Source organism: Arthrobacter sp. E3 (genome assembly GCF_017353415.1).
GTDB lineage: Bacteria > Actinomycetota > Actinomycetes > Actinomycetales > Micrococcaceae > Specibacter.
This window is the reverse complement of the sequence record NZ_JAFMPX010000020.1, coordinates 1-56,299: the sequence shown is the minus strand read 5'-3', so window position 1 is coordinate 56,299 and position 56,299 is coordinate 1. Positions and strand designations below refer to the sequence as shown.

General features: G+C 61.5%; 54 protein-coding genes, 1 tRNA gene and 1 pseudogene (1 of these 56 cut by a window edge). 27 read left to right on the top strand and 29 right to left on the bottom strand.

What is annotated here, in order from left to right; genetic code table 11:
- From JMA46_RS10270 to JMA46_RS10230, 9 genes and pseudogenes are all read right to left on the bottom strand, one after another.
- A protein-coding gene (locus JMA46_RS10270) for a HoxN/HupN/NixA family nickel/cobalt transporter (protein WP_207345239.1) crosses the window boundary here: on the bottom strand, window positions 1-630 show its 5' portion. 447 nt of this gene lie to the left of the window's left edge; only the first 630 of its 1,077 coding nucleotides appear in the window; it begins with the start codon at window positions 628-630; its stop codon lies beyond the left edge, outside the window.
- Between the two features lie 23 nt (window positions 631-653).
- Entirely contained in the window at window positions 654-1,550 is an 897-nt protein-coding gene (locus JMA46_RS10265; protein WP_348770115.1) for an urease accessory protein UreD, read from the bottom strand.
- A 14-nt stretch (window positions 1,551-1,564) separates the two neighbouring features.
- Window positions 1,565-2,179, bottom strand: coding sequence for an urease accessory protein UreG (gene ureG, locus JMA46_RS10260; protein ID WP_207345238.1), 615 nt, complete (start codon window positions 2,177-2,179; stop codon window positions 1,565-1,567).
- Window positions 2,180-2,218: 39 nt separating this feature from the next.
- Complete coding sequence (locus tag JMA46_RS10255) at window positions 2,219-2,947, bottom strand: urease accessory protein UreF (protein WP_207345237.1); 729 nt, start codon at window positions 2,945-2,947, stop codon at window positions 2,219-2,221.
- Window positions 2,947-3,432 carry an urease accessory protein UreE gene (gene ureE / locus JMA46_RS10250; protein ID WP_207345236.1) on the bottom strand — a complete coding sequence of 162 codons (486 nt, stop codon included), beginning with the start codon at window positions 3,430-3,432 and terminating at the stop codon, window positions 2,947-2,949. Before ureE ends, JMA46_RS10255 begins: the two co-directional genes overlap by 1 nt.
- Window positions 3,433-3,457: 25 nt before the next feature.
- The gene (ureC, locus tag JMA46_RS10245; RefSeq protein ID WP_207345235.1) at window positions 3,458-5,170 is read right to left on the bottom strand and encodes an urease subunit alpha; all 1,713 of its coding nucleotides are present in this window, start codon (window positions 5,168-5,170) and stop codon (window positions 3,458-3,460) included.
- Complete coding sequence (locus JMA46_RS10240; protein ID WP_207345234.1) at window positions 5,167-5,490, bottom strand: urease subunit beta; 324 nt, start codon at window positions 5,488-5,490, stop codon at window positions 5,167-5,169. Before JMA46_RS10240 ends, ureC begins: the two co-directional genes overlap by 4 nt.
- Window positions 5,491-5,499: 9 nt before the next feature.
- Entirely contained in the window at window positions 5,500-5,802 is a 303-nt protein-coding gene (locus JMA46_RS10235; protein ID WP_207345233.1) for an urease subunit gamma, read from the bottom strand.
- A 176-nt stretch (window positions 5,803-5,978) separates the two neighbouring features.
- A pseudogene (locus JMA46_RS10230) lies at window positions 5,979-6,493 on the bottom strand (putative immunity protein).
- Between the two features lie 133 nt (window positions 6,494-6,626).
- Between JMA46_RS10230 and eno the strand changes: the two are divergent.
- The 10 genes from eno to JMA46_RS10180 all read left to right on the top strand — a co-directional run bounded on the left by eno (window position 6,627) and on the right by JMA46_RS10180 (window position 16,499).
- Window positions 6,627-7,907, top strand: a complete 1,281-nt coding sequence (gene eno / locus JMA46_RS10225; RefSeq protein WP_207345232.1) for a phosphopyruvate hydratase — start codon at window positions 6,627-6,629, stop codon at window positions 7,905-7,907.
- A gap of 157 nt (window positions 7,908-8,064) precedes the next feature.
- A complete protein-coding gene (locus JMA46_RS10220; protein ID WP_207345231.1) occupies window positions 8,065-8,778 on the top strand; it encodes a septum formation initiator family protein in 714 nt (237 codons plus the stop codon).
- A gap of 109 nt (window positions 8,779-8,887) precedes the next feature.
- Window positions 8,888-9,505 (top strand): DUF501 domain-containing protein, encoded by a 618-nt coding sequence (locus JMA46_RS10215; protein WP_207345230.1) that lies wholly within the window; start codon window positions 8,888-8,890, stop codon window positions 9,503-9,505.
- Between the two features lie 44 nt (window positions 9,506-9,549).
- A complete protein-coding gene (locus JMA46_RS10210; RefSeq protein ID WP_207345229.1) occupies window positions 9,550-10,503 on the top strand; it encodes a Ppx/GppA phosphatase family protein in 954 nt (317 codons plus the stop codon).
- 28 nt (window positions 10,504-10,531) lie between these two features.
- A complete protein-coding gene (locus tag JMA46_RS10205) occupies window positions 10,532-11,908 on the top strand; it encodes a S8 family serine peptidase (RefSeq protein WP_207345228.1) in 1,377 nt (458 codons plus the stop codon).
- Between the two features lie 71 nt (window positions 11,909-11,979).
- Window positions 11,980-13,422, top strand: coding sequence for an NAD(P)/FAD-dependent oxidoreductase (locus tag JMA46_RS10200; RefSeq protein ID WP_207345227.1), 1,443 nt, complete (start codon window positions 11,980-11,982; stop codon window positions 13,420-13,422).
- A gap of 116 nt (window positions 13,423-13,538) precedes the next feature.
- A complete protein-coding gene (locus tag JMA46_RS10195) occupies window positions 13,539-14,039 on the top strand; it encodes an N-acetyltransferase (protein WP_207345226.1) in 501 nt (166 codons plus the stop codon).
- Between the two features lie 65 nt (window positions 14,040-14,104).
- Window positions 14,105-14,180 (top strand) — tRNA-Leu (locus JMA46_RS10190).
- Between the two features lie 170 nt (window positions 14,181-14,350).
- Entirely contained in the window at window positions 14,351-15,196 is an 846-nt protein-coding gene (locus JMA46_RS10185; RefSeq protein ID WP_207345225.1) for a Bax inhibitor-1/YccA family protein, read from the top strand.
- A 115-nt stretch (window positions 15,197-15,311) separates the two neighbouring features.
- Window positions 15,312-16,499, top strand: coding sequence for a TerC family protein (locus tag JMA46_RS10180; protein WP_207345224.1), 1,188 nt, complete (start codon window positions 15,312-15,314; stop codon window positions 16,497-16,499).
- A 118-nt stretch (window positions 16,500-16,617) separates the two neighbouring features.
- Here the strand turns inward: JMA46_RS10180 and galK are convergent, their stop codons facing one another.
- The 3 genes from galK to JMA46_RS10165 are packed head-to-tail and all read right to left on the bottom strand — an operon-like array spanning window position 16,618 to window position 19,732.
- On the bottom strand, window positions 16,618-17,778 hold the full coding sequence (galK, locus tag JMA46_RS10175) for a galactokinase (protein WP_207345223.1): 1,161 nt from the start codon (window positions 17,776-17,778) through the stop codon (window positions 16,618-16,620).
- On the bottom strand, window positions 17,775-18,908 hold the full coding sequence (gene galT / locus JMA46_RS10170; protein WP_207345222.1) for a galactose-1-phosphate uridylyltransferase: 1,134 nt from the start codon (window positions 18,906-18,908) through the stop codon (window positions 17,775-17,777). The genes galK and galT overlap by 4 nt, the downstream gene beginning before the upstream one ends.
- Entirely contained in the window at window positions 18,905-19,732 is an 828-nt protein-coding gene (locus tag JMA46_RS10165; protein WP_207345221.1) for a DeoR/GlpR family DNA-binding transcription regulator, read from the bottom strand. Before JMA46_RS10165 ends, galT begins: the two co-directional genes overlap by 4 nt.
- 131 nt (window positions 19,733-19,863) lie before the next feature.
- Here JMA46_RS10165 and JMA46_RS10160 point away from each other — a divergent pair, with 131 nt between their 5' ends.
- The 3 genes from JMA46_RS10160 (at window position 19,864) to ilvA (ending at window position 23,373) form a co-directional block, all read left to right on the top strand.
- Window positions 19,864-20,793, top strand: a complete 930-nt coding sequence (locus tag JMA46_RS10160) for an aldose 1-epimerase family protein (RefSeq protein ID WP_207345220.1) — start codon at window positions 19,864-19,866, stop codon at window positions 20,791-20,793.
- A 79-nt stretch (window positions 20,794-20,872) separates the two neighbouring features.
- Window positions 20,873-22,078: an AI-2E family transporter gene (locus JMA46_RS10155; RefSeq protein WP_207345219.1), complete on the top strand. Its 1,206-nt coding sequence runs from the start codon at window positions 20,873-20,875 to the stop codon at window positions 22,076-22,078.
- Between the two features lie 56 nt (window positions 22,079-22,134).
- Window positions 22,135-23,373 carry a threonine ammonia-lyase gene (gene ilvA / locus JMA46_RS10150; RefSeq protein WP_207345218.1) on the top strand — a complete coding sequence of 413 codons (1,239 nt, stop codon included), beginning with the start codon at window positions 22,135-22,137 and terminating at the stop codon, window positions 23,371-23,373.
- Window positions 23,374-23,457: 84 nt separating this feature from the next.
- Here ilvA and greA read toward each other — a convergent pair whose 3' ends face one another.
- Together greA and JMA46_RS10140 are read right to left on the bottom strand one after the other, a co-directional pair.
- Complete coding sequence (gene greA, locus JMA46_RS10145) at window positions 23,458-23,949, bottom strand: transcription elongation factor GreA (RefSeq protein ID WP_207345217.1); 492 nt, start codon at window positions 23,947-23,949, stop codon at window positions 23,458-23,460.
- A 190-nt stretch (window positions 23,950-24,139) separates the two neighbouring features.
- The gene (locus JMA46_RS10140) at window positions 24,140-24,511 is read right to left on the bottom strand and encodes a DUF4307 domain-containing protein (protein WP_210768682.1); all 372 of its coding nucleotides are present in this window, start codon (window positions 24,509-24,511) and stop codon (window positions 24,140-24,142) included.
- Window positions 24,512-24,709: 198 nt separating this feature from the next.
- Between JMA46_RS10140 and mca the strand changes: the two genes are divergently transcribed.
- The 3 genes from mca to JMA46_RS10125 are packed head-to-tail and all read left to right on the top strand — an operon-like array spanning window position 24,710 to window position 28,228.
- On the top strand, window positions 24,710-25,627 hold the full coding sequence (gene mca, locus JMA46_RS10135) for a mycothiol conjugate amidase Mca (protein ID WP_207345250.1): 918 nt from the start codon (window positions 24,710-24,712) through the stop codon (window positions 25,625-25,627).
- Between the two features lie 57 nt (window positions 25,628-25,684).
- The gene (locus JMA46_RS10130; RefSeq protein WP_207345215.1) at window positions 25,685-25,999 is read left to right on the top strand and encodes a hypothetical protein; all 315 of its coding nucleotides are present in this window, start codon (window positions 25,685-25,687) and stop codon (window positions 25,997-25,999) included.
- Window positions 26,000-26,008: 9 nt separating this feature from the next.
- Window positions 26,009-28,228: a thioredoxin domain-containing protein gene (locus tag JMA46_RS10125; RefSeq protein ID WP_207345214.1), complete on the top strand. Its 2,220-nt coding sequence runs from the start codon at window positions 26,009-26,011 to the stop codon at window positions 28,226-28,228.
- A 7-nt stretch (window positions 28,229-28,235) separates the two neighbouring features.
- Here JMA46_RS10125 and JMA46_RS10120 read toward each other — a convergent pair whose 3' ends face one another.
- Entirely contained in the window at window positions 28,236-28,883 is a 648-nt protein-coding gene (locus tag JMA46_RS10120; protein WP_207345213.1) for a hemolysin III family protein, read from the bottom strand.
- Window positions 28,884-29,058: 175 nt separating this feature from the next.
- Between JMA46_RS10120 and JMA46_RS10115 the strand changes: the two genes are divergently transcribed.
- From JMA46_RS10115 to JMA46_RS10100, 4 genes are all read left to right on the top strand, one after another.
- A complete protein-coding gene (locus tag JMA46_RS10115) occupies window positions 29,059-29,820 on the top strand; it encodes an isoprenyl transferase (protein ID WP_282099585.1) in 762 nt (253 codons plus the stop codon).
- Window positions 29,821-29,832: 12 nt separating this feature from the next.
- Window positions 29,833-30,522 (top strand): YoaK family protein, encoded by a 690-nt coding sequence (locus tag JMA46_RS10110; protein ID WP_207345211.1) that lies wholly within the window; start codon window positions 29,833-29,835, stop codon window positions 30,520-30,522.
- A gap of 152 nt (window positions 30,523-30,674) precedes the next feature.
- Window positions 30,675-32,018 carry a PhoH family protein gene (locus JMA46_RS10105; RefSeq protein WP_247647220.1) on the top strand — a complete coding sequence of 448 codons (1,344 nt, stop codon included), beginning with the start codon at window positions 30,675-30,677 and terminating at the stop codon, window positions 32,016-32,018.
- Between the two features lie 10 nt (window positions 32,019-32,028).
- Window positions 32,029-32,301 (top strand): hypothetical protein, encoded by a 273-nt coding sequence (locus JMA46_RS10100; RefSeq protein WP_207345210.1) that lies wholly within the window; start codon window positions 32,029-32,031, stop codon window positions 32,299-32,301.
- A gap of 42 nt (window positions 32,302-32,343) precedes the next feature.
- Here the strand turns inward: JMA46_RS10100 and JMA46_RS10095 are convergent, their stop codons facing one another.
- The gene (locus JMA46_RS10095) at window positions 32,344-33,150 is read right to left on the bottom strand and encodes a hypothetical protein (RefSeq protein ID WP_207345209.1); all 807 of its coding nucleotides are present in this window, start codon (window positions 33,148-33,150) and stop codon (window positions 32,344-32,346) included.
- Between the two features lie 68 nt (window positions 33,151-33,218).
- On the opposite strand from JMA46_RS10095, the gene JMA46_RS10090 reads away from it, so the two are divergent.
- Together JMA46_RS10090 and JMA46_RS10085 are read left to right on the top strand one after the other, a co-directional pair.
- A complete protein-coding gene (locus JMA46_RS10090) occupies window positions 33,219-33,728 on the top strand; it encodes an A24 family peptidase (RefSeq protein WP_207345208.1) in 510 nt (169 codons plus the stop codon).
- Between the two features lie 37 nt (window positions 33,729-33,765).
- Entirely contained in the window at window positions 33,766-34,236 is a 471-nt protein-coding gene (locus JMA46_RS10085) for an NUDIX domain-containing protein (RefSeq protein WP_207345207.1), read from the top strand.
- Here JMA46_RS10085 and JMA46_RS10080 read toward each other — a convergent pair.
- From JMA46_RS10080 to JMA46_RS10055, 6 genes are all read right to left on the bottom strand, one after another.
- Complete coding sequence (locus tag JMA46_RS10080) at window positions 34,233-34,673, bottom strand: hypothetical protein (protein WP_207345206.1); 441 nt, start codon at window positions 34,671-34,673, stop codon at window positions 34,233-34,235. The two genes, JMA46_RS10085 and JMA46_RS10080, sit on opposite strands and share 4 nt — an antisense overlap.
- A 28-nt stretch (window positions 34,674-34,701) precedes the next feature.
- Complete coding sequence (locus tag JMA46_RS10075; RefSeq protein ID WP_207345205.1) at window positions 34,702-36,306, bottom strand: MDR family MFS transporter; 1,605 nt, start codon at window positions 36,304-36,306, stop codon at window positions 34,702-34,704.
- Complete coding sequence (locus tag JMA46_RS10070; RefSeq protein ID WP_207345204.1) at window positions 36,303-36,980, bottom strand: TetR family transcriptional regulator; 678 nt, start codon at window positions 36,978-36,980, stop codon at window positions 36,303-36,305. The genes JMA46_RS10075 and JMA46_RS10070 overlap by 4 nt, the downstream gene beginning before the upstream one ends.
- Before the next feature lie 211 nt (window positions 36,981-37,191).
- A complete protein-coding gene (locus JMA46_RS10065; RefSeq protein WP_207345203.1) occupies window positions 37,192-38,622 on the bottom strand; it encodes a class II fumarate hydratase in 1,431 nt (476 codons plus the stop codon).
- 178 nt (window positions 38,623-38,800) lie between these two features.
- On the bottom strand, window positions 38,801-39,460 hold the full coding sequence (locus JMA46_RS10060) for a carbonic anhydrase (RefSeq protein WP_207345202.1): 660 nt from the start codon (window positions 39,458-39,460) through the stop codon (window positions 38,801-38,803).
- The gene (locus JMA46_RS10055) at window positions 39,460-40,107 is read right to left on the bottom strand and encodes a DUF4245 domain-containing protein (RefSeq protein ID WP_348770114.1); all 648 of its coding nucleotides are present in this window, start codon (window positions 40,105-40,107) and stop codon (window positions 39,460-39,462) included. The genes JMA46_RS10060 and JMA46_RS10055 overlap by 1 nt, the downstream gene beginning before the upstream one ends.
- 196 nt (window positions 40,108-40,303) lie before the next feature.
- Between JMA46_RS10055 and glpX the strand changes: the two genes are divergently transcribed.
- Window positions 40,304-41,320: a class II fructose-bisphosphatase gene (gene glpX, locus JMA46_RS10050; RefSeq protein ID WP_207345247.1), complete on the top strand. Its 1,017-nt coding sequence runs from the start codon at window positions 40,304-40,306 to the stop codon at window positions 41,318-41,320.
- 72 nt (window positions 41,321-41,392) lie between these two features.
- On the opposite strand, the gene JMA46_RS10045 is transcribed toward glpX, so the two are convergent.
- From JMA46_RS10045 to JMA46_RS10025, 5 genes are all read right to left on the bottom strand, one after another.
- Window positions 41,393-42,385, bottom strand: a complete 993-nt coding sequence (locus JMA46_RS10045) for a peptidoglycan bridge formation glycyltransferase FemA/FemB family protein (protein WP_207345201.1) — start codon at window positions 42,383-42,385, stop codon at window positions 41,393-41,395.
- Window positions 42,382-43,644 (bottom strand): mannose-6-phosphate isomerase, class I, encoded by a 1,263-nt coding sequence (manA, locus tag JMA46_RS10040; protein WP_207345200.1) that lies wholly within the window; start codon window positions 43,642-43,644, stop codon window positions 42,382-42,384. The genes JMA46_RS10045 and manA overlap by 4 nt, the downstream gene beginning before the upstream one ends.
- Window positions 43,645-43,738: 94 nt before the next feature.
- Window positions 43,739-45,388 carry an LCP family protein gene (locus JMA46_RS10035; RefSeq protein WP_207345199.1) on the bottom strand — a complete coding sequence of 550 codons (1,650 nt, stop codon included), beginning with the start codon at window positions 45,386-45,388 and terminating at the stop codon, window positions 43,739-43,741.
- Window positions 45,385-45,984, bottom strand: a complete 600-nt coding sequence (gene purE / locus JMA46_RS10030; RefSeq protein ID WP_207345198.1) for a 5-(carboxyamino)imidazole ribonucleotide mutase — start codon at window positions 45,982-45,984, stop codon at window positions 45,385-45,387. The genes JMA46_RS10035 and purE overlap by 4 nt, the downstream gene beginning before the upstream one ends.
- The gene (locus JMA46_RS10025; protein ID WP_207345197.1) at window positions 45,981-47,150 is read right to left on the bottom strand and encodes a 5-(carboxyamino)imidazole ribonucleotide synthase; all 1,170 of its coding nucleotides are present in this window, start codon (window positions 47,148-47,150) and stop codon (window positions 45,981-45,983) included. The genes purE and JMA46_RS10025 overlap by 4 nt, the downstream gene beginning before the upstream one ends.
- A 193-nt stretch (window positions 47,151-47,343) precedes the next feature.
- On the opposite strand from JMA46_RS10025, the gene JMA46_RS10020 reads away from it, so the two are divergent.
- Window positions 47,344-47,847, top strand: coding sequence for a GtrA family protein (locus tag JMA46_RS10020; protein WP_207345196.1), 504 nt, complete (start codon window positions 47,344-47,346; stop codon window positions 47,845-47,847).
- 26 nt (window positions 47,848-47,873) lie between these two features.
- On the opposite strand, the gene JMA46_RS10015 is transcribed toward JMA46_RS10020, so the two are convergent.
- The gene (locus JMA46_RS10015) at window positions 47,874-48,626 is read right to left on the bottom strand and encodes a TIGR03089 family protein (RefSeq protein ID WP_207345195.1); all 753 of its coding nucleotides are present in this window, start codon (window positions 48,624-48,626) and stop codon (window positions 47,874-47,876) included.
- A 423-nt stretch (window positions 48,627-49,049) separates the two neighbouring features.
- Here JMA46_RS10015 and JMA46_RS10010 point away from each other — a divergent pair, with 423 nt between their 5' ends.
- Genes JMA46_RS10010 through JMA46_RS10000 form a run of 3 tightly spaced genes read left to right on the top strand, consistent with a single transcriptional unit; the run spans window position 49,050 to window position 54,707 of the window.
- Window positions 49,050-49,589, top strand: a complete 540-nt coding sequence (locus tag JMA46_RS10010; RefSeq protein ID WP_207345194.1) for a WhiB family transcriptional regulator — start codon at window positions 49,050-49,052, stop codon at window positions 49,587-49,589.
- Window positions 49,589-53,005, top strand: coding sequence for a glycosyltransferase family 2 protein (locus JMA46_RS10005; protein ID WP_348770119.1), 3,417 nt, complete (start codon window positions 49,589-49,591; stop codon window positions 53,003-53,005). Before JMA46_RS10010 ends, JMA46_RS10005 begins: the two co-directional genes overlap by 1 nt.
- The gene (locus tag JMA46_RS10000) at window positions 52,998-54,707 is read left to right on the top strand and encodes a DUF5719 family protein (RefSeq protein WP_207345193.1); all 1,710 of its coding nucleotides are present in this window, start codon (window positions 52,998-53,000) and stop codon (window positions 54,705-54,707) included. The genes JMA46_RS10005 and JMA46_RS10000 overlap by 8 nt, the downstream gene beginning before the upstream one ends.
- A gap of 117 nt (window positions 54,708-54,824) precedes the next feature.
- Here JMA46_RS10000 and JMA46_RS09995 read toward each other — a convergent pair.
- On the bottom strand, window positions 54,825-56,299 hold a 1,475-nt coding region (locus JMA46_RS09995; RefSeq protein WP_207345192.1), incomplete at its 5' end, for an HNH endonuclease signature motif containing protein.

The window sequence follows — 56,299 nt, the reverse complement described above, 5'->3', positions numbered from 1 at the left end:
CGTCACCTCGGTGGCCGTGTCAAAACCCAAACCGAACACCACCCCCAGCGGATACATTTTCCATTCCTTGTCGATGGTATTTGTCCAGCGCCGGAAGAAACGATTCATGATCCCGCGGTTTTGCAGCTGCTGCTCCAGTTCCGCCTCGTCGTAGCTGCCGCTCCGCATGGAACGGAAGACCCTGAGGATGCCGACAAGGATCACCATGTTCAGCAGGGCAATCAGGAATAGGAAGGAAGCGGAGATGACAGTGCCGAAGATCCCGCCGAATTTCTCGAGTGTGGAGTTGTCATCCGAGAGTGCGTGGTAAACGGCCTTCTCGGCAACCACGATGCCAACTCCGATGCCGACCACGATGGTTGAGTGGCCCAGTGAGAACCAGAACCCGACACTCAGTGGACGTTTGCCATCAGCCAGCAGTTTGCGGGTGGTGTTGTCGATCGCGGAGATGTGGTCGGCGTCGAACGCGTGCCGAAGCCCGAGTGAATACGCCAGCACGGCGATGCCGATGCCCAACCCTTGGTAATGTCCGGGGACCACGAACAGGATGAAGACGGCGAACCCCACCACATGCAGCAGTGTGATCGCGGCAAACATGAGGATGATCCGCCTTCGTTCTGCAGTGCTCATGCGATGCTCCCAGAGACGGGTGTTCAATATTTCCTGAGATTGAGCGGGGCCTGGCCAAACCAGCGCTCCCGCAGCAGTCCCGTGAGTTCGTCCATCATTGCGGTGAGCACGGTAGTGCTGCTGGCCAATGCACGCACCACGAACCCCGGTCCGTTCAGCAGCGAGATGCCAGTGAGCGTATCCAGCTCGTACTTGAGCAGCAACTGCTGCAGTTCCGTGACGAGGGCGGCGTCAACGCGCGAATCCACCACCAGCAGCGACCCCAAGTGGCTGAATCCCTCCATGAAGGCCAGCCCGGCTATGTCTGCCACGGGCTGACCGGCGACGTCGGCCGTCCCCGCCGAAGTGGGCGTGAGTAAAACGTTGTCGATGGCCAGCAACTCGCCACCGTACCGAATCTCATTGCGCAGCCGCAGCTGCTCATAACGGAACGGCTGCCCGTCCGGGGACCAGCCCGGGGTGAGGACCTCGGCCATGATGAGGGATGCGCTGGCATCCATCTCGATCAGTGCGCTCTGCCGATAAGCAGCCCCGCGGTAGGCGATGAGCTGGCCGGGCATGTACTCCAAGGAGCTGTTTGCGGCCAGCTTCACCGTCAGGCGCTGTTCGGCGTATGAGTTGGGCGTCTTGTAGATCTTCGTGGCGGACTGCGTGGTGAGCAGTAGCCGGGCACCCTCCGCCACCGTGATGTCCATGGTGTAGAGGTCCCCGCCCAAGTAGGCCCCGCCAGGATTGACGGTCACGTAGCAAACCTGCCCGGAGTCATCCAGGTAGTGTGGACGAATCACGCGCAGCGCGCCGCGATGATATTGCCCGGTGGCCAGGGAGCGGCCGTTGCGGACGCCAATTTCAAGCCGGAGCTCTCCCATGGGTGCTTTCACGGCAGGAGCCGTTGCCGTTGCCACTGTTGCTACAGTCACCGCTGCCACCGCCGTCACCGTTCCAAGTCAAGCATGAGCACGTCGTGCCGGATCCACTCGATCACATGGTCCAGCCCCTCGTCGGTCTTCAAATTCGTGAAGCAGAAGGGCCGGTCCCCGCGGAACTCCTTCGAATCACGTTCCATCACGGATAGGTCGGCGCCCACATACGGGGCCAGGTCGATCTTGTTGATGATGAATAGATCGGATTTGATCATGCCCTGGCCGGCCTTCCGCGGGATCTTCTCGCCCTGGGCCACGTCGATGATGTAGATGGAAAAGTCCACCAACTCGGGGCTGAAGGTGGCGGAGAGATTATCGCCACCACTTTCCACGAACACCACCTGCAGATCGGGGTGGCGCTGGATCAGCTCAGCGATAGCCGCCGCATTCATCGAGGTGTCCTCCCGGATGGCGGTGTGCGGGCAGCCGCCGGTCTCAATGCCGATGATGCGGTCCAGCGGCAGAATGCCGTTCTGCGCCAGAATCTTCGCATCCTCAATGGTGTAGATGTCGTTGGTGATGGCCGCCATGGAAATTTCACCGCTCATGTGACGGGTCAGGCGCTCAACGAGTTGGGTCTTGCCCGCTCCAACGGGGCCGCCAATGCCGATCTTAATGACGTCCATGCTGTTCTCCTTGTGTGATTGCGTAAGTATGCATATGTCTCAGCTCATGAACATGCGGGCGCGCTGGTATTCGTGGCGCATCTGCGCTATCTCCAACCCAGGGGCGACGGCGCCCAGGTCCCCGGCGTCCAACGCCATGACCGCTGTGGCAGCGGCAGCGACGTCGTCGTGCATGAGCCGCAGCACACGCTGGCCCGCGGTTTGGCCCAGTGGAATGGCGCGGACTGCGTTTTGTGTCAATGAGATCGCAGTGGAAAAGAAGTACGCGGGCAACAGCTGTGCCAGTGGAATGCGCAGTCCGTGCGCCGTCAGTGCGAACGCCACGGCAGTGTGTCCTGCGCAGCGGCCCGCGCTGATTTGGGCGCTGTATTCATCGAGTTCCGGCGCGGTGAAGATGCCCGCACCGATCTCCACCATGCGCAGCCCCATCTTGATGCCGGCCCCGCGCAGTTGCAACGGCAGGGCCTGGGCCGTGACGCGGCGGTCCAACTCCCAGACCTCTGCAAGCGCGCAGTCTCCCAGTGCCGGACTGTCCAGCGCCTCGAATACCAGCCGAAGTGCCAGCCCGTCACTGTACACGAGCTGCTGGCCGATGAACTGCCGCAGCCAGGCCGTGAAGCCCTCCTCGTCGTGGACAACGCCGCGGGCCAGGTACGTTTCCAGTCCGAACGAATGGCTAAAAGCCCCGTTGGGCAGCGCAGAGTCACACAGCTGCAGCAAGGGCAGCAGGTACGACGGCGGCACAGGTGGCACTTCCTGGGAGCCCATCAGTGCGTGTGCTCCGCATGCCGGAACGGTGCGGCCATGATGCGCTCCTGCCGGGTGTACGGCATCTTCAGCTGGTCCAGCAGCTGGACCACGGTGTGGTCGTAGGGAACCACCATGACCTCCGCGCCGTAGCTGCTGTCAGCACCGAAGAACTGCGCCTGCAGATGACGGTTGCCCAACTGATGCGCCACGGTGCCCATGGCCAAGATGGTGGTCGGGGCGATAACGAGCACGTCCGTGGGCAGCACGGAAACCACAATCAGCGACGTTGCGTCGCGGAACAGGATGTCGCCGTCGCGCAGGTCCCCGGCACCACCGGCGGTGGAGCGCAGGCGCAAACCGAGCTCATTGCCGTGGTCGGTTTGCACGCGTTGGATGCGCTTGGACAGGTCCGCTCCGGCCAGCAGCACTTTTTCAAGGTGCAGCCCGTCAAGCTCTGTGGTCGTCATGTCAAAAATGTTGCCAATGACGGAATCAACGATCATCAAATGCCCTCTTCGTGAGTTTTCATTAGAACAGGAAGTAGCGCTGCGTCATGGGCAGCCCATTCACTGGATCACAGGTCGCCACCACACCGTCCACTGTCACTGTGTAGGTTTCAGCATCCACTTCAATGGTGGGGGTTTCACCATTGAACTTAAGATCCGCCTTGGTCAGTGTCCGGATGCCGTGCACAGAACGGATCTGCTTGCGCAGCCCCAGTTCCTCCGGCACTCCGGCGTCAATGGCCGCCTGGGACAAGAACGTGATGGCGCAATGGGCCACGGCACTGCCCATCGCTCCAAACATGGGGCGCATCAGTTGCGGTTGCGGTGTGGGGATGGAGCCGTTGGGGTCGCCCATGAGGGCTGCGACTATTTGGCCGCCCTTGATGACAAGTGCAGGCTTCACGCCGAAGAAGGCCGGGTTCCACAGCACCAGGTCGGCGAATTTTCCTTCCTCCACGCTGCCCACCGTGTCCGCGATACCCTGGGCCAGGGCCGGGTTGATCGTGTATTTGGCGACGTAGCGCTTGAGCCGGAAATTATCGCCCACCTCGGTGTCGCCGTCGAGCTTGCCGCGCTGCATCTTCATCTTGTCCGCCACCTGCCAGGTACGCAGGATCACTTCCCCCACCCGGCCCATGGCCTGTGAGTCGGAGGACATGATGGAAAAGACGCCCATGTCCTGCAATACGTCCTCGGCGGCAATGGTTTCCGGCCTGATCCGGGAGTCCGCGAACGCCACGTCCTCCGGGATGTCCGGGTTCAGGTGGTGGCACACCATGAGCATGTCCAGGTGCTCTTCGGCGGTGTTGCGGGTGTAGGGAAGGGTCGGGTTGGTGGAGGCCGGCAGCACGTTGGGCATGCCGGCAATCTTGATGATGTCCGGGGCATGCCCGCCACCGGCGCCTTCCGTGTGGAAGGTGTGGATCACACGGCCGGCGATGGCTTTGATGGTGTCCTCGACGAAGCCGCATTCATTGAGCGTGTCGGTGTGGATGGCAACCTGAACGTCGTACTCGTCGGCCACCGTTAATGAATTATCGATGGAAGAGGTGGTGGCGCCCCAGTCCTCGTGGACTTTCAGCCCGATGGCGCCGGCACGGATTTGTTCGGCCAGGGGATCGAGCGCGCCGGCGTGGCCCTTGCCGAGCAGCCCGATATTCATCGGTACTCCGTCCAGTGCCTGCAACATGCGGCTGATATGCCATTTGCCGGGGGTGAGGGAGGTGGCCTTGGTTCCCGCAGCAGGGCCGGTGCCGCCGCCAATCATGGTGGTGATGCCGGAATCCAGCGCCGTGGGGATTTGGTCAGGACTGATGAAGTGGATGTGGGTGTCAATGCCGCCGGCCGTCAAAATCCGGTTCTCGCCGGCAATGATCTCCGTGCTGGTGCCAATGACAATGTTCACACCGTCCATGATGGAAGGGTTGCCGGCCTTGCCGATGCGGAAGATGTGCCCATCCCGCAGCGCGATGTCCGCCTTGTAAATTCCTGTGTAGTCCAGCACGATCACGTTCGTGATGACGGTGTCCGGAATGTCCTCATCCCGCACCAGCTGTCCGTTTTGGCCCATGCCGTCGCGGATGACTTTTCCGCCACCGAACACCACTTCGTCTCCGTAGACCGTGAAGTCCTTTTCGATTTCCAGAAAAAGTTCGGTGTCGGCCAGCCGGACGGCGTCCCCAACCGTTGGCCCGTACAGGTCCGAATACTGTTTCCGGCTCATTTCGAAGCTCATTCGGAAGCCTCCGCATCCAAGCGTCCGTTGACTAGATTGGCCAGACCGTACACTTCCCGTTTGCCGGCGAGTGCCACCAGCTGCACCGCTTTTGCATCGCCTGGTTCGAAGCGCACGGCCGTGCCGGCCGGAATGTCGAGGCGGAATCCGTAGGCGGCGTCCCTGTCGAAGTGCAGGGCCTGATTGGTTTCTGCAAAATGGTAGTGCGAGCCGACCTGGATGGGGCGGTCGCCGGTGTTGGTCACCTCAACGGTGGCCGTGGCCCGCCCTGTGTTGCAGCGAATGGGTTCGTCCCGCAGGACGAATTCACCTGGCTTCATGGCCGCCTCCTAGCGGATCGGGTGGTGGACGGTGACCAGTTTGGTACCGTCGGGAAAGGTGGCCTCGACCTGGACGTCGGCGATCATCGCCGCAACGCCGTCCATGACATCTTCCTGATGCAGGATGGTGGTTCCGTAACTCATCAGGTCTGCGACAGTCCGTCCGTCGCGGGCACCTTCCACCAGCTCATAGCTGATGATCGCTATGGCTTCGGGATAGTTGAGTTTCAAACCGCGCTGTTGTCTACGCCGGGCAAGGTCTGCGGCGACGACTATCAGTAATTTTTCCTGCTCGCGTGGCAACAAATGCATGGCCGCTCCTTTGGCTGCGGGAATGGAGGAACCGCTTGTTCCACGCCACTTCCAGCCTGAACGGTCCGGCCTCCATTGTTGGCTTGGACATTGAGGATATTACACCCGGAAACTGTGAATTTTCCCTGTATTGAAGCGTAAAATCACGCCGCGGTCACACCTGATCCAGCCAAGACTCAGAACTCAAAAACCGACCAGCAGATGTTGTTGCGCAGCTTCTGGTCATCGAGGACCAGTTCGCGAATCGATTCCGGCAGTTGCGCTCGCTGCCAAAGACACTCGAGCTGGCCGGCGGCCTGGCTGTGGCCCGCCGGAACGGAAGCACGTACGGCCTTAATAGCATAAGCGGCGGCGCCGAGCTCGTGTGCGGCCACGTGCGGGACGGCACCTGCCTGGCCGGCCGCATAGGCCGCATGCCGTGCGGGCCCGCTGAGTTCTCTGGCTGCGGCCATGGCATGGCCTCCAGCAGCGCGCGCTTCCCTGTTTTTACTTCACCGCGCGTCCAAGCCCTGGCGTGCTCGATCGCCCGGTGTGGCCGTTGATCACCGGGGTGGGCAGTCTCGAAGAGGCCCAGGACGTGCTCGGCGCATAAGGCGGCCCACAGAGCGAGTCGGCAATGATCCGCATCGGTAAGCGTTCCGCCGCGGCGGATCGTCACGAAACGCGGGTCCCCGATCTTCGGAAGGATCATGGTCACACGCTACAGGAACGGGTGTGGCGGCTTGCCGGGCGTAGCAATGAGTGCACCATCACGCCGTCGGCTACGATTGAGGCGACAGCGTGGTCGACAACTACCGTACAAAGCTGACTATTAGGAGCAATACGTGGCACTTATTGAAGCCATTCATGCACGCGAAATTTTGGATTCCCGTGGAAACCCGACCGTTGAGGTTGAAGTACTCCTCGAAGATGGCGCAATGGGCCGGGCAGGGGTGCCCTCGGGAGCATCCACCGGCGCTTTCGAAGCCGTAGAGCTTCGCGACGGGGATAAGGGCCGCTACCAGGGCAAGGGAGTTTTGCAGGCAGTCGAGGCTGTTCTGGAAGTTATCGCCCCCGAATTGGAAGGCATTGATGCAACCGACCAGCGCCTGATCGACTCACTCATGCTGGAACTGGACGGCACACCTAACAAGGCCAAGCTCGGCGCGAACGCCATTTTGGGTGTTTCCCTGGCCGTGGCAAGCGCCGCCGCAGAGTCCGCAGGACTTCCGCTGTACCGCTACCTGGGCGGCCCCAACGCCCACGTGCTGCCTGTGCCGATGATGAACATCCTCAACGGCGGATCACACGCAGACTCCGACGTTGACATACAGGAATTCATGGTTGTGCCGATGGGTGCCTCCACGTTCTCCGAGGGCCTGCGCTGGGGTGTGGAGATCTACCACAACCTCAAGTCAGTGCTTCAGGAAAAGGGTCTGGCCACCGGATTGGGTGATGAGGGCGGCTTCGCCCCCAACCTGCCCTCCAACCGTGCAGCCCTGGACCTGATCCTGGAAGCCATCAAGCGCGCCGGCTACGAAGCTGGCAAGGATGTGGGTCTGGCTCTGGACGTTGCCTCTTCCGAGTTCTTCAAGGACGGCACGTACCAGTTCGAAGGCAAGTCCCTCACGGCCTCCGAGATGAGCGCCTACTACGAGGAACTCGTCCGCGACTACCCGCTCGTCTCCATCGAGGATCCCTTGGATGAAGATGACTGGGAAGGCTGGAAGACCCTCACGGACGCCATCGGCGACAAGATTCAGATCGTCGGTGATGACCTGTTCGTCACCAACCCCGAGCGTCTTGCCCGCGGCATCGAGGCGGCCACCGCCAACTCGCTGCTGGTGAAGGTCAACCAGATTGGCACGCTGACCGAGACCCTGGATGCCGTATCCATGGCCCAGCGCGCCGGTTACACCACCATCACCTCGCACCGTTCGGGCGAGACCGAAGACACCACGATCGCTGACATCTGCGTTGCCACCAACGCCGGTCAGATCAAGACAGGTGCCCCGGCCCGTTCAGAACGTGTTGCCAAGTACAACCAGCTGCTGCGCATCGAAGAAGAGCTCGACGACGCCGCACGCTACGCAGGCCGCAGCGCGTTCCCGCGTTTCAAAGGCTAAATAGCTGCACCGGCCGCGGCCGCTGGATAAGGTGGGAAACACACCTTGTCCGGCTGCCGCGGCTTTGCCGTTTCCGCAACCCACCTCGATAATCCTTTTAGGATGCGACAGGAGTACGGCAAGATGATTTTGATCGGCAGAAGTCTCTAGGAGAACAATGGCCACGCGACGGCCCCCTGTACCCAAAGCAAAATTTACCTCCAGTATCAACGAACCCACGGACAAGGCTGCAGCTTCTGTTCCAACCCTGGCCGCTGAGGCTGAGGGTTCGTCCGCCGCCGCTGGACGCAGCAAAGCCAAGGAACGCCAAACCACGTCCAAACCTGCCGAGCGCCACTTCTCCGATGGCGTGATCCACTCCGCGGGCAACAGTCCGGTGCCGGCACGGTCCTTCTCCGGCCGGCTGCTGGTCCTGGGCCTTGCCATGGCTGCGGTCACCTTGCTGCTGGCCCCCAACGTCCACACGTTCTTGCAGCAGCGCGCGGAAATATCTGCCTTGCGGGAGGACATTTCAGCCAAGGAAGCCGAGCAGGGTGTCCAAAAAGCCGAATTGAACCGCTGGGACGACCCCGCCTACATCAAGCAGCAGGCCCGTGACAGGGTGAGCATGCTCATGCCGGGGGAAACCGGCTACTGGGTCTACGGAGCCAACCCCGACGGCAGCCCGGAAGGCTCCGACCTTTCCACTGCGGCTACATCGGCTGAAGGCAAAACGGCAATAATCGCCACGGAAATCACTGTGGAGCCGTGGGTTGCCGGTCTGTGGGAGGCCGTGCAAAAATCTGCCGAAGTGCACAGTACCCCGACGAAGCCCGCCACTGAACCGGTGCCGACCCCGACACCTGCACCCGAGACGCCGGCAGCAGGCTAAAATGGCTGGTTGAATACCCCCCGCCACACCACGATGCTCCCGCGCTCCGCGGAGAACCCCAGCCCAGTCATGTCTGGGCGCATCGAGACCGTTCCATGAAAGGCCCCTCGTGTCCGCAACTGAAAGTTCCGCCACGGACGGACGCGTCCCCACCCAGTTGGACTTGGACACGCTCAGCCGCCAGTTGAACCGCCCCGTGCGCGACGTCGTGGAAATCCCGGCACGCTGCATCTGTGGCAACCCGCTTGTGGCCGCCACCGCCCCCCGGCTCAGCAACGGAATACCCTTCCCCACCACCTATTACCTGACTCATCCCGTGCTCACCGCTGCCGCTTCCCGGTTGGAAGCTGCCGGCCTCATGAACGAGATGACAGAGCGCCTGGCCGTTGACACTGAGCTTGCCGCCGCCTACCAGCACGCCCACGAAAGCTACATTGCTGCGCGCGAGGCCATCGGCGAGCGTGCTGGCACCGGCCCGGTTCCGGAAATCGCCGGCATCTCCGCCGGAGGCATGCCCACCCGCGTAAAGTGTCTGCATGTGCTGATAGGCCACGCCCTGGCAGCTGGCCCCGGCATCAATCCGTTGGGGGATGAGGCGCTGGCCGCCGTGGCACAGTGGTGGACTGCCGAGAGCTGCCATTGTGCCGGTGCGTGGGACAATCAGGCACCCGTCCCAAACAAGGACCTCAGCCGCCACGTGAAGCATCTCAACCAGCAAAACAGCTGACCTGCCCCCCCGCCGAGTCAAAGAACCTGCAGAAAGGTCCTCTCATGCGCGTTGCCGCCATCGATTGTGGAACCAATTCCATCCGCTTGCTGATCGCCGACGTCGATGTGTCCGACGACGGGAGGCAGCACCTGCGCGACGTGCACCGTGAAATGCGGGTCGTCAGGCTTGGCCAGGGTGTGGATGTCACAGGCATGCTGGGGGAGGAGGCGCTCGAGCGGACGTTTGCCGCCGTCGACGACTACGCGGTGCTGATCCGCGATGCCTCCGTGGAACGCGTGCGCTTCGTGGCCACCAGTGCCACGCGTGACGCAGGGAACCGTGACGTATTCGTTGCAGGCATTCAGGCCAGGCTCGGCCTGGTGCCTGAAGTTGTCAGCGGCGCCGAGGAAGCAGCGCTTTCCTTTGCCGGCGCCGTCAGTGTGCTGCCGGTGCGTGAGAACCAGAATGTCCTTGTCGTTGACCTAGGTGGGGGAAGCACCGAGTTCGTCCTAGGCGATGCGACCGGGGTCAAGGGGGCGCTCAGCACCAACATGGGCTGCGTGCGCTTCACGGAACGGTACCTGCAAAGCGACCCGCCCACGGAGGCGGAAATCATGTCTGCCGAAGCCGCCATTGAAGAAAAGCTTGCCGACGTATCGGCTGTGCTTCCGCTGGATGCGGTGGACAGCATTGTTGGGGTGGCCGGTTCCATCACCACCATCACAGCCCATGCCCTCGGGTTGGCGAGCTACCAAAGCGAGCTGATTCATGCCGCCGTCGTGCCTCTTGAAAAAGTGGATGCTGCGGCAACATCACTGCTTTCCATGACGCGGTCAGACCGGGCCGAGCTGGGGTTCGTGCACCCTGGCAGGGTCGACGTCATTGGGGCGGGCGCACTCATCTGGCGCACCGTGTTGCGCTACCTGGCCAGGATCAGCACGTGCGGGCTCGAATCGGCAACCAGCAGCGAACACGATATTCTTGACGGGATTGCCTTGGGTGCTGCCCGAGCCTGACCCTAAATCCCCAAGGAAACGAGACCTCATGGCGCTAGTCCCACGGCTGCGTAAAGTCGCAGCCGCGTTGCTGACCCTTGCCCTGGCCGGTTCATTGGCGGTGGTGGCAGCCCCTGCCGCATCGGCTGACGATATTCGGAACCGGGAATACTGGCTGACTCAATCCGGCGTGCAAAAAGCGTGGGAAGTCTCCCAAGGTGAAGGCGTGAAGGTGGCCGTCATTGACAGCGGCATCGACAAGTCCCACGTAGACCTGAAGGGCGCTGTGGCGGGCGGGATCGACATGTCCGGCGCCGGGAATGCCGACGGCACCAAGGGAATCGGTGCCGAACCTGAACACGGCACTTTGGTGGCCACCATGCTGGCCGGACGCGGGCACAAAGCGAGCGGCGCCTCAGCATCCGCCTCTGCCAAACCCAGCACGACGGCGGCGAAGCCAAGCGTCGGGGCCGGACCTGATGGGGTTATTGGCGTAGCACCCAAGGCAGAATTGCTCAGCGTTTCCGTATGGCTGGGCAGCGAGAACCCGGCAGGGAAAAACATCGACGACCAGATCCCGGCTGCCGTGAAGTGGGCCGTGGATGCTGGTGCGAAGGTTATCAACATGTCCCTGGGCAGCACGTCTACGTCCTGGCCGCAAAGCTGGGACGACGCCTTTGCCTATGCCGAAGCCAAAGATGTAGTCATCGTTGCCGCCGCCGGGAACCGGAAATCCGGCAATGAACAGGTGGGCGCACCCGCCACCATCCCCGGCGTACTGGCCGTGGGCGGACTTGACCGGGATGGGAGCGCGAGCGTGGATTCCTCCTCCCAGGGGATCAGTATCGGTGTCAGCGCTCCTGCCGAAGACCTGGCTGGGGGACTGCCCGGTGGCGGGTATGCGCGCTGGAGCGGCACCAGCGGTGCTGCCCCAATAGTGTCCGGTGTTGCGGCACTGATCCGCTCCAAATACCCCGAAATGAGCGCGGCCCAGGTGATCAACCGGATCATTTCAACGGCCGTTCCGAAGGGTGAAGGCGTGCCCAACGCGATTTATGGCTACGGGGTGATTGACGCCGCAGCGGCCTTGAGTGCCGACGTCCCGGTGGTGGAGAAAAACCCGCTGGGGAGCATTGATGAGTGGATCCGCGTTCACCGTCGTGGACTGGTGACTCCGCCTGCGAGCGGTGGCAAGCCCGTTGTGCTTGCGCCCAAACCCACGCTGACTGACGCGGCGGCACCGGTGGCCATCCCGGCCGACAAACTCTCCAACACACTACCGCGAACCTTGGTGCTGGGCTCAGGGGGACTTTTGCTTGTGATCTTGGCGGCAGGCGGAACCCACGTGGTGCTCGTTCGCCGTCGAACCGGCAAAGCGTTAGGTTCAGAGCTGTCCGAGGAGCCATCGACAGAGCGTCGGCACTAGGCTGCAAGCCAAATTTCGGCGTTGTGCATTAGGCTAGTGAATATTTTCACAAACTTCTGTATTATAGACGTATGGCAATCACACCCACCTTTTCAGCACGCCCGCGCGTCCTGGTAGTTGGCGGCGGCTACGTCGGCCTCTACACGGCACTCAATTTGCAGAAGAAGATCGCGAAGTCCGGTGGCATCGTCACCCTCGTTGATCCCCTGCCCTACATGACGTACCAGCCGTTCCTGCCTGAAGTTGCCGGTGGCAACATCGAGGCACGCCACGCCGTGGTCTCCTACCGCAGGCACCTGAAGCAGACCGAGCTGATCCAGGGCTCCGTAACCAGCATTGACCACGTGAACCGGACGGCTGTCATTGCCCCGGTTGACGGTGCAACCCCGTTCGAGCTGCCCTACCATGACGTGGTCATGGCTGCCGGCGCAGTGACGCGCACATTCCCGATCAAGGGCCTGGCCGAGTCCGGCATTGGTCTGAAGACCATTGAGGAAGCCGTTGCGCTGCGCAACCAGGTGCTGTCCCTCATCGAGCAGGCTTCCACCGAATCCGACGCCGAGACCCGCAAGCGCCACTTGACGTTCGTTGTGGTCGGTGGCGGCTTTGCCGGCATCGAAACCATCGCCGAGCTCGAGGACATGGCTCGCGCCGCCGTGAAGCTCAACGACCGCATTGACCAGTCCGAACTGCGCTTCGTACTCGTTGAAGCCATGGGCCGCATCATGCCCGAGGTCACCGAGAAGCAGGCACTTTGGGTTGTTGAGCACTTGCGCAGCCGTGGCGTGGAGGTCCTGTTGAACACGTCGCTGGACAACGCCGAGGAAAAGAATCTCAAGCTCATCAACCTGCCGGACAAGACCGTGGCCCAGCAGTTCGACGCGGACACGCTCATCTGGACCGCCGGTGTCATGGCCAACCCGATGGTGCGCTCCACCGATTTCCCCCTGGAACCGCGCGGCCGCGTTTCGACCAACGTGAACCTGCAGATCACCGGCGAATTCGGTGTCATTGACAACGCATGGGCTGCCGGCGACGTTGCGGCTGTTCCGGATGTGACCGGAGGGCTGCCTGACGGAACCTGTGTTCCGAACGCCCAGCACGCCCTGCGCCAAGCCAAGCGCCTCGCGAACAACCTATGGGCCAGTCGCTTCAACAAGCCGTTGAAGGGCTACAAGCACAAGAACCTCGGTGCTGTTGCCGGCTTCGGTGAATGGAAGGGTGTTGCCAAGATCATGGGCATCCAGCTCAAGGGTGCCCCGGCCTGGATTGCCCACCGTGGCTACCACGGCCTGGCCATGCCCACCGTGGAGCGCAAGTTCCGCGTCATCACTGACTGGGTTGTCTCCTTCTTCGCAGGCCGCGACCTGGCCCAGCTGGAATTCCTCGACAACCCGCGCAATGCCTTCGTTTCCGCCGCAACTCCGGCAGCCAAGCCCGCTGCAAAGCCGGCCGACGCGCCTGCCGCAGCTGCACCGGTTGAAAAGAAAGAAGAAGCAGTCGCTTCCAAGTAGTTCACAGTATTTGAAGCAGTAGATAGTATTTGGCGGTCCTCCCACAGTTTGCATCCAAACTGTGGGAGGACCACTTTTTTTGGCCGCACTTTCGGGAAGGGCAATAGACTGCCAACATGAAGATTCGGCGTGAACGGGCGGATGACAGACCAGAAATTCTGGCTCTCGTGGAAGCGGCGTTTCCAGAGTCTGTCGAAGTCAGACTCTTGCGGGGACTGTTCGCGTCGCGGGAGTACATTCCGGAGCTTTCATTGGTGGCTGATGACGAGGGGGAACTTTTAGGCCATGTCATCACCACCCGAGGCTGGATCGGTAAAAATAAATCCCTGGGTTTGGGCCCCATCGCAGTGCTGCCTGAACGGAGGAGGCGCGGAGTTGGCACAGCGCTGATGCGAACCACGATTGCTGCGGCCAATGCGTTGGGTGAGCCGTCAATAGTGTTGCTGGGCAGTGCCGAATATTACCCACGGTTTGGTTTCGCACCGGCGGACTCCTTGGGCATCACCTCCCCGGACCCGTCATGGGGTTCGCATTTCATGGCCCGGGCGTTGGATGCGTTCGTCCCTGGCGCGCATGGGCAGTTCGCATATGCGCCACCGTTCAACACCTCCCGGTAACGGGTTTCTTTTGTGGGCAGCCCATCCAGTAAAGTTATGTGCAGCCGGCGTACCAAGGCCGTGACGCCCCAGTAGCCCAATGGCAGAGGCACCAGACTTAAAATCTGTAAAGTGTCGGTTCGAGTCCGACCTGGGGTACCAACAAAGTCCGTGCTGGTGCGGCAAACATGACTATTTGGTGAACAGTGGATGAACGTTGCTGGCAAAGCACTGGCAATGTCAGTCAGATGGAACAAAAACGTCCTTCTGCATCTTGCTCTTGGTAGAGTTGAGAACATTATTCACCCCCCTATTCTGGAGGATTCAGCACTATGGCACTTGGCGGCAATCCGGTTTTTGCCAATAACAAGAACTTCAAGGACGTCCCTGCTACAAAGCGCGGGCACGTCAATGCCGGTGCGGACACCATGTCCGCTCAGGCCCAATTCTCTGCCCAACAGCTGCAGGATCTCTACAACAAGCCTGCGGCAGGACCGGCCCAGACTGGCCGAATGGGCTACGACGACGTCATTATGAAGACGGTCTTCACGCTCACGCTGGTGCTGGTCGGTGCAGCCTTGGGCTGGATGGTCCCGGTATTGATGTGGCCCGGGGTGATCATCGGCCTGGTCCTGGGTTTGGTGAACTCATTCAAGAAGGAACCCTCACCCCTCCTCATCCTTGGTTACGCCCTGTTTGAAGGCATGTTTCTTGGTGGCATTTCGATGTTCCTTGAAGGGGCGTACCCCGGCATCGTTGTCCAAGCCGTGCTAGGCACGCTGAGCGTATTCCTTGTGACGCTGGTGTTGTTCCGCAACGCCAAGATCCGTGCCACTCCGAAGATGACCCGTTTTTTCATCATCGCACTGGCCGGTTACGCACTGTTCTCGTTGATCAACTTCGGCTTGATGATCTTCAACGTCACAAACAGTCCGTGGGGCATCCGCAGTATGGACATCCCCGGCACCAACATCCCCTTCGGCGTGGTGCTTGGCCTGTTTGCGATCGGACTGGCCGCGTTCTCATTGATCGTGGACTTCACTTCGATTGAAAAGGGTGTCCAGAACGGCCTGCCCGTCAAGTACTCCTGGACGGCAGCTTTTGGCCTGACGGTAACACTTGTCTGGCTGTACGTGGAGATCCTGCGCCTCTTGGCCATCCTGAGGGGCAATGACTGACAGTCACCAACCTCCCCACTAGCTTTTCCAACGCCCGGCCCAATATTTGGACCGGGCGTTGTTTACTAAACCGCTCTTACCCATGCCTGTTGCAGGCAACCTACGAAAGCAGCCCATGAACGTATCCCCTCTGATCTGGGGCATCACCATAGTTGTCATCCTTGCCCTGCTGGCCTTTGACTACTTCTTCCACATCCGCAAAGCCCACATCCCCACCCTGCGTGAAGCAGCCATCTGGTCTTCCATCTATGTGGGACTGGCGCTCGTCTTTGGTGTGGTGCTGTTCGTCTTCGGTGGCGCCACCATGGGCGGAGAATACTTTGCCGGGTACATCACCGAAAAAGCGCTGAGCGTTGACAACCTCTTCGTCTTCCTTGTCATCATGGCAAGCTTCAAGGTACCCCGCGAGGACCAGCAGAAAGTGCTGCTCTTCGGCATCGTCTTCGCCCTGATCGCTCGCACCGCGTTCATTTTCGCCGGTGCTGCACTCATCAACACCTGGTCGTGGATGTTCTACATCTTCGGCATCATCTTGCTGATCACGGCCGGAAACCTGCTCAAGGAAGAAGACAGCGAAGGCGACGACGCAGACAACTTCATCATCAAGCTCGCCAAACGCTTCTTCCATACCTCGGAGAACTACGACGGCGACAAACTGTTCACCGTGGTCAACGGCAAAAAGCTGCTCACCCCGATGCTGCTCGTCATGGTCGCCATCGGTGGCACCGATCTGCTGTTCGCGTTGGATTCCATCCCCGCGATCTTCGGCCTGACACAGAACGTGTACATCGTCTTCACGGCGACGGCCTTCTCGCTCATGGGCTTGCGCCAGCTGTACTTCCTGCTGGATGGTCTCCTGGACCGCTTGATCTACCTCTCCTACGGGCTGGCTGCCATCCTGGCCTTTATCGGTGTCAAGCTGGTGCTGCACGCCCTGCACGAGAACAACCTGCCGTTCATCAACGGCAGTGAGCCCGTCCCCGTCTTCGAGATCTCCACAGGGCTCTCGCTGATCGTGATCATCGGTGTTCTTACCCTGACGATTGTTGCCTCCCTTGTGAGCAAGTCCGGAAAGGCACAGACGGTGCTGAACAACGCCCGACGTCATGCAGATAACTACCTCGACCTGGACTACACGGCTGACGCTACTGAACGTGAGCGGGTCTACACGCTGCTGATGGAGGAGGCCACGATCATTGAGGCCATGGAGCCGAAGTATCGCGACAAGCACAAGGACTCGGAAGAGATTCTTGAGCAAGTCGAAAACGCGCACCAGCAGCACCAGGAATTCCTGGGCAGCTAGTTAAAACTGTTGCTCACTAGGACGCCTGCGCACCATTACGAGCGGAAGTGCCGCCACCATAACAGTGGCGCCTCATGCCGGAATGACGGTGCGCAGGCGTGCAAGTGGTTTCTGGAAGTTAGAGGATCTTGCGTGCTCCGGGTGCGGGGGACACGGCAAAGATGTCCGGAACGGTGAAGCCGGAGTCGGCGAAGGCCTGTGAAATCGCGTCGCGGACAGTTGCCTCAACCGCGGCAGGAATCAGTGCGATCGCAGAGCCGCCAAACCCGCCTCCTGTCATGCGGGCACCCAGTGCGCCGTTGGCCAGGGCAGTGTCCACGGCCAAATCCAATTCGGGGCAGGAGATCTCAAAGTCATCGCGCATGGAGGCATGGCTCGCGGTGAGGAGGGCACCGATGGCGCCTGGTCCGCCGTCGGCAAGCACCGCAACTGTGTCCAGTACCCGCTGGTTCTCCGTCACGATGTGGCGAACCCGGCGGAACGTTTCAGTATCCAGCAGCCCTGAGGCTTCCGGCAGGTCCGCGGCGGAAATATCGCGCAGGGCCGGCACTCCAAATACTTCGGCACCCAGCTCACACGATGCGCGTCGGGCCGAATAGCCCCCAGTTGCGTGGGCGTGGGAGACTTTTGTGTCCACGACGAGGATGAGCAGCCCGGCGGCGGCCAGATCCAACGGCACCAGCTCAGATTCCTGGGTGCGGCAGTCAAGGAACACGGCATGGCCGTCAGTGGCCAACAACGACGCCGACTGGTCAAGAATGCCTGTTGGGGCACCGACAACCTCGTTCTCGGCACGCTGTCCCACGAGTACCAGTTCAGAGCGGCTCAGGGACGCATTTGCCAGCTCGTTGAACGCCGTGGCAACGGCGCACTCGATGGCAGCTGACGAGGACAGTCCTGCGCCGGAAGGAACCGTGGAGTGCAGGTACAGGTCAAAACCGCCAATCGCCACGCCCAACTGCCGCAGGACCCATACGACGCCCAGCGGGTATGCCGTCCAGCCCTGCATGGTGTCGTGGGAGAGTGTGGACAGGTCAACCGTGACCGTTGTCTGCTCGCCGTGGCTTGAGCGCAACCGGGCGGTATTGTCCTCGCGCAGCTTGATGGCCACGGCTGCGGCACGGTCAATGGCAAACGGCAGCACAAAGCCTTCGTTGTAGTCCGTGTGCTCGCCGATCAGGTTGACGCGGCCTGGTGCAGACCAGACACCGTCCGGGGATGTGCCAAAGATATCGGCAAATTCCTGGGCCACTTGGGTTGCGTCGACAGTTGCGCTCATGCCTGCACCACCTTAAGTCCGTTGGACTTAAGCGCGTTGGAGGTTTCACGCAGCTTGGCCGCCACCTGCTCAGGGGTGGTGTCATTGATGAACGCACCCATGGCAGCTTCGGAGCCGGCGAGGAACTTCAACTTATCTGCCGCACGCCGTGGAGACGTCAGCTCAAGGTGGAAGCGGCCCGCAGGACGCAACACGGCATCCAGCGGAGCTTGGTGCCAGGCGGCAATGTACGGTGTGGGCGTGTCATACAGGTTGTCCACGGTGCGCAGAACATCCAGGTACATGACCGCCAACTCATCACGCTCTTCATCATTTAGCGCAGCAAAGTCGGGCACGTGACGGTGCGGGGTGAGATGTACTTCTATGGGCATATGAGCGGCAAAGGGAACGTAGGCGCTGAAGTGCTTGCCTTGGGCGATCATACGCTCACCGGACTCGGACTCCTTGGCAACGATGTCACCGAGCAAGGTGGCGCCGCCGTCGTGCTTGTCAAAGAACGCACGTGCAGCATCGGCCATGACCTGGCTGCGCGGGGGTACATAGGAGTAGGCATAAATCTGGCCGTGCGGGTGGTGCAATGTGACGCCAATGTCCTGGCCGCGGTTCTCAAACGGGAACACCTGCTTGATGCCTGGCAGTGCGCTGAGCGCCTCCGTGCGGTGCGCCCAGGCATCAATGACGGTGCGTGCACGGTCCGTGGACAGCCCACCAAAGGAACCCATGTGCTCGGGCGTGAACGCAACCACTTCGCAACGGCCAAAGGCGCGGCCCGTCGTTCCCCACTCAGGGATTTCCGGAACCGGCCCCACTGCCGGGCCCAGCGACGGGAAACGGTTTTCAAACACGGCCACGTCATATCCGGAGTCGGGAATTTCAGAGAGATTGGCGCCCGTGGTGGGACACAGCGGGCACTGGTTGGCCGGGGGCAGGTACGTGCGCGACTGGCGGTGCGCGGCAACAGCAACCCAGTCACCGGTCAACGCATCAAAGCGCAATTCCCCGGTGTTCGCTTCCGAACGGGGGTCAAGCGGGCGGGTGTCACGGGCCGTGTGGGCGTGGCCGGTGTTCCCGTCATCAAAGTAAATAAGCTCGCGGCCATCGGCCAGGGAAGTGGTGGTGGCGATGGTCATGATGACTTTCTGTTTGATGGGCTCATGGCATCCATGGGCGCCGGGGCCTTGATGAAGTGGGGCACACGGGAAGCGAACAGTTCGGTGGTGGTGGTGCTGGTGGCGTCGTCGGTAATGATGGTGTCCACCGCGGACAATGCTGCGATGGCTGCTAGTGAGCGGACATGGAACTTGGTGCTGTCCGCCAAGATCACCAGCCGCGACGTGGCTTCAATGAAGGCGGCGTTGGTCTCGGCCTCCAGCCAGTTGGGGCTCGTCAGCCCGCGCTGTGCATCCAAGCCGTGGACGCCCATGAAGCAGATATCGGTGTTCAGATGGGTCAACGCCATGCGTGCCACCGGACCCACAAGGGCCTCTGAGGGTGTGCGCTCCCCACCCGTGACAATGACCTTCAAATCCGAGTTGCCTTGTTGGCGGTACAGCAATTCGGACACTTTAAGCGAGTTGGTGACAACCGTCAGCCCTTGCAGACGATCAAGCTCGCCAGCCAGTGCAATGGCAAGCTGATAGGTGGTGGTCCCGCCCGTCAGCGCAAGCGTCATCCCGGGATGGACAAGCGCCAGGGCCTGCTGCGCGATGGCACCCTTTCCCGCAGTTTCCTTGTCCACATTGAGCAGGAAGCCGGGCTCCAAGGCGCTGAGCCGGGCCAGCCGCATGGCCCCGCCATGGATCTTCCGAGCCAAGCCACTCTGATCCAGGGCTTCAATGTCCCGGCGAATGGTCATCTCACTGACATTCAGGGTCGTGGCAACATCTGCCACGCGGACTGCTTCATGGAGTTGGAGCTCCTTCAGGATGCGTGCTTGACGCTCTGGTGCCAGCATGAGAGGTCCCCTAATCTCGACGTGTCAACTAAACAGTTTCAAACAAAAGTTTACATTAGGAACTGAATTTTCGCACCAGTTGACGAGAAACCACTGCGATTGCGACGCACTTTGAAGGTAGCCTAGTGCCCATGACTAATCCCACAGACACGGCAGGATCCCGGGCCGCCACCGGCGCGCAGTTCACTTTGCGGCGCGGGGATGCCACCGCCACTGTTACGTCCCTCGCCGCCGGGCTCCGGCACTATGACAAGGCAGGGACGGCGTTGGTGGAGACATATCCGCTGGATGTCATAGCCCCCGGTGCCGCCGGAATCACCCTGGCGCCCTTCGCCAACCGTGTGGATGGTGGACTGTGGACCTTGGATGGGGCGGACCAGCAGTTGGACATCACCGAGGTTGCGCGCCACAACGCAATCCACGGATTGTTGCGGAATACCGGCTACTCCGCCTTGGAGAGCTCTGAGACGCATGTGCTCCTTGAAGCAGTGATTCACCCTCAGCATGGCTATCCGTTCCTGGCCCGCCATCTGGTCCGTTACGAGATCGACGAGGCAGGGCATTTGCGCGTCGCACAGACCCTTGTCAATGACTCTTCCCGTCCGGCCCCATTCGTGCTCGGTGCGCACCCGTATTTCACGGTAGGGGACGTCGCTGCTGAGCAGTTGCGCATCCAAGTCCATGCCGACAGCTACCTGAGTGCCGATGACCGCATGATTCCCACGGGCGCCGAAGAGGTATCGGGGCGGTACGACCTGCGCCAGGGCAAACCCGTGGCCGAATCGATCATGGACACCGCATTCACCAACCTGCGCACGCACGACGGCGTAGCTCGGCACACGCTGGCCGCCCCGGACGGGCGCAGCGTGAGTTTGTGGCACGACGGGAGTGTGAGCTACGTCCACGTGTTTGTCACCAACGAGTTCCCCGGCCGTCCTTTGGCGGTTGCCATGGAACCGATGAGCGGACCGGCGAATGCGTTTAACTCCGGTGATGGGTTGCGTTGGTTGGCCGCGGGAGAGTCCTACACCATGAATTGGGGCATCGAATCGAGTTTATGAGTGCTGGCACCCGTGCTGACGCCACACTGAAAAGAGTCGACGGTTTACTAATTTTTGCTCCATAGGGAATTATTGCTGTATGACGCCAATACAGCAGGAGCCAAAGAGCTCCGCAAAGTACGACTCATCCGTGGTGCCATTTGGAATGCACGTGGCCGGTGCCTGGGCCTGGCGGGTTGGCCTGATACTCGTGGTGGGCGCCATGCTCGTGTGGATCTTGGGCCAAATCACCATCCTGATCATCCCAGTCATGGTGGCGGCCCTCCTAGCAGCATTGTTGTTACCCTTCGTGAAGCTGTTCAGGAAAGTTGGCCTGCCTCGCGGGCTCAGCGTGGCCCTTGCCGAGGTTGGGCTCATTGTGGCCGTTGTCGGTGGCTTGTTTCTTGTGGGCCGGCAATTGGTTTCCGGGTTTGCCGAGCTGAGCCAGCAAGCCATCACCGGGTTGATCAAGATCCAAGACTGGCTGCAATCCGGACCACTGGGCTTGAGCAACGACCAGATCAGTGTCTACCTCAACGAAGCACTTGATGCCGTGCAGGGCAACACTGACGTGATCCTGTCCAAGGCCTTGGGGGTGGGCAGCAGCTTTGGCCATTTTTCCGCCGGCCTGCTACTGACATTGTTCATCCTGATCTTCTTCCTGCTGGAAGGCGAAAAGATTTGGGAGTTTCTGGTACGGTTCTTCCCCCGCCGTTCCCGTCCCGCTATTGACGGTGCAGGGCGCCGCAGCTGGGTGTCGCTGGGCAACTATGTGCGCATCCAAGTCCTGGTGGCCGCCGTGGATGCCGTGGGCATCGGCGCCGGTGCTGCCATCATTCAGGTGCCCCTGGCCCTGCCGCTGGGTGTTCTGGTGTTCGTTGGCTCCTTCATTCCCGTGGTGGGAGCGCTGGTCACAGGGGCTGTGGCCGTGCTGCTCGCCCTGGTGGCCAACGGGTGGGTCAATGCGCTGATCATGCTGGCCATCGTCTTGGCAGTGCAGCAATTGGAAAGCCATTTGCTGCAGCCGTTCATCATGGGACGTGCAGTATCCCTGCACCCCGTGGCCGTGATTCTGGCTGTGGCCGCAGGATCCAGTGTGGCCGGTATCCTGGGTGCCCTGTTTGCCGTTCCATTCTTGGCTGTGGCGAATTCCGCTGTGCGCTACATTGCCGCCCGACAATGGCGCAACGACCCGGCCCTGCCGGACATTTATGGGCTGCCGCAACCCGTTCCCGACGCTGGCACCGATACTGGCACCGAGTCCGACGTCGAGTCCGACGTCGAAGTGGCACCACGAGTGCCCTAGGCACGCCACGCTTTACATCTCAGTCCTTGAAGTTCCGTAGAGAAAGAGTAAGTACCGTGAACGCAAATAGCGATCTCCCCGTCACCCTTGCAGATGTAGAACATGCTCGGGAGTTGCTGACGGAGATTATTGCAGTCACGCCAATTGAGAGTTCGCGGGCTTTGGGGCGGTTGACCGGTTCCGACGTCTATTTCAAGTGCGAGAACCTGCAGCGCGCCGGCTCGTTCAAGGTGCGCGGCGCGTATGTCCGCATGGCCCGCTTGTCGCCGGAGGAACGTGCCCGCGGCGTGGTGGCGGCATCAGCCGGGAACCATGCCCAGGGCGTGGCCGTTGCCGCCAAGGCGCTGGGCATCAAGGCGCGCATTTACATGCCCGTTGGTGTGGCACTGCCCAAGTTGGCGGCAACCCGGGGCCACGGGGCAGAGGTAATTTTGCACGGTTACAACGTGGACGAGTCCTTGGCCGAGGCAGAACGCTATGCCAATGAGACAGGCTGTGTGTTTGTCCATCCGTTCAACAACGTCGATGTGGTTTCTGGACAGGGAACCATCGGTTTGGAAATCCTGGACCAGGTGCCCAACGTGGACACGATCATCATGGGTGTTGGCGGCGGCGGACTCTTGGCCGGGGTTTCGGTGGCCGTGAAGGCTCGCGCCAAGGAATTGGGGCGCGAGATCCGGGTGGTTGGCGTGCAGGCCGAAAATGCTGCAGCCTACCCTCCGTCACTGGCCGCCGATGCCTTGGTTCCGTTGACGAAGGTGTCCACCATGGCTGACGGCATTGCCGTGGGACGCCCGGGGCAACTGCCGTTCTCGATCATCCGTGAGTTGGTTGACGACGTGGTTACGGTCAGCGAAGACGCGCTGGCCAGGGCCTTGATCTTTTTGCTGGAGCGCTCAAAGATGGTGGTGGAGCCTGCCGGTGCCGTGGGTGTTGCCGCTCTCATGGAAGGCAAGATAGAGAACCCGGGAACCACCGTCGTCGTGCTCTCCGGCGGCAACATTGACCCAATGCTCATGCTCAAGGTCATTCAGCGCGGCCTGGCCGCTGCCGGGCGGTTCCTGACGGTGCGCATGATGCTCAACGACCGCCCAGGCTCGCTGGCGACGATCTCACGCATCATTGCCGAGAATGACGCCAACGTGACCGGTGTGGATCATACAAGGGTGGGCGGTTCCATTTCCATGGGGGATGTCTCCATCACCGTCAATCTTGAAACCAAGGGCCATGAACACTGTGAGCTGGTGCTGACTGCATTGCGTGCCGAAGGCTTCCAGCCGATTGTGGTGCACTAGGGTTTTACGCTTGCATTAGTGCCAACGAGAAAGGGCCACCCGGATTCCCGGGTGGCCCTTTCATACTTCCGCGAAGTCCGTATATTAGTTCTCGTACGGCTTGGCGGAGATGATCTCAACATCGATGGTGCGGCCATTGGGGGCCACATAGTCCAGCTTGTCGCCGATCTGCTTGCCCATGATGGCTGCGCCGAGTGCGGAGCGTTCGCTGAACACTTCCAGATCGCCCGCTCCAACTTCGCGGCTGCCCAGCAGGAAGGTGGTTATATCGCCAGCAATGTTGGCAACGACCACCATGCCCTGCTCCACAATGCCGTCGTCGGCGGGTGCTTCTCCGACACGGGCGTTGCGCAGCATTTCACTGAGCTGACGGATGCGGGCTTCGATCTTGCCCTGCTCGTCCTTGGCTGCGTGGTAGCCGCCGTTTTCCTTCAAGTCGCCTTCTTGGCGGGCCTGCTCGATCTTGCTGACAATTTCTGCTCGGCCGGGGCCTGAAAGCTGGGTCAGTTCAAGCTGAAGCCGGTCAAACGCTTCTTGCGTCAGCCATGCAGAAGGCGCACTGTTAGTGGTAGGCACGTAGTTCTCCTCGAATGTACAAATGCAAAGGCCCCGCTGCAGCTAATCCACTGAAGGCTCAGGCCGGTGCACCTTTATAGGCGCACAATCCACGCACTGATAATTCAAAGACTGACTAAGCGGGGCAGATGGTAATAGGGAACAGTTTAGTCAATAAGACGGATAAACCCAAGAATCGACGCGGGCAGTGTTACGTGGGGGTGACTATCCAGCAGTTTTCAACGACGCCGGTCACAGCCAATGAATCGGTTCGCAGTTCTCCGCGGACTATGGTGGTGCGGCCATTTTCAGAACCAACGTCCTTGCCGTTGGGACCAATCGTGATGATATTCCAGCCGACCACGGCGTAGGAGGAGTTCATGGCCTTGATGGCGCACTTGGCTGTGGCAGCAGGGGCCTTGGTCACAGCCAGGTCCACTGTAGTCATGGTGCTGTCAACCACGTTGTAGCTCAGAAGTTTGTTTGAAACACCCGTGTTTCCGCCAACAACCACCCACAGCACCCATGTCACTGACAGCACTGCTGCCACGATCAGCAGAATTTTTCGGGTCTTTTTGGACACTCCCCGCTTGGGTGTGCCGTATCGATTGGTTAGGCTGGTAGGTGCTGGAGAATCAGAAGTTGTCACTGCATCCACTTGTGTCTGTTCCGCGGCTGGCCGCGGTCTGGCCGCCCATTGAAGCGGGCGTTGGTACAAGGCAAGTTTAGCGTTCATTTGGCAGGAAGTTTTTTGCCCGCATTTTCCCATGAATCGAAGGTAGTGTCCGTGAACAACAACAACGAGATCCCGGCAACCGAGCCGTTGCGGCTTTTGGCTGTTCATGCACATCCCGATGATGAAGCCAGCAAGGGTGCGGCCATGATGGCCTCCTATGTTGCATCAGGGGCCGAGGTCATGGTGGTAACGTGCACCGGCGGTGAGCGGGGGGATATTCAAAACCCCGGCTTGGTGGGTGACGCCCATTCGGCCAGGGACATGGCAGGTGCGCGCAGGCTGGAAATGGCCAGGGCGGCCAAGATTCTCGGCATCCGCCACCAGTGGTTGGGCTTCACCGACTCAGGACTGCCTGAGGGCAGTCCGTTGCCGGAATTGCCAGCCAACTGTTTTGCCCAGACGCCGCTTGGAACTGCGGCCGCGCCGCTGGTGCGCCTTGTCCGCCGCTTCAGGCCGCACGTGATCGTCGCCTACGACGAGAACGGTGGGTACCCGCACCCCGACCACATCATGGCGCATAAAATTGCTGTCGAGGCCTTCAAGGCTGCCGGCAACCCCGATTTATATCCCGGTACCGGTCCCGCGTGGGAGCCGCAGAAGTTGTACTACGACTTGGCGTTCAACCCGCACCGCTTCCGGGCCCTGCACTACGCTTTGGAGGAAGCCGGCCTGGCGTCGCCCTATGCCCAGCGCATCGCCGCCTGGCAGGAGGCTGACACTGAAGGGCACACTCCGCCAGCAAGCAAATACGCGGCCACCACCCAGATTGACTGTGGTGATTACTTTGAAACCCGGGATGCCGCTTTGCGGGCGCACGCCACCCAGGTGGACCCCGACGGGTTTTTCTTCGCTGTCAGCCCGCAAATGCAGCGGAGGGTGTGGCCATGGGAAGATTATGCTCTCATTGAATCGCGCGTTCCGGCCGCTACGCCCGAGCATGACCTGTTCGCTGGCCTACGATAGACAGTGGACGTTTCCCGCTGACACCTTGCCTGCCGGGGATGAAACGAAAGACGAATTGTGCACACACTGATTTTGCTTGCCACCGACCCTGCCATCCCCACCCAGCCCGGTTTGCGGCCGGGACTGACTGAAGATCAAATTACCCCGGGGTTTTTGGGCTTCGTGGTGACCTTCGGCATTGTGGTGATCATGTTCTTCCTGATCCGAGACATGGCCAGGCGCATTCGCCGCGTGCGCTACCGCGCTCTGGTTGAGGAACAGCGTATTGGTGGAACGCATGGCCCTGATGCCGAGTACATGGGGATTCCCATCATTACGAGCGACCCCGAGAAACCCGTGGACGGCCCGGCTTCCGTGCCGGAACAGAAGTAGACTTTCGTCATGAACCGGCTGGCTGGTGAACCAAGTGCCTACCTTCGCCAGCATGCCCAAAACCCTCTTGACTGGCAGCCTTTCGATGACGCGGCCTTTGCCGAGTCCGTGGCGCGTGATGTCCCCATTTTTCTCTCTGTGGGGTACGCCGCATGCCATTGGTGCCATGTCATGGCGGGGGAGTCCTTCGAGGATCCAGCGGTTGCTGAGTACTTGAACGAACGCTTTGTCGCCATCAAGGTGGACCGTGAGGAACGCCCTGATGTGGACGACGCCTACATGGCTGCGACCCAGGCCCTCAGCGGCCAGGGCGGCTGGCCCATGAGCGTATTCCTGACACCGGATGGCCAGGCCTTTTACGCTGGCACGTACTTCCCTCCAACGCCCAGCTCCGGGCGACCGTCCTTTCTGCAGGTGTTGAAAGCAGTCCATGAGGCGTGGACGCAGCGCCGCGAGGAGGTGGAGCGGACCGCAGCTTCCCTCGCCGAAGCCTTGGCCCAGCCAATGTGGCAGGTGCGCACTGAGGCGCCGTCCGCCGTCGAGCTTGGCGAAGGTGAACCGGATGCGGGGCATGGACCAGACTGGAAAACTGCTGCTGCCGCGGCTGTGACTGCCATGTCCGCTTCCGAGGACCGCTTGCACGGAGGATTTGGCCAAGCCCCAAAATTCCCGCCGACGCCCGGGTTGGAATTCTTGCTGCGGCAGGCTGCCAGCGGGGCCGGGGACACCAGCGATGAAGCGTTCGCACTGGCTGGACGGACGCTGGGCGCCATGGTGCATTCGGCGCTCTTTGACCAGCTGGGCGGCGGATTTGCCCGGTACAGCGTCACAGTCGACTGGTCTGAACCGCACTACGAAAAAATGCTCTATGACAACGCCGGCCTGCTGCAGGCGTTGGTGCACTGGATACGGCTTGCCGAAAGCCGGCCGGAGGCGTCTGGCGGGAATTCGCCAGAGGACAAGGTGCCGGGGGATCAGGGTGTGGAGCAGCTCAGTGTTGCTGATGCCAAGGACGCGACGTCGGCCCTGATCGGCTGGCTCATGACGGAGCTGCGTCTGCCCGGGGGTGCGTTCGCGTCGTCACTGGATGCGGACACTGTGATTGACGGAGTCCATCACGAAGGGGCCAGCTACCAGTGGAGTGCAGCCGAGATTCGGGCCGTAGCCCGACAGACTGTGGCAGCCGAAGGTGCAGTCGACGAAGGCCGGCAAACCGATGAGTTGGCGGCCGGGGTGACAGCGGCCATGGGGATCCGGGGCGGTGCCGGTCGGGGCGGTCCGTTGAACCCGGGCCGCGGGCTTTCTGCCACGGAGCGCATCCAATGGGCAAGGATCAGACCAGCGCTGCTGCAAGCCCGGTCACTGCGGACCATGCCGGCCCGCGATGACAAGGTGGTGGCGTGCTGGAATGCCATGCTGATGGGCGCCTTGGCTGAAGCAGGCATGGTGCTTCAGGTACCCGCTTACCTGGCGGCCGCCGTCGAACTTGGCGAATACCTGCGTGAGGTGCACTGGGACGGGCAGCTGTCCCGGGTGTCCCATGACGGGCGCTCGCGGGGGATCAAGGGCCTGCTGGAGGACTACGGGGCCTGCGCGAACGGGTACTTGACGCTCTACGCGGCCACCGGGGAACGCCGCTGGTTTGATTTTGCCGGGGAATTGGTGGAGTCGCTGGAAACGGATTTCATTGCCGACGGGGTCGTGTTCAACCACAGCACCGTTGGTGTGCACGGGCCGTTGCAGGGCTCACGTTTTGCCGAACCCTTTGACAACGCAAGCATCAGCGGGGTGGCGTTGCTGGCCGGGGCGTTCATTTCCTGGTCGGCGTACACGGGCTCAACCCGGCATCGGGAGATTGTCGAGAACATGCTCGCCACCGTGCCGGAGCTCGCGCAGCGGGCGCCACGGTCAGTGGGCGGTCTGCTGGGTGCGGCGTTGGCGTTCGCAGCCGGGCCTCTTGAGGTAGCCGTCGTGGGGCCAGCTGGTGCTGTACGGGATTCCATGGTGTGCCAGGCATGGCATTCGGGTTCTCCAGGCATGGTGCTGGCCGTGTGGGACGGCGTGGGCCGGCCCCCCGTCCCGCTACTGGAAGGGCGGGGGTTGGCGGGTCAGGCTGCGTCGTCGAGTGAAATCGCGGGTGGAGAACTGCCAACACTGGCGCACGTGTGCAAGGACATGGTGTGTGCCAGGCCGGTTTCAACCGTTGCGGATCTCGCGAAGCTGCTGTAGCGCCGTGCTAAGGGAACACGACGAGGATCACGGCGATGAAGTGTGTGGCGAAAGCTGCCACAGTCAGTGCGTGGAACAGCTCGTGGAAGCCAAAATGCCGGGGGCTGAAATTGGGCTTCTTGATCCCGTAGACAACTGCCCCCGCGATGTACATGGCCCCACCTGCGCAAATGAGCACTGTGGGAACCACCCCCGCCGCCCAAAATTCAGGGAGGAAGAACAGTGCCGTAGTGCCGAGCAGCACGTAGATGGGAACGTACAGCCACCGCGGCGCCCCGGCCCATACGACGCGGAACAGCACACCGGCCACGGCGCCAATCCAGATCATCCACAACAGTAACGCTGCTGTGGAGCTAGGCAGCATCAAAGCGGATAGCGGTGTGTAAGAACCAGCTATGACGACCATGATGTTGCTGTGGTCGATGCGCCTGAGTAGGGCCTTGGCCTTGGGCGACCAATTTCCACGATGATATAGTGCACTTGTGCCAAATAAAAGCACACCTGTGGCTGCGTACATGGCACAGGTGACTTTGGCCAACACGCCCGGAGCCAGCACAACAACAATGATTCCGGCGATCAGGACAAGGGGTGTCATCCCAGCATGGAGCCAGCCGCGCCACGATGGTTTTGTCTCTGTTGCGAGGAGGGCACTCATGGACAAATCATATCTCGCCATTTAGACCGGCTGCGGCCCGGCAACAAGCTGCACAGCCTGCCTTGGCCGCGAATCCTGCCCCGGGCAGGTAATCTAGTCCTAGCAAGATTCGCAGGCCGCAGGGCCGTTATTGGCAAAGGTTCGGTGTACTCTCATGCGACTGTCTACCGATTCTTTGCGCATGCCCAAGGTGTTGTACAACTACTACGAACGGCGTTTGGCGAAGGAAATTGAGCCGGGCAGCGTGCCGGCGCACATCGGCGTCATGGTTGACGGCAACCGGCGCTGGGCAAAGCAGTTCAACGCACCCACCATGCACGGTCACCAGGCCGGTGCCGACAAGATTCTTGAATTCCTTGGCTGGTGCCAGGATCTGGGCGTCAAGGTCGTCACACTGTACATGCTCTCCACCGACAACCTGAGCCGTTCACCCGAAGAGCTTGATGAACTGATGAACATCATTGCGAACACTTTTGACGTACTCGACGCCGACGTCAACATCAGTGTCCACGCCATGGGTGCCCCCGAGATTCTGCCCGACTACTTGGCCGCACGGCTTTCCTCCCTGACGGCACGTGTCCCGGCCACTGAACGCATCCACGTCAACATGGCCATCGGTTACGGGGGCCGGCGTGAAATTGTCGACGCCGTCCGCGAACTCCTGCAGGCAGCAGATGCCGACGGGCGCACCATGGCCGAGGTTGCCAGCACCCTGAGCGTCGAGGACATTTCCAAGTTCCTGTACACACGCGGGCAGCCGGACCCGGACCTTGTCATCCGCACATCCGGGGAGCAGCGCCTGTCCGGCTTCCTGATGTGGCAAAGCGCCTACAGCGAATTCTATTTTTGTGAAGCGCTGTGGCCGGCCTTTAGGAAGATCGACTTCCTGCGAGCCTTGCGCGACTACGCCGGGCGAAGCCGCCGTTTCGGCAGTTAGGCCAAAGATCACGTGCAAAATCACCACCGCTCAGAAATGATCCTCGCGGTTGTCCTCGCCAGTGCGGCCGGATTTGTCGACGCCGTGGGCTTCATCCACCTGGGCGGATACTTCGTCTCCTTTATGAGCGGCAACTCCACGCGTGGCGGAACGGCTCTGGCCGAGGGCAACTGGTCCGGTTTTGCCATAGCCTTCGGTCTCGTAGCAGCGTTCCTGACTGGAGTTGTGAGCGCAGCCATCCTGCGAAGGTTTGTCCGTTCACACAAGCGGATGGCCGTGTTGCTGTACGTCACAGCGGCGCTGACGTCCGCCGTCGTACTTTTTGATCTGGGGATCGGGGGCTGGCTGGCGCCGGCCATCATGGCCCTGGCGATGGGTGCTGAGAACGTTATTTTTGAGCGCGACGGCGAAGTCAGCATCGGTCTGACCTATATGACCGGCACGCTGGTGAAGATGGGTCAGCACATTGCCAACGCGTTGACCGGCGGCCAAAAGACGCTTTGGGTGCGCTACCTTGCGCTGTGGATTGCCCTTACGAGCGGTTCAATCATTGGCGGGTTCTCCTACTTTGCGATGAATTTGAACGCGCTGTGGATTGCCGTGGGTGTACTGGTCCTGTCCGTATTTTTCAACAGTTGGCTGCGCACCCGGCCCGCCCGCCGCGGCGCCGTGCGGGTTGCGCTCGAAGGCACTGCGCGTTAACCCAACTGTTGCCCAACATTCGTCTGCGCGGCATGGCGTGGCGTTGCAGCTCGGATCGATTGCCGCGTAGTTTGGCAGTACGGAGGGCAACCCAGCCCGCCGCACCGATGTGGAGTCCGGACGCGTCACTGCTCCGGAAGGCTGGAGTCGACATGACACAGGTTGGCAACCGCGGGCAGCAGGAACACAGCCCGTGCACGGGATCCAAATTACGCACGTACGTGCTTGACACTTCCGTCCTCTTGGCAGATCCTCGGGCGATCATGCGTTTTGCCGAACATCTGGTGATCTTGCCGATAGTGGTGATTTCCGAGCTGGAGGGCAAGCGCAACGATCCCGAGTTGGGCTATTTTGCCCGGACCGCTCTGCGGCTCCTGGATGACCTGCGCGTCCAGCACGGCGGGTTGAGCGAACCTGTTCCACTCGGGGACGACGGCGGGAGCCTGTCTGTGGAGCTCAGCCACGTTTCGCTGGAGGTGCTTCCAGCGGGCATGCGCGGAACGGACAATGACTCCCGCATCCTGGCCGTTGCCCGGAATCTGGCCAACGAAGGGCACAATGTCACCGTCGTGACGAAGGACGTGCCGCTGCGGGTGAAAGCGTCGGCGCTGGGTTTGGCTGCCGAGGAGTACCGCAACGAATTGGTCCCCGACTCGGGCTGGACCGGCGTGAGTGAAATTGCGGCGACGGAGTCCGAGGTTGTCGCGTTGTACAACCACGAACCGGTCCCTATCCCGGATGCTGCTGTGTTGCCGGTAAACACCTCGCTGATCATCACGAGCAACCGCGGCTCCGCATTGGGCCGGGTGGGGGCTGATCAGCAGGTCCGCCTAGTGTGCGGTGACCGGGAAGTCTTTGGCCTCCATGGCCGCTCCGCCGAGCAGCGCCTGGCCTTGGATTTACTGCTGGACCCCGAAGTGGGCATCGTGTCGCTGGGCGGGCGTGCCGGCACGGGGAAGAGTGCCTTGGCCCTCTGCGCCGGATTGGAGGCAGTGCTGGAACGCAATGAACACCGCAAGGTGGTGGTGTTCCGCCCGTTGTTCGCGGTGGGCGGCCAGGAGTTGGGCTACCTGCCTGGTTCCGAGGGGGAGAAGATGAACCCGTGGGCGCAGGCCGTCTTTGACACCCTTGGCTCGGTTGTTTCACAAAATGTCATGGATGAGGTCATGGACCGTGGCATGTTGGAGGTGCTGCCGCTAACCCACATCAGGGGGCGTTCGCTGCATGACTCCTTCGTCATTGTGGATGAGGCGCAGTCCTTGGAGAAGAATGTGCTGCTGACGGTCATGAGCCGAATTGGCCAACGCTCCAAGATCGTGTTGACGCACGACGTCGCCCAGCGTGATAACCTGCGCGTCGGCCGCCATGACGGGATCGTGGCGGTGGTTGAAACGCTCAAGGGTCATCCACTGTTCGGCCACGTCACGTTGACGCGGTCGGAACGTTCACCGATTGCCGCGCTGGTGACGGAAATGCTGGAGCGTGCGGAGATCTAGGGAGCTAAAAGTGCTTGGACGCAGTTCGGGAGCCTCCACCCCATTGCTGCATGCTTTGACGAATGACTTCAACGTCGTGACCGTCGAGCGGCACTGGCCGGAGGGGAAGGTCGTTGATACGGCGCCGGTATGGCTGGAATGTGCCCTGATCCGCGACGACGCCGAGCCAACCGTTCATGCCCCGCCCTCCCTCACTGTTGCTGGACTCGGGGCCGACGGGGGTTCGGGGGAGAGTGCTCAGTGGGATGCATCCTCAATGCAATATGTGCGCATGACACGTTAGGCGTCAAGGGCGTCCCGGACCTTCTTGTTCGGCGGGCGGCGGCTATGAGTCCGGGCCCAAGTCCCAGGGAATGTGGGCGCGCACATCCGTCAGGCCCATGCTGACTTCCTCAAACAGGTCATCGAGCATGTATTCGTCGACGCCGTGCAGCAGGATCCAGTGACCGGCGCCGGCTGTGGGGCCGTCAAGGGACTGTGACGCCACGCAAATGCCCGTTTCCACGTCGATGCGGACGGCGGTGCGGCCCGGGAACAGCAAGGGTGCATCGGCAAAGAGCGGCCTGTAGCTTGAGTTGGGTGTCAGCACTGCCTCAACGGCGTCGCGTCCGTGGTGGGAGAGCACGGCAACATCGTCGATCTCGGCCACATTGGCGAACGGTGCCTCCAACGGGACAGGCTTGTCCCCGGCCAATTCCACGGGGTCCAAGGCGGCAGCGGCCCGTCCCGTGCCATAGGCAGGTTCACCGTAGCGCGCTTCAGGGCGCCGCACCACAAAGCCGTTGCTGTCCTTGACGGGGTTCACCAGCGATGGCTGCAACAGCCACGGCTTGCGGTTTCCACTGATGAACAATGAATCCCGTGACTCGTTGATCTTGGTGGTGCTTGCCAGCAACTTCCCATCCAGAGTCTCAACACGCAGGGCACCGGGACGGCGAACCCAACAGTTCATCTCCAGCACCGGGGCAGCACCGCCGGGGCCGGCACGTCCCGGCATCCAACTGGTGCCAGCGGCGCCGTCGGCCGTGTTGGGAAACTTGCGGTGCAGCTCAAAGCGCACAGTCTGCCAGCGCCACGGGGAGGAGCGGCAAAGGTGCCGAAAAATGTCGGCAGTGTAAACGGAGGCATTCATATCCACAGCTTAGCCCCGAGGGCGCAACAAGGGGCCCGAACGGTGTCGCCATGGCGTAGCATCGCGCTATGGTCACTCGGTTGATGGACATGTGGGAAAGCAGCTTGGTCGCTTTCCTGTGTGCATTGGCCGCCTGCTTGTACCTGCTGTGGTTGGCTGTGGTGCTAAGCATCGTCGACATCCGCACCCACACGCTGCCCAACCGCTACGTCCTGCCCGCCTATCCCATCGCCGGGGTGCTGCTGCTCGTGGCAGCGCTGGCCGCAGGAAATCCGCAGCACGTGCTCAGCGCGGTCGGTGGAGCTGCGGCACTGGCTGCCCTGTACTGGCTGTTGTGGTTCGCCTACCCCGCTGGTATGGGTTTTGGTGACGTGAAACTTGCAGGGGTGCTGGGTCTTTTCCTGGGCTTCCTTGGCTGGCAGCACGTGCTCCTCGGTGCGGCTGCGGGGTTCATCGTCGGAGGACTGTGGGGCCTGGCCCTGATTGTAAGCGGCCGCGGCACCGCAAAATCGGCCATCCCGTTTGGACCTTCCATGCTGGCTGGGGCGCTCGCCACGATGCTCCTGCTGCCCGGGTGACTCTGACCAGATAATACCGTCCCGCTAGGCTGAAGTCATGGGATCACCAGACTTCATCATCAAGTTGCGCGGAAAAATTGGCCACGACCCCCTGTGGCTGCCGGGCGTGCGCGGGGTGGTGTTTGACGCCGAGGGCCGCGTGCTGCTCGGAGAACGCTCCGACACCGGCGGCTGGGCGCTGATCACAGGCATTCTGGACCCGGGGGAGGAGCCCGGCCCCGGCCTGTTGCGGGAGGTTTTTGAGGAAACCGCTGTGGTTGCCGAGATCGAGCAGCTGCTTGGCGTAGCTGCCGTGGGGCCTGTGACGTTTCCCAATGGCGACGTCTGTGACTTCCTGAACATCGAGTTCATCGCCCGCTACGTCAGCGGCACCGCCCGCGTGAACGACGACGAGTCACTCGCCGTCGGCTGGTTTGCCATCGAGGACCTGCCACCGTTGCGCGAGGGCCACCTGGCCTGTATTCAGCGGGCATTGGCGTTCGACGGCGTGCCCCACTTCCAGCGCTAGGCTGTCTTGCGCGGAGGATGCTGAGGGCGTGGAGGTTGAGCTGCGGCCGTGCTGCGAGTGACTCCTGCGCCGCGAGTGTTTGGTGCAGCGGTCCGCTTTCGCCACAGGGGACGGGCCAACGCCAGTGCGCTCATCACCACTGTGGTGACCAAACCTGCTGCACAGCCAACCATGGCGCCGAAGGAAAGGATCAGGCCCCTCACATCCAATGCGTTCCCGTCTGCGTAGTAGGGGTCAAAGGGTGGGGGGACAACCCTGAACGCCAGTTGCGGGGCAACCCAGCCGTAGGCCAGCGACGCCAGCAGCCCGATGACGAAGAAGAGCGGTATGCGGATCCTGGGCTTCTTCATGCACCATAGCCCTGCAAGGACCAGCGCTATCACCGGGACAAACGCCAAGGCGCCTCCCACCAGCAGTTCAACTGTGTCGTAATCCATGATTTTCCTTTTTTTGGGCTGCTATGCCTTACGGCTTGTCCGCGGCAAGTTCTGCCTCGAGACGGATGGCTTCCTCGCCGCCAATGGCCTCGCCGCGGGCCACCATGCCGGAGGTGTCCGAGAGCGGGATAACTTTCATGGTCAGCGCCAATACCAACGCCACCACCATGAAGGGGATCAGGTACCAGAATACAGGTGCCAGCGAATCGGCGTAGGCGTTGATGATGCCGTCCTGAATTGCCTGCGGCAACTGGTGGAGCGCTTGCGGGTCAAGGCTGGACATGGAGTTGCCGGCCTGCTCAGGGCTGGCACCGGCAGCAGTGAAAACGTCCGTGAGTGAATTGGCCAGGCGAGTGGTGAACATGGCACCAAATACTGCCACACCCAGAGCCGATCCAACTTCACGGAAGTAGTTGTTCGTACTGGTCGCCGTGCCCAGTTGTGCAGCGGGAACCGAGTTCTGCACCACAATGACCACAATCTGCATGATCAGACCCAAACCGGCGCCGAACAGGAACAGTTGGGCACAAATAACCCAGATGGGCGTTTCTGCGGACAACGTGGTCATCCACAGCATGGCGAGGATGGTCAGCACCGAACCGGCGATGGGGAAGGCCTTGTACTTGCCAGTTTTCGTCATGCGGATACCGGACCAGATGGACGTGCCCATCAAGCCCACCATCATGGGCAGCATGAGCAGGCCGGATTCGGCGGCTGAGGTGCCGGAGGACATTTGCAAGAACGTGGGAACAAAGGCCAGGGCTGCAAACATGCCCATGCCCAGCACAAAGCCGATGGCCGTGGAGTTCAAGAAGATCGGGTTCTTGAACAGGGACAGTGGAATGATCGGATCTGTGGCGCGTGACTCGGTAAAGATGAACAGCGCAACCGCTGCGATCAAACCGGCACCCCACGCCCAAGTGTTGAGAGACGTCCAGCCGCCGGCCTTGCCGCCAAAGTCGGTGAAGAAGATCAGGCAGGTGGTGGCGATGGACAGGAACGCCACACCCATGAAGTCAATTTTCTGACTGGCTTTCTTGGAGGGCAGGGTCAGCGTGAAGAAGGCCACGATGAAGGCGATGATGCCAACGGGGATGTTGATGTAGAAAGCCCATTCCCACGTGAGGTGGTCCACGAAGTAGCCGCCCAGCAAAGGCCCGGCAACGGCGGCCAGGCCAAAGATTGCGCCCAACGGGCCCATGTACTTGCCGCGCTCGTTGGCCGGGACAATGTCGGCAATAATGGCTTGCGAAAGGATCATCAGCCCACCGCCACCCAAGCCCTGGATGGCGCGGAAGATGACAAAGCCCCAGAAGTCGGTGGCGAAGGCACAGCCGATCGAGGCGAGCGTGAAGATGGCAATGGCAGCCAGGAACAAGTTCCGCCTGCCCAAGATGTCCCCAAATTTTCCGTAGACGGGCATCACGATCGTGGTGGCCAGCAGATAGGCGGTGGTGATCCAGGTCTGGTGCTCCACACCGCCAAGCTTGCCCACAATGGTGGGCATGGCGGTGGAAACGATGGTTTGGTCGAGGCTGGAGAGCAGCATCCCGGCAATGAGCGCGGAGAAGATAATCCAGATTCTCTTTTGGGTCAGCAGGAGCGGTTCGCCTGCTTTGATGGCCGTGCTCATGGATTTCCTTCGTGGCTCAGGTGGGAGGAGACAAAGAACTGTTGGGCGGCTAGGACATTCCCGCCCAGGATCTCGCGATAGGAACGCGTGTTGTGATCGGAGAAGAAGGTCTGGCTGGAGCGTCGGGACAGCGCGCCGAAAATGCCGGCGGCCATGATAGCGCCCGGATCATCAGGGGGCAGCTGCTCCCGCTCAGCGATGATGGCAGCAAATTCATGTTCGCGGGTTTCGGCACTGCCCAGCACTTTCAACATCAGCTGTGGCTCCACCTTCATGGCTGCGATTAGATCCTGAATGTGTTCGCGGCTGAAGTTCATTTGCACCGCCATGGCGCAGGTCAGCTCGAACAAGTCGTGCAGCAGTGAGGTGGACAAGCCCTGCGGTCCGCGTTCAGCACCGCACTCCTGGGCTCCGCCGGCTAGGAAGGCCGCCATGTCCCCGGACGGGAATTCATCCAACAGGTGACCCACGATCGCGTCTTCCTTGGACGGGAAGTAGTTGAAGAACGTGCGGCGGGAGATGCCCACTTCCTCGCACAGTTGCTCGATGGTGAAGCCGTTGAGGCCTTTTTGCGCAGTGACGAGCCGGGCCGCTGCGGTGATTGCCGAACGGGTTGCCTCACGTGCGCGTGCCCGCAGGCCCGGCGCGGCACAGAAATTTGCACTTTCAGTCACGAAGTAAAAGTTTGCACTATTTCTATAGGAGTGCAAAATTGTCGGAAGGTGTTGTTAGGCACAGCATTTAAACAAACGAGCGGGAGGTCTCCTTTGCATCAAAGGGGACCTCCCGCCGTCGTCCAGCGATGCCGAAGGCGTGCCATGTCAGCGAGGGGCCGTGAAATTATCACCGCCCCCGCCGGCCTGGCACGCCCTCGGTGCAGGCTTATTATTGGGGCGCGCGGGTCATGGCGAGCACGTCCAGGCCGGCGTCGAGCTGCTCCATGGTCAACTCGCCGCGGTCCACGAAGCCCAGGGCCAGGACGGCTTCACGGATGGTCAGGCCCTCCTTGATGGCGTGCTTGGCGATCTTGGAACCGTTTTCGTATCCGATGTACTTATTCAGTGGCGTCACGATCGACGGGGAGGCCTCGGCCAGGAAACGGGCACGCTCCACGTTGGCGGTGAGTCCGTCCACCATCTTGTCCGCCATGATGCGCGAGGTGTTGGTGAGCAGGCGGATAGACTGCAGCAGGTTGGCGGCCATGACCGGGATGCCCACGTTCAGCTCAAAGGCGCCGTTCGTCGAGGACAGGGCAATGGTGGTGTCGTTGCCGATGACCTGGGCGGCGACCATGATGGCGGCCTCACAGATCACGGGGTTGACCTTGCCCGGCATGATGGAGGAGCCCGGCTGCAGGTCGGGGATGGAGATCTCGCCCAGACCGGTGTTGGGGCCTGATCCCAACCAGCGAAGGTCGTTGCTGATCTTCATGATGGAGTAGGCGATGTTGCGCAGCTGGCCGGAGGCCTCAATGAGTCCGTCGCGGTTGGCCTGGGCTTCGAAGTGGTTGCGGGCCTCAGTGAGTGGCAGGCCGGTCTCCTGCGCCAGCAGGGCAATGACGCGCTGTGGGAAACCGGCGGGGGTGTTGATGCCGGTGCCAACCGCGGTGCCGCCGAGGGGGACTTCGGCCACGCGCGGCAGGGAGGATTCCACGCGCTCAATGGCGTAGCGGATCTGCGCAGCATAGCCGCCAAATTCCTGGCCCAGGGTCACGGGGGTGGCATCCATCAAGTGGGTGCGGCCGGACTTGACCACGGTGGCGAACTCGGCTTCCTTCCGCTCCAAGGACTCGGCCAAGTAGGCCAGGGCCGGGATCAGGCCGTTGATCAGGGCGGAGGTTGCTGCCACGTGCACGGAGGTGGGGAACACGTCGTTGGAGGACTGTGAGGCGTTGACGTGGTCGTTGGGGTGGACGCTCTTATCGGAGTTGGCAGCTGCCAGGGCCTTGTTGGCCAGCGTCGCCAAGACCTCGTTCATGTTCATGTTGGAGGAGGTGCCCGAGCCGGTCTGGAAAACGTCGATCGGGAAGTCGCCCTCGTAGCCGCCAGCAGCCACAAGATCGGCTGCTGCCTCAATGGCCCGGGCCAGTCCAGGATCCAAGACACCCAGTTCGGCGTTAGTGGTGGCTGCGGCCTTCTTGATGAGGGCCAGAGCAGCGATGTGGGCCGGCTCCAGCGTCATGCCGGAGATGGGGAAGTTTTCCACGGCCCGTTGCGTCTGGGCGCTGTACAGGGCGTTGGCCGGAACCCGGACCTCGCCCATGGTGTCATGTTCAATACGGAATTCTGGTGCGCTAGCGGCAGCTGTATCAGTCATGTCTTACACCATATCGCCGCCGTGGGCAGAGCCACAAAAACAAGGACCGCACCGACTCGAGGTGCCCCGGGCTTTTCCACGCACGACGGCGGCAGTCAAGTGCCGCTGTCGTGCGTGGTATTGCTGTGCTTGGCTGAGTCGTCCAGACTGCGCTGTACCCTGACAGGCAAGGCGCAGGCTAGAGGCCGATGGAGCCGTTGCTGTAGACGAGGTCGGCGTGGCCGTCGTTGAGGCGGTAAGTCAAACCGACCACTGCGGTCTTTTGGCGGGCCACGGCGCTGGCGATGATGGGGGAGTTCTCCACGAGGCGGAAGGCGGTCTGCTTGACGTGTTCCTCGACCATGTCGCCGATGGTGCTGTCCGGATCGTTGCGCAGCGAGGTCAGCACTGAAGGAGTGATGCGCTCGACGAGGTCGCGGATGAAGCCGGCCGGCATCTGGCCTGTGGCAACGGCGCCCTTCGTGGCGGTGACGGCGCCGCAGCTGTCGTGGCCCAGGACCACGATCAGGGGCACGCCCAGGTATTCGACGCCGTACTCGAGCGAGCCGAGAGCGGTGTTGTCGATGACATGGCCGGCGGTGCGGACCACGAAGGCGTCGCCGAGACCCAGGTCAAAGATGATTTCTGCGGCCAGGCGCGAGTCCGAGCAGCCAAAGATCATGACGAACGGGTGCTGGGTGGAGACGAGGGAACTGCGGCGCGCCGCGTCCTGGTTGGGGTGGGAAGAGCTGGCCTCCACAAACCGGGCGTTTCCTGCCATGAGCGTCGCCCAGGCCTGTGCAGGCGTCTGGGGATGAGCCGAAATAGCGTTGATGTTTCCGTCTTCTCCACCGTGCATTATTTGCCGTCCTTCTGTGTTGGTGTGCTGTTGGGATCAGGGCTGCTGGGGGCCGGGTTGGCGTGTTCGGCCGCAAGCAGTTTGGTGGTGCTGGCAGCCAGTACATCGAAGTCCTTGAAGTCCGCTTCACCGGTCAACACGATGGTGGTTTCGCCGGTGGCCAGCACCAGGCTGCGTTCACCTTTAGGTTTATCACGGAGTTCCCAATCACTGCCGTCAACGGTGCGGGTTCCCGTAATAGGGGCATTTCCGGTTTGGGTGGCAGTCCAGGTGGGGTTCGCGGTGCCGGATTGGCGCAGGGCAATGAAAGTGTTGCTCGCCGTAATGTAGCCAACGTCCCAAAATGAGACCCCGTCGGCTGCGGCCGGATTCCATCGCGCGTAGTTGGCGGACCAGCCCTCGGGCAGGACGGGCGCCACGGGAGTGAACCCAGCCGTTTCAGACGCGTGCGCTGAAACAGCGGCGACGTCGATGGGGGTACGGTAATTATCCGCCTTTTGCTGCGGATTGAGCCACACAATGGTCAGCACAATAGCCACAGTCGAGAGCATGGCCAACAGCATTCCAATCACGGAAGCGTTGGCCCGTTTGGCGGCACCGGCTGCAATAACCGGCTTGACGGGCGGGGTGGGGCTGGAATCACTCACCCCACCATCTTCCCAGAAATAGGCGGACAATTTTCCCACGATCTTACCGACGTGGGCCACATCACGCAGCGGGGGAGGCGTCGTCGCCTATGATTGGTTCAGAAGTAAAGAAATGCCAGGGTGCGCACCGCCGCGCACGGCAGTCCTGCAACAACCTAAACAATGGGGTTTACACGTGGCTAACAAAACATCGCAGATGAATTATTCGCAATTGTCCCGTTCACTCGCCGTGGGCGATGACGAACCGGACCGCAACCTTGCCCTTGAACTGGTGCGCGTCACCGAGGCAGCAGCCATTGCCGGAGGCCACTGGGTCGGTTTTGGAGAAAAGAACTTGGCCGACGGCGCTGCAGTAGATGCGATGCGCTCACTTCTTTCAACCGTCCATTTCAACGGTGTTGTCGTCATTGGTGAGGGCGAGAAGGATGAAGCCCCCATGCTGTACAACGGTGAAGTTGTGGGCGACGGCTCCGGCCCCGAGTGCGATGTTGCCGTGGATCCCATTGACGGCACGCGCCTGACTGCCATGGGCATCAACAACGCGCTGGCCGTGTTGGCTGTCGCAGAACGCGGCACCATGTTCGACCCCTCCGCCGTGTTCTACATGGAGAAGCTTGTCACCGGCCCGGAAGCCGCCGACATGGTTGACCTGCGCCTTCCCGTGAAGCAAAACCTGCACCTCATCGCCAAGGCCAAGGGTGTCAAGGTCAACCAGCTCACCGTCATGGTCCTGGACCGCGACCGCCACCAGCCCCTCATCCAGGACATCCGCAATGCCGGGGCACGCACCAAGATCATTCTGGACGGAGACGTGGCCGGCGCCATTGCCGCAGCACGTTCCGGCACCGGCGTCGATGCCCTCATGGGCATCGGCGGTACCCCCGAGGGCATCGTGGCGGCCTGCGCCATCAAGACCCTCGGCGGCGTCATCCAGGGCCGTCTGTGGCCCACGGACGACGACGAGAAGCAGAAGGCGCTCGATGCCGGGCACGACCTTGACCGGGTGCTGTCCACCAACGACCTCGTCACGAGCGACAACTGCTACTTTGCCGCCACGGGCATCACCGACGGCGACCTGTTGCGCGGCGTGCGTTACGACAAGGGCAAGGTGCTGACGCAGTCCATCGTCATGCGCTCCAAGTCCGGCACCATCCGCTTCGTCGACGGCGAGCACCAGGCGCACAAGTGGGAAACCTACGCCCGCCCGAACTAACACACAGAAACAGCCCGGCGCAATCTAGCGCCGGGCTGCTTTTTTTGAATTCAAGCTTGTTGAGACCTGCGTTTAACCCTTTTTGAGCTTTGCCTGGACGCTTCTGGCCGTGGTGCGTGCTGTTTTCAGCGCACCTACCAGGAGCGTCCGTGCTTTGCGGCTTGCCGCGTAGGCGGTGTACATGACCTGGTTGATGGGCAGGTCCCACGTTCCCGGGTATTCCACCTCGGCTCCGCCGAAGGAACGCTTGAAACGGGAGAAACCCGCCCAAGGGTGCTCCGGCTCGTCTTCGGGGCTGACACCCCACATGTCGAACTCGCTGATACCGGAGACTTTCGCGTCCAGCATCATGGTCACCAACAGCGGTATGCCCGCGTTGAGCTTGCGGTGCGCGTCATCGGCTGCCGCGTGCGCATAGACGCGGGTGTCAGCCGTGTCGTAGGACAGGGCTGCTGCGATGGGTTCGCCGTCGAGCTTGGCGATGAACAGTTTGGCGGCGCCAGCAGGCATGAGAACTTGGGCGGCGTGACGCAGGTAGTTATCTGATTGCGCCGTGAAATCTGCACGGTTGGAGACCTTGTGCAGGAAGCCAAGCAGGATGGTCAGCTGCGCAGGATCTGTGGAGACCTCGAAAGTGACGCCCTTTTTGTGAATGTTGCGGAACAAGTTCCTGCTGGTGCTGCGCATCCCCTTCAGCAGCGCGTCCTCATCCTGGCGCAGGTCGACCTTCCAGCTCAGATGTGGCTGCACGTCGGCTGGGGCGCGATGCAGTCCGTGGGCGATCAGGGTGGCTGCGGCATCAGCGCCGAGCCCGGCGGCCGCAGGTTCCACCCGCACGTAGTGGGCTTTGATGGAACGGGCCAAACCGGCAAGCTCGGCGATGGCCTGGGCCAGTTCTGGTTCCTCGTCGGCGCATGGCCCGTACGGCGCGTACAGGTACGTACCTAGGGGTGTTTTTTCCTCGACGGCCAGAAAACTCCAGCCCGGCCCTTCCGCTTCGTGAACGGTTTTGCCCAGGCTTCGCTGGAACTGTGCCCAGACGGCAGTTTGCAGGATGGGTTTCATGAGGTGAACGCTCCACAGGTGACGGCGAAGACCACGGAAGTTTCCCCGGCCGCATCCACGTGGGGGTGGACCATGACAGGATTCTCCGCTGCCGGAACAAAGACCGATGAGCCCCGCGCCAGGACCATGTCGCTTCGCGGGGAATCAAGGAGCACGGCACCGGAGACGGACAGGACCAGCAGCGGTCCATTTTGCAGCAGTGGCACGGGTGCAGAATCAGGGGCGATCTCCACCCGTTGCAGGGTGAACTCGGCAGCGGGCGGTTCCCAAAGGTGCTGGCCAAGATCGGTGACTCGGGAGGGCACCAAGGGGACGGCGCGGGGGATGAAATCCACTGTTGCCAGTAGCTCCGGCACGTCCACATGCTTTACCGTCAGCCCACCGCGAAGTACGTTGTCCGAGCAGGCCATGACTTCAAGGCCAAAGCCATTCAAGTAGGCATGGATATTGCCGTCCGGCAGGTACATGGCCTGACCGGGGACCAATGACACGCGGTTCAACAGTAAGGAGGCCAAGACGCCCGAGTCGCTGGGGTATTGCCCGGCCAGCTCAACCACTGTGGCCAGGGCTGGAGGCAACGTGTTTGCTGAAGTGGCGGCTACAGCTGCCAGGGCTGGGATTGCAGTTTCAAGCAGTGCGGTGGTTTCGCCACCGTCCTGCAACAGGGTTTCAAAAACACTCTGCACCACGGCGTGTTCGGCCATGCGTGAGTTCAGCGTCATTTGAACCTGCTGGAGCAGTTCCGGTATCCGGGCGCCGGTGGCGGCAATGGCGTTTACCACGGCGCTGAACAAGTCAGCAGCCTCGGCACTGGGGCGAAAGCCGCAGAGCGCCTCGAAGTTCGTCAGTGCAAACAACATTTCCGGCTTGTGATTTGCATCCTTGTAGCTGCGGTGTGGAGCATCGCGCGGAATTCCGGCGGCCTCTTCGGCAGCAAACCGCTCCCGCGCCCGCTCAAGCTTCGGGTGCACCTGCAGTGACAGCGCAGTGTCGGCTGCCAGCAGCTTGACCAGGAACGGCAGCTGGGCGCCAAAGGCATCAAGCGCCTCCTGGCCGAGTGTACTCAGGGGGTGCTCTGCGATCAGCTGGTCAAGAGCCACCGGCCCCTCGGGTGTGGTGGCAATGGACGGTGAATCGGCGTGCGCACCCATCCACAGCTCTGCCTCGGGGCCCCCGCTTGGCTCAGTGCCCAGCAGTGCGGCGATGGCCGTGCGGGAGCCCCACGCGTAGTCGCGGACAACATTGGTCAGTGCAAACATGGGCATTTTCTCCTGGTCCAAGACAAACTACAGATCGGGTTGGCTAGAGATCGGATTGACGGTGCTTGCGAAGGCAACTGCCTACGCAAGCAGCCTAGCCCGGGGAGCATGTCCCATTGTTGGACAGCAGCCCGGACAAGGCCACGTCATCTCCGTTGATGGCCAGTTGCTGCAAGTATTCTTCGGTGATGTTCGGGTTGGTCGAGGGTGCGGCAGGGGCTGGTTCTGGTACAGCCGGAGCCTCGGGAGCCGGCTCGGCAGGTGCATCAGGGGCAGGTGCATCAGGGGCGGGGGCATCCGGGGCGGGTGCATCAGGTGCCGGAGCGTCCGGCTTGGTTTTCGGCGCGGCAGGGTTCTGTGTGGCGGGCGCCGGGTTGAGCAGGGCCTTGACACGCTGGTGGATCTGGTCGAAGTCGGGATACGTGGGGAAGTCTTGGGAGAAGTCCGGAGGCCCAATGGTCAAACGAGCCAGGTCGTGATTTTTTGACTTCAGCGCCAATGAGACGAAGCTGCCCAACTGACCGGCAGGCAGGTCGGATTCAATGACCTTTGCGCCGGCGTCGGCAATGGCGTTGAATTTTGTCAGCACCGTGGCCGGATCCATCTGCGCCAGCATCGCGGCTTGGATGCACTGCTGGCGTTGACTGCGGTTGTATTCAAGGACCCACTGGCGCGAACGGGCATACCAAAGTGCATGGTAGCCGTCGAGCTTCTGCACCCCGGGGGCAATCCAGCCGGTCGGCGGCAGGTGGTCGCCGGTGCCGTTGACGTCGTCCCCGCTGATGGGGACCCAGCCGCCGGCGTCGATGGTGACCCCGCCCAGGGCGTCGATGAGCTTGGAGAAACCTGCCATGTCAACGAGTACGTATCCCTGGATTGACAGCCCCAGAATGCCGCCGGCGGCATCCATCATGGCTGCGGCGCCAGGATCAGGGGCGTTGGGATACAGCTTTGGGTGGTTGTTGGTGACGTCCGTGTACAGGAAGTTGATGATGCAGTTGTCGCCGCAGTCATAGCCTTCCGGATACACGCCCCACAGTGGTGAATTGACGGAGAACGGGGCGTTTTGCAGGTTGCGCGGGATGCTGATGGTAGCCGCTTGTCCAGTCTTGGCATCGACGCTGACCACGATGATCGAGTCAGGCCGGCGCCCGCTGCGATCCGCGCCGGCATCCCCGCCCATCACCAGGAAGTTGTAGCGTCCGTCCACCGGCAACATATCAGGACCGGTCTGGAAAATGTTGGTGATCGCGTTTCGCCCTGAATTGATCAGGAACGCCCCATAGCCCAACGAGCCGCTTGTGGCAACCATGAGGACCACCAGCGCAGCGCCCACCAGCCCACGCATTCCGGGGGCCAGCAGTGCGGGCCTGATGATCTTCAACGTGTTCAGGAACATCACGGCCCAGCCCACAGCCGCCGCGGCCAGCACCACAATGATCAGCAGGGACGTGAGTGGGTTGGTGAAAAGGTTAAGCAGCGTTTCGCGCTGGAGCAGACCAAGCACGACGGCGATGATCACCAGTGCCCAGGCGGCGAAAGTGCAGCCCAGGGCAAGTCGGCCGAGCCGTTTGTTGCCGGCCACGATTTGTGCGGAGCCTGGCAGGAAAAGCGTCAGCAGCAGCAGGAACCAGGCTCGTTTTGAGCGCACGAGTGCAGACGCCGATTCCGGGTACCGGACTGGGTTTGTCAACACTGGCGGGCGGCTGGAGGCCTTGTTGACCTTGGGGCTGCCAAAACTCATGCGTCCTCGCTCACACCCAGTGCCGTGCCATTTTTCTTCGGCAGCACCGCCAACGGGTAACTTGCGCCGGCCTTTTCACGCAGTGCTGCGCCTTTGGCGGAGGCCTGGTCTTTCAGTGCCTGCGCAAAGTCCACAAGTTTTCCAGCGAGGTGCAGAGCAAGTTCGTCGGTGCCGGAGGCAAGCATGCGCACGGCCAACAAGCCGGCGTTGCGGGCACCTCCGATGGAAACGGCGGCTACGGGGACACCTGCTGGCATCTGGACGATTGACAGCAGCGAATCCATGCCATCCAAGGTCTTCAGCGGCACGGGGACACCCACCACGGGAAGGGTGGTGACGGAGGCAAGCATGCCGGGCAGGTGGGCTGCGCCACCGGCGCCTGCAATGATGACCCTGATGCCGCGGGCGGCGGCGTCCTGGCCGTAGGCGATCATTTCCGTGGGCATGCGGTGGGCGGAGACAACATCCGTTTCAAAGGGGATGTTGAACTCGCTCAGGGCCGCAGCGGCCGCTTCCATGACGGGCCAATCTGAGTCGGAGCCCATGACAATGCCCACCAAAGGCGTGGCGGACCCGGCGGTGGTGGTTGGTGTCATCGTTGTGCTCCTTCTGCTCCGTCGCGGATGATGTTTGCCACGGTGGTGGCGCGGGCGCGGACGGCGGCTATGTCGTCGTTCCCGGAACCAATCAAATTAACGTGGCCGATCTTGCGGCCGGGGCGTACTGACTTTCCGTAGCTGTGCACTTTGACGGACGGGTCAGCTGCCAGAGCGGCAGGGTAGGCGCTGAACAGGTCCTGGTTGGCGCCGCCCAGGAAATTCTTCATGACGACGATCTCCCCGAGTGCGTCGGTGGCACCCAAGGGCAGGTCAAGCACGGCACGCAGATGCTGTTCGAACTGGCTAGTGACGGCACCGTCCATGGTCCAGTGACCTGTGTTGTGCGGACGCATGGCGAGTTCGTTGACGAGGTAGCCGGGTCCGCGGCCGGGTGTTTCGAACAGTTCGGCAGCCATGACGCCGGTGACACCGAGCTCGGCGGCGATCTTCAGGGCGGCCTGCTGGGCTTGGGTGGCGACGTCGTCCGGGATGCCGGGGGCGGGAGCGATGACTTCGTCGCACACCCCTGCCACCTGGATGGACTCGGCCACAGGCCAGGCCTTGGCCTCGCCGGACGGTGTGCGGGCCACCAGGGCGGAGAGTTCGCGGGAGAAGTCCACAGTTTCCTCCACGAGGAGCGGGCTCATGGCATCGAACCACTGGGCGAATTCCGCGGCGTTCTCGGCGTTGCCCAGGAATGCGACGCCCTTGCCGTCGTATCCACCGCGCGGCATCTTCAGCACCACGGGCCAGCCGTGCGTGTCACCGAAAGTTGTGATTTCTGCCACGGAGGTCACTGCTGCCCAGGCAGGGTTCGGCAGGCCAAGGCGTTCAATGGCGGCGCGCATGACCAGTTTGTCCTGGGCGTTGATGAGCGCATCGGGACGCGGCTGGACGTTCACGCCTTCGGCGATGAGCGTTTGCAAGTGGTCGCTGGGGACGTGTTCGTGGTCAAAAGTGAGCACGTCAACGCCACGGGCAAAGCCGCGCAAAGCGTCAAGGTCCGTGTAGTCGCCCACGGGTGCCTGGGCAACGACTGCCACAGCGCACACCTCCGGGGATTCAGCCAGGACACGCAATTCAAAACCAAGGGCCACGGCGGCAGGGGCCATCATGCGGGCCAGCTGTCCACCGCCCACTACACCGATCACAGGAAAAGTCACAGTCCCCAGCGTACCGAAAGTCTGTCCTGTTCCCTGCCTTTACCCCGCACATGGGGCGAGTTCACGGCCAAATATGGGCCTATTCCCAGTTCATCGGCGCCTGTTTTGATCGGGGAAGAGATGAGGTGGCTTAGAATCTAGGGAAGGCCGCAGCGTGATTCATCCGTTTTTGGCCGTTAGCCCACGGAGGATCATGTTCGGAAAACTCGTCGACCGCATCAAAGGCCTCATGGGCCTATTTTGGCGTGAAGTGGCCAAATTTGGTGTTGTTGGTGGCATCGCCTTCGTGATCGACACCGGAATCTACCTGTGGCTGCTCGGCGGAAGCATGTCCGGACACCCCACCAAGGCGAAGATCATCTCCGCCATTGTGGCCACCATTTTTTCCTGGCTTGCCAATAGATATTGGACGTTCCGCCACCGCCGTCAAGCCAATGTGTTGCGCGAAGTGAGCATGTTCATTCTCATGAACGGCGTCGGTATCGCGATAGCGGGCGCGTGCGTCTACATTTCCCACTGGGTCCTCGGTTTTGAATCGGCCTATGCGGACTTCGTGTCAGGATCTGTGGTTGGCCTGGTCCTTGGCACCATCTTCCGCTTCTTTGCCTACAGGTTTTGGGTCTTCACCGCTGAACTTGACCAGGAGCCGGGCTTTGCCGATGACCATAAGCTCCTTGAGCCCCAAGTTGAGAAATAACAGGTAGAGAACTAGAGGCGCCGGGCTCAACCCTGGCTGATGTTTTCGCTGGTGCGCAACTTTTCCGTGGGCTCCACACCGGTGTCCAGCAGGACCACTGAACCACCGTCTGCCCAAGCGTTGAGGGCGGCAGGTACGACGGCGGCCCACCCTTCGCTGGCTTGCAACATGACCCGCCGGGGTGCTTGTTGCACTGCAGGCTGGTCCTCGGAGGCCAGCAGTTGGTCGTAGCTGACGGCTGTGGTTCCGTGCTGCCAGGCGAGGGCTGTGGGAGCCGGAGCGTCATCGGCGGAGAACACGTCTGCGTGTGCCCGCACGTCCCCGCAGTAGTCAAGGGTTCGCGCAGGCAGATCTTCCATCCAGCGCATCTGGAGCGCAGGCAGCGCCACTGCAACCACCAGCGGGCTCGGCGATGCCCCGTCAAAGCGAAGTTGTGCTGCCGCGGGGTTGGTGGTGGCCACAATGTCGGTGCGGTGGGTTGTCTCCGGTGTGGCTGCTGCATTCGTCACAGTGGCCGTGGCGCCCACTGCCCAGGTGGCCAGCAGCCATACCAGCGAACGCCAGTGCAGCGGCAGGTCCAGATCAACAACGGTGCCGGGTTCGGCGTCGAGCTCGTCAACCAAGTAGTTTGCCGTCTTGGCCACCCAGTTTTCCAGCACACGTCCGGAAAACTCCACGCGCTCGGCGTCAGGCCCGTACCAAGTCAATCTGGGTGCGGTGGGGTTGTTGGTGCGCAAGGTCGCGAGTAGATCGGTGAGTGTGCCGGGTCGGAGGTTCATGGTTAACCATCTTTCCACGTCTGTCCTTGGGTGCGGCCCCGCCAACGCCCACCATTGAGGCCATCGAATGGATAAATTGCCCTTTGTGGCGTGATGTGCATTACACGGCGCAGGTGGCGGTGGTGAAAAGTTCCTGAAAATGAGTGGGGTTCAGACAGTGACAACGCTTTGAGTGCGTAACCCTGCGTCATTGCAGGTATGTGTTGCTATGAAATTCTCGGGCGTGGCGTGCCAGAAGAACGTGTGTAGTAGTGGTTATCATTCGGCTCCGCTTGACGTGGCGAACTTACATGGATGTAATTAGACCCAGCAATTAGCAGGAATTGGACGTACGAACCGCTCTTAGACAGACTGTTGGCCGCACGGTGCGGAAACCGAAAATTCGGCAAACAGTTATTGGCGGCAACATTCAGGAGGACGATTATGGGGCAGGCTCGGCTGAGTGTGGTAAATCTCCAGGACGGCACAGTGGATCAGGAGGGGGTAGTGGCAGCGCAGGCAGCCGCAGCCTACCGTTCCCGGGGTGTGCCAACCGACTGGTACGTGGACCCGGCAGACCCGGAATCGGCTGCCTTTCACCAACGTGAAAATCACCAGAGCCTGGAGGACGCAGCAACAGCTTTCCTCACCTCGCGTGAGGAGGAAGGGCCTGCAACACTCCATCCGGCCAGTGTGGAGGGAGTGGGTAACGAGCCCGTTTGGATTGGGTTGCGAAACCAACCTGAAGATTTCAGCGACGAAGGTGAACTAGGCTGGCAGACTGATGCTTTGTGTGCGCAAACCGATCCGGAGGCCTTCTTTCCTGAAAAGGGTGGTTCCACCCGGGATGCCAAAAAGGTGTGCGGTGCGTGCAACGTCAAAGCCCAATGCCTTGAATACGCTCTGGCCAATGATGAGCGGTTTGGAATCTGGGGCGGCCTGTCGGAGCGTGAGCGTCGGCGGCTGCGGAAGCGAGCGGTCTAATTCTTGAAGCAGTAAAAGTCACGGCCGTTCTGGTTGCCCACAACGGCGGTGCCTACCTCCCCACGGTCTTGGCTGCCCTGGCCTCGCAAACCCGGCCAGCCGACGTCGTGCTTGCCGCGGACACCGGATCCACAGACGACTCAGGTGAGTTGCTGCGCAAGGAGCTGGGCGAACGCAAAGTCATTTCCCTTGACGGGCGAAAAGGCTACGGTGCGGCCGTGGACGCAGTCCTGGATCACCAGCAACACCTGAACAGCGGCGCAACGGTGCCCGTGCGGGCAGGCGCGGCCGGTGGGGTGGATGTGTTGGAGGGCGGCGATGGGGCAAGTGGCCCGAGCTGCAATGAATGGATCTGGTTGCTCCAGGACGATGCTGCCCCCGCGCCCGACGCGCTGCAAAGGTTGCTTGACGCTACAGAGCGTACCAACACCGCAACGGTGGTCGGCTGCAAGCAGCTTGACTGGGACAACCACCGTCGGCTGGTTGACGTTGGGTTGTGGGCCAACAAGCGGTTTGATCGTTTCGCGCTGATCGGCCTCGACGAGCAGGATCAGGGCCAGTATGACAACAGGTCTGACGTATTTGCGGTGAACTCAGCAGGCATGCTCGTACGCCGCGACGTATTTGAAAAACTTGATGGATTCGACCCTGCCCTGCCCGGCACAGGGGATGATCTGGACTTTTGCGCGCGGGTCCGCTTGGCGGGGGACAGGGTTGTTGTGGTTCCCGACGCCCACATTTTTCACGTGGTGCACAGGCCCCATGGCATGGGTTCGGCCGTGGCCGCCCGCAAAGCGGCAATCTTCATGCGGCTAAAACATGCCCCGGCCTGGACCGTGCCTTTCCACGTCGTAGGCATTTCCCTGGGCGCGCTCTACTGGCTGGCTGCCGGGTTCGTGTTGAAAGCACCCGGCCACGCAGTGCGGATGTTCGCCGCAACGTGCTCCGGCCTGTTTCGCCCTGCCACCCTGAATAAGAGCCGGAGGGCGCTCGCAGTGCAGTGGACCAAGCCACGGTCCGTTCACAAGGATGTCCTGGTGGAGAACGGTTCCGTGCGGGACCAATTGAAGATCTTACGGGAGACCATTGGGCCCGACGAGGACCTGCCGCAGGAAAACCTTGCCGTTGCTGCCATCCATGAACCCACCGGTGAAACACACCAGGAGAGCGTGGCCCCGCTGGCCGCCATTAAGACGGCCCCGATCGTCAGTGCTCTGGCGCTCGTCATCATCCTGACAGTCTTTTCGCTCGTTGCCCTCTCGCGCTTCTTGGCCGCACCCGCGTTGGCTGGTGGCGCACTACTTCCCGTCTCAGCACAGTTGAGCAGTGTGTGGCAGCATGCCACCGACTGGTGGGTGTCACTTGGTTCAGGGATGCCAGGGCACGGCAATCCATTCAATGTTGTTTTGACTGCGCTCAGCGCGTTGGGCGGCAACGGCTCGCAATCCATACTCTGGCTGGTGCTGCTGGCTCTTCCGCTCTCCGCTTTCACTGCTTGGCTGGCCGCCGGTGCGCTGACGCGACGGCGTTGGATCCGCATTGTTGCGGGTTTTGCGTGGGCAGGGGCCCCGATGTTGCTCACCGCCATGGGCGAGGGGCGCGTGGGCGCTCTACTGGCTCATGTATTGATTCCCGTTGTAATGCTGGGCTTGATTCGTGCGGTGGGTGCAGCCGCCGGACCGGAAGTTCGTGGTGTTCAAGTTCCCGATACGGTGGGGGAGGCTGGCTCTTCCCCTGTTGCGAAACTTGGCCGTACAGGTGTTGACGGCAATCCGTCGTGGACGGCAGCCGCCGCCGCCGGGCTGGCCCTTGCCGCGGTGACGGCTGCTGCGCCCAGCTTGCTGCCCGTGGCCGTGCTGGGTATTTTGCTCACCGCCGTTTTCATGGGTCGCCGCGGCAAGACCGTCTGGTGGGCGCTTGTACCGCCGGTTGCCCTGTTCCTGCCTTTTGCTTGGTCCGCTTTGGCCAACCCACGAGCACTGCTGGCTGATCCCGGCCTGCCGCTGGCCTCACATCCAGGGCCGCTGTGGCAGCAGCTGCTCGGCTTCCCTGAGCGTCTCGACGCCGCTGCTGGGCTCCCGGGGTTGGGTTCGCTTACCACCGCGCCTTGGTGGTTGTGGCTGACTGTCGTCTTGATTGGTGCCCCCGTTGTCTTGGCTGCAATCGGAGCTTTGCTGCTGCCGTTGCGGCGCGCCGGCGTTGTTCGGGTGTTGTGGCTCGTGGCCTTGTTGGCTTTGGCCGCTGCCTACGCCGGAAAGTTCATTGCTGTTGCGTTTGACGGCTCCACTCTTATCACGCCATACAACGGCCCCGCTGTGTCGCTGGCTTTCTTTGCGTTGCTTGGCGCCGCTGTGGTTGGTTTTGATGCCGCGTACCGCCGTGCCTACAGCCCGCACCACAAGTTCAGGGACAGTTCAAAGCCGCAGCGGCACAGGCCCGCGAAGGTCACGTCCATCACATTGTCAGTGCTGCTGGTTGCCGCCCCGCTGGTGAGTTTGGGACTGTGGGGCGTCCAGCAATTCTCCGAGAATCCGCAGACCCCGGCTTTGACTGGACCCTTCCTGCCACAAGCGGTCACCGCAGGAACCATTCCGGCTACTGCGGTCGACCGTGGCACCGGGCCTGAAGCCAGCCGCACCATTGTCTTGGCTGTCATGCCCGACGGCGGCGTGCATGCCACGCTGATGCAGAGTGCTGGCACGACCTTGGATGCCACATCCACTATTGCCGCCGCAGCATTCGTCACAGGGGCCCCTGGTGAGGAATTCGTGCTTGAAGCAGACCCCGCCACGAAGACGTTGCAGGACAGTGTGGCGGCCATATTGTCCCAATCGGGCATTGACCCGCGGGCAGGATTGGTCGATCTTGGCGTTGGTTTCGTGGTGCTGCGCCATGGTGATACGGCAGCTGAGCTGCTGGCTGGCGAGTTGGAGGCTATTCCGGGACTGGACACTGTGGGACCCACCAAATCAGGCTGGCTGTGGCGTGTGAAGCCCGGCTATTCCAGTAGGGGCCTCAGCGATGTAGTGAACCGTGTCCGCATTGTCGACGCTGCGGGCAAGTCCGTGGCGCCGGTGGCTTCACAAGGGCAAAACGTGGCAACGGCGATTGCGGCAGGAGCTGACGGTCGTCGCGTGGTGCTGGCAGAGCGCTCGGATGCGCGGTGGCAGGCTTGGCTTGATGGTAAATCGCTGAAGGCATCCTCCTCGGGGTGGGCCCAGGCCTTTGAGCTTCCCGTGGCTGGTGGTGAATTGGAGATTCGCTACGTTCAGCCGCTGAGCACGGTCTTTTCCTTGGTTCAGTTGATCTTGTTTGGGTTGACGGTTCTGTTGGCTATTCCAGTACGTGCGCGGCGTGGCGGCACCGGCGCTTATAGGGACGAAGCATCATTGCAAAAGGTTGGTAGAGGTGCCTGAGATCAAGGATGATGCCGTCAAAAAGGGCAGCGCTACTAAAAAGGGCAGTGCCACCCAAACGGCCATGACGGCGGAAGAAGCTGTGCAACCCGCAGTCAAGCCAGTGAAATCTTCCAGATCTGTCCGCGCCAAGCGCCGCTGGCCAGCAGTCCTCGTGGGGGCCGCAACGCTGGCTGTGGCTGTGGTGGGGGTGGGGACTGCCAGCGTGTATCCGGGGATCAACGCGACTTCAGCAGTCACCCCAGTGCCGCACCCGCTGCCGCTCGGGGAGGCCCTTGCCAATTGCCAGGGCCCCACCCAGCTGTTGGCAGGGTCCTCCGTTGGAGCTGACCCTGAATTCTCGGCAAACTCCTCGGGCACGACAACCCAGCTCGATGCTGTGGTGCTGAGCGGCTCTACTGGAGAACTGCCGGAGTCTGGCGTGCAGGCGTTGGATGGAAAGTTCATTTCATTGTTCCCAGTGTCTGCCAAAGGGATGCCTGAGCCGAAGCCTTCGGAACTGCCGGGAGCGGCCAAGGCAAGGGCCGGCGTCGTGGGAGGAAAGACGGTGGGAGCGCCGTCAGTATTGGGCATTCAGCCGCTCGGGCAGGAAATCTCCCAAGGATCGGGTTCCGTCGTCGTCGCTGCGAGCAATGGCGACTTGGCCGGGTTGGCAGCAGCGACATGCCAGCGGCCTTCGAATGAGCTGTGGATTTCCGGGGCAAGTACATCCATTGCCCGGACGGCGTTGCTCGCGATTTCGAATTCGTCTCCTAGCCCGGCCACTGTTTCACTGGAGCTGTTCGGGGCGAACGGGCCCATACCGGCGCCGGGCGGCAAAGGGTTGGTAGTTGCGCCCGGAACCGTACGTTCAGTGGTTCTCGCCGGCTTGGCACCGGATCAAGAACAGCTCAGCGTTCACCTCAAGAGCAGTGGTGGGGCCGTTAGTGCCGTGATCCAGCAGTCTGTTCTGCGAGGGCTAATTCCTGGCGGAGTTGACTATTTGGCCCCTGTTCAGGCGCCTGGATCCAGCTTCACCATCCCGGGTGTGCGTGTGCAGACGCCAAGTGCAGCAGCGGAAATCTCGGCCCAGGACGGGTACAAAGACGCTACAACCAGTCTCGTTGTGACCGTCCCGGGAGCGAGTGACGCGGTGATTGAAGTCAAAGCCTACGGCGCCGAGGGCCAGGTTGCCCTGCCCAAGGGTGGAGTCCTTACTGCGGGGGCGAGCAAGGTTACGGAGATCTCGCTTGGTGGTCTCCCCAAAGGCACATATTCGATCAGTGTCAAGGCTGACGTACCTGTCACGGCAGCTGTGCGACTAGTCAATTTCACCAAGCCGGGCAAAGCGGTGGACTTGGCGCTGGCGCCATCGGCCGCGCGATTGGGCGACACCCACCTTGTGTCTGTGCCCAAGGGAGTCGGTTCTACCTTGGCGTTTGTCTCCACTGAAGGGGAAGCGACACTCAAGCTCGTGCCGATTTCCGAATCAGGCGTGCTTGGTGCTGGCAAAGATATTCAGCTCAAGGCTGGCAATACAGTGACCGTGAATCCTGTATCACTGCTGGGATCCGGCACAGCTGCAGTTTTGATCTCTGTGGCTGGGGCACCCACCTTTGGTACGCAATTGCTGGACACGGCCGACTCCGCCAATATTGCTGTCCTACCGATCGCAGGAACCACATCTGGAGCCCAGTCGATTAACATCACCACCGGCTACTAGACCAGAAGTCAGAACTACTAGACCAACAGTCCGTTCGTACGGGTGAATCAACAGCTGCTCCAACCCAAGCATTTCGGTTCCGTATGCGATGCTCCGCTGAGTGAGTGTGAGCTGTTGCTATGAGCGACTTTGCCCGTGGTTATTTTTGTGGTGGTTGGTGTAGTTGATGAGGATGTGTTCTAGTGGGCTGGTGATGGTGGGTTGCGGTCCCAGGCTGGTGGTTGGGATGGTGGTTTGGAGGGTGTTGAGGGCCGTGTTGAGTGCGTTGTTGAGGCGTTTTTTGAGCCATTTGGGGTAGGCCGGTGGTCGGGGTTCGTGGTGTTGGGGTCGGTGGTAGTTTCCGGAGGGGCTGAGCCAGGCGGTGGTGCCGTTGGTGGTGGGGAGGGGTTTCCAGCCGCGGAGGCGGATCTTGGTTCGTTCCGGGTCGTGTTCGCGGCGGTAGTGGCCGTGTCTGGTTTTGTCGTCTTTGAAGTGTTTGAGCAGGTGATGGCGTTGGCAGGCTGGTCGTTGGTTGGTCAGGGTTGTTTTCCCGCCGTGTTCGTGGGCGGTGAGGTGGTCTGTGTCGGTGTCCATGACGGGGTTGGGGCAGTTCGGGAAGTAGCAGCCGCCGGCTAGGGCGCGCAGGAGTGCTTTTTCGCTTTCCCGTAGTGTGTAGCGTTCTGCTTTCATGTCCAGGGGCTCATCGGTGACTGGATCGGTGAGGACGCGTAAGAACGTGGGGGAGTTGGCGAGGAGTTTTTGGGCGATGGGGATCGGGACGGGGCCGGAACCGATGAGTTCGGCGGGTTCGTCGGTGATGTTCAGTGCTGAAAGGAACGGCACGGTGAGCAAGATCAGGGCTTTGGGCAGGGGAGGGTCGATCATGACGTGGTGGTGGCGGAGGATTTCGAGCTGGTCGAGGTAGTCCTGTTCAGGATCCTCCGGGATACCGTCCACGACCCCGTCAACGAAGCCTGAATCATCCCCGAGGAGTTCCCCGACCACCGGAACATCCCCCACCCCACCAGCGGAACCAGCATCAGCATCAGCATCAGCATCAGCATCAGCATCAGCATAAGTACCAGTTCTATGGGAGGTGTCTTGGCTGGTGGGTTGACCGGCTTTAGGGCTGATGGCGCCGGTGGTGGCGGGTTCTGGTGGTGTGGGGTGCCGGTGTTCCCAGGGTGGGGGATCGTCCATGAGGTGAACCCCGAACGCGGAACTGGCACCGAAGGGGACATCGCTTCCCTGACCCGACGGATCAGAACCCTCCTCCTTTTGGTCCTGACCGCGGTTGCCACGGGTTCCGGTTGTCCCTCCAGCGTCAGTATTGCTGCTGCTGGTGTTGGTGGTGCCGCTGTTGCCGGGGAGGGGTTGTTGGTTGATGAGGAGGGTGGTGGCGATGTCGAGGCGTAGTTGGGCTAGGGTGCGGTGTTCTCCGGTACTGCCGCTGGTCCCGGTGGTGGTGGGTGGGTGGTGGTGTTTAATGGTGCGTGCTGTGCGGGTGCAGTTGACCCAGGCTGCTTGGGCGCTGATGGTGGGTAGGTGCAGGGTGAGCCAGGACATGCCGTCGCGTCCGGGTTCCAGGGTCATGGCGCGGCGTTGGTAGGCCT

Bases quoted from the DNA above. Each gene is read 5' to 3' on its own strand.
- ureG (WP_207345238.1), bottom strand. From the start codon at position 2,179: ATGGACGTCATTAAGATCGGCATTGGCGGCCCCGTTGGAGCGGGCAAG.
- JMA46_RS10255 (WP_207345237.1), bottom strand. From the start codon at position 2,947: ATGGGCTCCCAGGAAGTGCCACCTGTGCCGCCGTCGTACCTGCTGCCC.
- ureE (WP_207345236.1), bottom strand. From the start codon at position 3,432: ATGATCGTTGATTCCGTCATTGGCAACATTTTTGACATGACGACCACA.
- ureC (WP_207345235.1), bottom strand. From the start codon at position 5,170: ATGAGCTTCGAAATGAGCCGGAAACAGTATTCGGACCTGTACGGGCCA.
- JMA46_RS10240 (WP_207345234.1), bottom strand. From the start codon at position 5,490: ATGAAGCCAGGTGAATTCGTCCTGCGGGACGAACCCATTCGCTGCAAC.
- JMA46_RS10235 (WP_207345233.1), bottom strand. From the start codon at position 5,802: ATGCATTTGTTGCCACGCGAGCAGGAAAAATTACTGATAGTCGTCGCC.
- JMA46_RS10220 (WP_207345231.1), top strand. From the start codon at position 8,065: ATGGCCACGCGACGGCCCCCTGTACCCAAAGCAAAATTTACCTCCAGT.
- JMA46_RS10210 (WP_207345229.1), top strand. From the start codon at position 9,550: ATGCGCGTTGCCGCCATCGATTGTGGAACCAATTCCATCCGCTTGCTG.
- JMA46_RS10205 (WP_207345228.1), top strand. From the start codon at position 10,532: ATGGCGCTAGTCCCACGGCTGCGTAAAGTCGCAGCCGCGTTGCTGACC.
- JMA46_RS10200 (WP_207345227.1), top strand. From the start codon at position 11,980: ATGGCAATCACACCCACCTTTTCAGCACGCCCGCGCGTCCTGGTAGTT.
- JMA46_RS10195 (WP_207345226.1), top strand. From the start codon at position 13,539: ATGAAGATTCGGCGTGAACGGGCGGATGACAGACCAGAAATTCTGGCT.
- JMA46_RS10185 (WP_207345225.1), top strand. From the start codon at position 14,351: ATGGCACTTGGCGGCAATCCGGTTTTTGCCAATAACAAGAACTTCAAG.
- JMA46_RS10180 (WP_207345224.1), top strand. From the start codon at position 15,312: ATGAACGTATCCCCTCTGATCTGGGGCATCACCATAGTTGTCATCCTT.
- galK (WP_207345223.1), bottom strand. From the start codon at position 17,778: ATGAGCGCAACTGTCGACGCAACCCAAGTGGCCCAGGAATTTGCCGAT.
- galT (WP_207345222.1), bottom strand. From the start codon at position 18,908: ATGACCATCGCCACCACCACTTCCCTGGCCGATGGCCGCGAGCTTATT.
- JMA46_RS10165 (WP_207345221.1), bottom strand. From the start codon at position 19,732: ATGCTGGCACCAGAGCGTCAAGCACGCATCCTGAAGGAGCTCCAACTC.
- JMA46_RS10160 (WP_207345220.1), top strand. From the start codon at position 19,864: ATGACTAATCCCACAGACACGGCAGGATCCCGGGCCGCCACCGGCGCG.
- JMA46_RS10155 (WP_207345219.1), top strand. From the start codon at position 20,873: ATGACGCCAATACAGCAGGAGCCAAAGAGCTCCGCAAAGTACGACTCA.
- JMA46_RS10125 (WP_207345214.1), top strand. From the start codon at position 26,009: ATGAACCGGCTGGCTGGTGAACCAAGTGCCTACCTTCGCCAGCATGCC.
- JMA46_RS10120 (WP_207345213.1), bottom strand. From the start codon at position 28,883: ATGAGTGCCCTCCTCGCAACAGAGACAAAACCATCGTGGCGCGGCTGG.
- JMA46_RS10105 (WP_247647220.1), top strand. From the start codon at position 30,675: ATGACACAGGTTGGCAACCGCGGGCAGCAGGAACACAGCCCGTGCACG.
- JMA46_RS10095 (WP_207345209.1), bottom strand. From the start codon at position 33,150: ATGAATGCCTCCGTTTACACTGCCGACATTTTTCGGCACCTTTGCCGC.
- JMA46_RS10090 (WP_207345208.1), top strand. From the start codon at position 33,219: ATGGTCACTCGGTTGATGGACATGTGGGAAAGCAGCTTGGTCGCTTTC.
- JMA46_RS10085 (WP_207345207.1), top strand. From the start codon at position 33,766: ATGGGATCACCAGACTTCATCATCAAGTTGCGCGGAAAAATTGGCCAC.
- JMA46_RS10080 (WP_207345206.1), bottom strand. From the start codon at position 34,673: ATGGATTACGACACAGTTGAACTGCTGGTGGGAGGCGCCTTGGCGTTT.
- JMA46_RS10075 (WP_207345205.1), bottom strand. From the start codon at position 36,306: ATGAGCACGGCCATCAAAGCAGGCGAACCGCTCCTGCTGACCCAAAAG.
- JMA46_RS10065 (WP_207345203.1), bottom strand. From the start codon at position 38,622: ATGACTGATACAGCTGCCGCTAGCGCACCAGAATTCCGTATTGAACAT.
- JMA46_RS10060 (WP_207345202.1), bottom strand. From the start codon at position 39,460: ATGCACGGTGGAGAAGACGGAAACATCAACGCTATTTCGGCTCATCCC.
- glpX (WP_207345247.1), top strand. From the start codon at position 40,304: ATGAATTATTCGCAATTGTCCCGTTCACTCGCCGTGGGCGATGACGAA.
- JMA46_RS10045 (WP_207345201.1), bottom strand. From the start codon at position 42,385: ATGAAACCCATCCTGCAAACTGCCGTCTGGGCACAGTTCCAGCGAAGC.
- manA (WP_207345200.1), bottom strand. From the start codon at position 43,644: ATGTTTGCACTGACCAATGTTGTCCGCGACTACGCGTGGGGCTCCCGC.
- JMA46_RS10035 (WP_207345199.1), bottom strand. From the start codon at position 45,388: ATGAGTTTTGGCAGCCCCAAGGTCAACAAGGCCTCCAGCCGCCCGCCA.
- purE (WP_207345198.1), bottom strand. From the start codon at position 45,984: ATGACACCAACCACCACCGCCGGGTCCGCCACGCCTTTGGTGGGCATT.
- JMA46_RS10020 (WP_207345196.1), top strand. From the start codon at position 47,344: ATGTTCGGAAAACTCGTCGACCGCATCAAAGGCCTCATGGGCCTATTT.
- JMA46_RS10015 (WP_207345195.1), bottom strand. From the start codon at position 48,626: ATGAACCTCCGACCCGGCACACTCACCGATCTACTCGCGACCTTGCGC.
- JMA46_RS10010 (WP_207345194.1), top strand. From the start codon at position 49,050: ATGGGGCAGGCTCGGCTGAGTGTGGTAAATCTCCAGGACGGCACAGTG.